This is a genomic window from Streptomyces sp. NPDC025784 (assembly GCF_055558435.1).
This window is the reverse complement of sequence record NZ_JBVHMN010000018.1, coordinates 115,343-170,308: the sequence shown is the minus strand read 5'-3', so window position 1 is coordinate 170,308 and position 54,966 is coordinate 115,343. Positions and strand designations below refer to the sequence as shown.

General features: G+C 69.3%; 62 protein-coding genes (1 of these 62 running past the window's edge). 49 read left to right on the top strand and 13 right to left on the bottom strand.

Annotated features, from left to right (window positions below; all coding sequences use genetic code 11):
* On the top strand, nucleotides 1-1,190 hold the 3' end of the coding sequence (locus ACZ4IF_RS33455; RefSeq protein ID WP_345656191.1) for a DNA-directed RNA polymerase subunit beta'. It extends 2,710 nt beyond the left edge of the window; 1,190 of the gene's 3,900 nt are visible here — the last part of the coding sequence; its start codon lies beyond the left edge, outside the window; it ends in the stop codon at nucleotides 1,188-1,190.
* An 81-nt stretch (nucleotides 1,191-1,271) separates the two neighbouring features.
* Here the strand turns inward: ACZ4IF_RS33455 and ACZ4IF_RS33450 are convergent, their stop codons facing one another.
* The 6 genes from ACZ4IF_RS33450 to ACZ4IF_RS33425 form a co-directional block, all read right to left on the bottom strand.
* Complete coding sequence (locus tag ACZ4IF_RS33450; RefSeq protein WP_467569671.1) at nucleotides 1,272-2,249, bottom strand: M48 family metalloprotease; 978 nt, start codon at nucleotides 2,247-2,249, stop codon at nucleotides 1,272-1,274.
* Nucleotides 2,250-2,602: 353 nt separating this feature from the next.
* The gene (locus ACZ4IF_RS33445; protein WP_467569669.1) at nucleotides 2,603-3,130 is read right to left on the bottom strand and encodes a Pycsar system effector family protein; all 528 of its coding nucleotides are present in this window, start codon (nucleotides 3,128-3,130) and stop codon (nucleotides 2,603-2,605) included.
* Nucleotides 3,127-4,512, bottom strand: coding sequence for a PE-PGRS family protein (locus ACZ4IF_RS33440; protein ID WP_467569666.1), 1,386 nt, complete (start codon nucleotides 4,510-4,512; stop codon nucleotides 3,127-3,129). The genes ACZ4IF_RS33445 and ACZ4IF_RS33440 overlap by 4 nt, the downstream gene beginning before the upstream one ends.
* A 3-nt stretch (nucleotides 4,513-4,515) precedes the next feature.
* Nucleotides 4,516-6,615, bottom strand: a complete 2,100-nt coding sequence (locus tag ACZ4IF_RS33435; protein WP_467569663.1) for a hypothetical protein — start codon at nucleotides 6,613-6,615, stop codon at nucleotides 4,516-4,518.
* Nucleotides 6,616-6,764: 149 nt separating this feature from the next.
* Nucleotides 6,765-7,628, bottom strand: a complete 864-nt coding sequence (locus ACZ4IF_RS33430; protein ID WP_467569661.1) for a hypothetical protein — start codon at nucleotides 7,626-7,628, stop codon at nucleotides 6,765-6,767.
* Between the two features lie 444 nt (nucleotides 7,629-8,072).
* Nucleotides 8,073-8,774 carry a Crp/Fnr family transcriptional regulator gene (locus ACZ4IF_RS33425; protein ID WP_467569659.1) on the bottom strand — a complete coding sequence of 234 codons (702 nt, stop codon included), beginning with the start codon at nucleotides 8,772-8,774 and terminating at the stop codon, nucleotides 8,073-8,075.
* Between the two features lie 401 nt (nucleotides 8,775-9,175).
* Here ACZ4IF_RS33425 and rpsL point away from each other — a divergent pair, with 401 nt between their 5' ends.
* From rpsL to tuf, 4 genes are all read left to right on the top strand, one after another.
* Nucleotides 9,176-9,547 (top strand): 30S ribosomal protein S12, encoded by a 372-nt coding sequence (gene rpsL, locus ACZ4IF_RS33420; protein WP_003948652.1) that lies wholly within the window; start codon nucleotides 9,176-9,178, stop codon nucleotides 9,545-9,547.
* 2 nt (nucleotides 9,548-9,549) lie between these two features.
* On the top strand, nucleotides 9,550-10,020 hold the full coding sequence (gene rpsG, locus ACZ4IF_RS33415) for a 30S ribosomal protein S7 (RefSeq protein WP_003998848.1): 471 nt from the start codon (nucleotides 9,550-9,552) through the stop codon (nucleotides 10,018-10,020).
* A 39-nt stretch (nucleotides 10,021-10,059) separates the two neighbouring features.
* Nucleotides 10,060-12,186: an elongation factor G gene (fusA, locus tag ACZ4IF_RS33410; protein WP_467569656.1), complete on the top strand. Its 2,127-nt coding sequence runs from the start codon at nucleotides 10,060-10,062 to the stop codon at nucleotides 12,184-12,186.
* Between the two features lie 144 nt (nucleotides 12,187-12,330).
* The gene (gene tuf, locus ACZ4IF_RS33405) at nucleotides 12,331-13,524 is read left to right on the top strand and encodes an elongation factor Tu (protein ID WP_028805102.1); all 1,194 of its coding nucleotides are present in this window, start codon (nucleotides 12,331-12,333) and stop codon (nucleotides 13,522-13,524) included.
* A gap of 92 nt (nucleotides 13,525-13,616) precedes the next feature.
* Here tuf and ACZ4IF_RS33400 read toward each other — a convergent pair whose 3' ends face one another.
* From ACZ4IF_RS33400 to ACZ4IF_RS33385, 4 genes are all read right to left on the bottom strand, one after another.
* Entirely contained in the window at nucleotides 13,617-14,867 is a 1,251-nt protein-coding gene (locus ACZ4IF_RS33400; protein ID WP_467569652.1) for a cytochrome P450, read from the bottom strand.
* A gap of 72 nt (nucleotides 14,868-14,939) precedes the next feature.
* A complete protein-coding gene (locus tag ACZ4IF_RS33395; RefSeq protein ID WP_467569650.1) occupies nucleotides 14,940-15,536 on the bottom strand; it encodes a Uma2 family endonuclease in 597 nt (198 codons plus the stop codon).
* Nucleotides 15,537-15,596: 60 nt separating this feature from the next.
* Nucleotides 15,597-16,547, bottom strand: a complete 951-nt coding sequence (locus tag ACZ4IF_RS33390; protein WP_467569647.1) for a helix-turn-helix domain-containing protein — start codon at nucleotides 16,545-16,547, stop codon at nucleotides 15,597-15,599.
* A 264-nt stretch (nucleotides 16,548-16,811) separates the two neighbouring features.
* Entirely contained in the window at nucleotides 16,812-17,267 is a 456-nt protein-coding gene (locus tag ACZ4IF_RS33385) for an ATP-binding protein (RefSeq protein ID WP_467569644.1), read from the bottom strand.
* 134 nt (nucleotides 17,268-17,401) lie between these two features.
* Between ACZ4IF_RS33385 and ACZ4IF_RS33380 the strand changes: the two genes are divergently transcribed.
* The 37 genes from ACZ4IF_RS33380 to ACZ4IF_RS33200 all read left to right on the top strand — a co-directional run bounded on the left by ACZ4IF_RS33380 (nucleotide 17,402) and on the right by ACZ4IF_RS33200 (nucleotide 43,877).
* Nucleotides 17,402-18,256, top strand: a complete 855-nt coding sequence (locus tag ACZ4IF_RS33380; protein WP_467569641.1) for a helix-turn-helix domain-containing protein — start codon at nucleotides 17,402-17,404, stop codon at nucleotides 18,254-18,256.
* Nucleotides 18,253-18,462, top strand: coding sequence for a DUF397 domain-containing protein (locus ACZ4IF_RS33375; protein ID WP_467569638.1), 210 nt, complete (start codon nucleotides 18,253-18,255; stop codon nucleotides 18,460-18,462). Before ACZ4IF_RS33380 ends, ACZ4IF_RS33375 begins: the two co-directional genes overlap by 4 nt.
* 84 nt (nucleotides 18,463-18,546) lie before the next feature.
* The gene (locus ACZ4IF_RS33370) at nucleotides 18,547-23,088 is read left to right on the top strand and encodes an RHS repeat-associated core domain-containing protein (RefSeq protein ID WP_467569635.1); all 4,542 of its coding nucleotides are present in this window, start codon (nucleotides 18,547-18,549) and stop codon (nucleotides 23,086-23,088) included.
* Between the two features lie 19 nt (nucleotides 23,089-23,107).
* A complete protein-coding gene (locus ACZ4IF_RS33365; protein ID WP_467569632.1) occupies nucleotides 23,108-23,749 on the top strand; it encodes a hypothetical protein in 642 nt (213 codons plus the stop codon).
* A gap of 518 nt (nucleotides 23,750-24,267) precedes the next feature.
* The gene (locus ACZ4IF_RS33360) at nucleotides 24,268-24,738 is read left to right on the top strand and encodes a hypothetical protein (RefSeq protein WP_467569630.1); all 471 of its coding nucleotides are present in this window, start codon (nucleotides 24,268-24,270) and stop codon (nucleotides 24,736-24,738) included.
* Nucleotides 24,739-25,682: 944 nt separating this feature from the next.
* Nucleotides 25,683-25,991 carry a 30S ribosomal protein S10 gene (gene rpsJ / locus ACZ4IF_RS33355; RefSeq protein ID WP_003948644.1) on the top strand — a complete coding sequence of 103 codons (309 nt, stop codon included), beginning with the start codon at nucleotides 25,683-25,685 and terminating at the stop codon, nucleotides 25,989-25,991.
* A gap of 17 nt (nucleotides 25,992-26,008) precedes the next feature.
* Nucleotides 26,009-26,653, top strand: a complete 645-nt coding sequence (gene rplC / locus ACZ4IF_RS33350) for a 50S ribosomal protein L3 (protein ID WP_095936043.1) — start codon at nucleotides 26,009-26,011, stop codon at nucleotides 26,651-26,653.
* An 8-nt stretch (nucleotides 26,654-26,661) separates the two neighbouring features.
* Entirely contained in the window at nucleotides 26,662-27,315 is a 654-nt protein-coding gene (rplD, locus tag ACZ4IF_RS33345) for a 50S ribosomal protein L4 (RefSeq protein WP_359494329.1), read from the top strand.
* On the top strand, nucleotides 27,315-27,731 hold the full coding sequence (gene rplW, locus ACZ4IF_RS33340) for a 50S ribosomal protein L23 (protein WP_095936045.1): 417 nt from the start codon (nucleotides 27,315-27,317) through the stop codon (nucleotides 27,729-27,731). The genes rplD and rplW overlap by 1 nt, the downstream gene beginning before the upstream one ends.
* Before the next feature lie 39 nt (nucleotides 27,732-27,770).
* Nucleotides 27,771-28,607, top strand: a complete 837-nt coding sequence (rplB, locus tag ACZ4IF_RS33335; protein ID WP_020132633.1) for a 50S ribosomal protein L2 — start codon at nucleotides 27,771-27,773, stop codon at nucleotides 28,605-28,607.
* Nucleotides 28,608-28,619: 12 nt separating this feature from the next.
* A complete protein-coding gene (gene rpsS / locus ACZ4IF_RS33330; protein ID WP_005481224.1) occupies nucleotides 28,620-28,901 on the top strand; it encodes a 30S ribosomal protein S19 in 282 nt (93 codons plus the stop codon).
* Nucleotides 28,902-28,943: 42 nt separating this feature from the next.
* On the top strand, nucleotides 28,944-29,291 hold the full coding sequence (gene rplV, locus ACZ4IF_RS33325) for a 50S ribosomal protein L22 (protein WP_003974262.1): 348 nt from the start codon (nucleotides 28,944-28,946) through the stop codon (nucleotides 29,289-29,291).
* A complete protein-coding gene (gene rpsC / locus ACZ4IF_RS33320; protein ID WP_028805742.1) occupies nucleotides 29,291-30,124 on the top strand; it encodes a 30S ribosomal protein S3 in 834 nt (277 codons plus the stop codon). The genes rplV and rpsC overlap by 1 nt, the downstream gene beginning before the upstream one ends.
* Before the next feature lie 5 nt (nucleotides 30,125-30,129).
* Nucleotides 30,130-30,549, top strand: coding sequence for a 50S ribosomal protein L16 (gene rplP, locus ACZ4IF_RS33315; protein ID WP_028805743.1), 420 nt, complete (start codon nucleotides 30,130-30,132; stop codon nucleotides 30,547-30,549).
* Nucleotides 30,549-30,773 (top strand): 50S ribosomal protein L29, encoded by a 225-nt coding sequence (rpmC, locus tag ACZ4IF_RS33310; protein ID WP_003998824.1) that lies wholly within the window; start codon nucleotides 30,549-30,551, stop codon nucleotides 30,771-30,773. Before rplP ends, rpmC begins: the two co-directional genes overlap by 1 nt.
* A complete protein-coding gene (gene rpsQ, locus ACZ4IF_RS33305) occupies nucleotides 30,773-31,057 on the top strand; it encodes a 30S ribosomal protein S17 (protein WP_095936046.1) in 285 nt (94 codons plus the stop codon). Before rpmC ends, rpsQ begins: the two co-directional genes overlap by 1 nt.
* Before the next feature lie 103 nt (nucleotides 31,058-31,160).
* Entirely contained in the window at nucleotides 31,161-31,529 is a 369-nt protein-coding gene (gene rplN / locus ACZ4IF_RS33300) for a 50S ribosomal protein L14 (RefSeq protein ID WP_003998823.1), read from the top strand.
* Between the two features lie 2 nt (nucleotides 31,530-31,531).
* On the top strand, nucleotides 31,532-31,855 hold the full coding sequence (gene rplX / locus ACZ4IF_RS33295) for a 50S ribosomal protein L24 (RefSeq protein WP_053674523.1): 324 nt from the start codon (nucleotides 31,532-31,534) through the stop codon (nucleotides 31,853-31,855).
* Entirely contained in the window at nucleotides 31,855-32,412 is a 558-nt protein-coding gene (gene rplE / locus ACZ4IF_RS33290; protein ID WP_095936047.1) for a 50S ribosomal protein L5, read from the top strand. The genes rplX and rplE overlap by 1 nt, the downstream gene beginning before the upstream one ends.
* A 5-nt stretch (nucleotides 32,413-32,417) precedes the next feature.
* Nucleotides 32,418-32,603: a type Z 30S ribosomal protein S14 gene (locus tag ACZ4IF_RS33285; RefSeq protein WP_003948630.1), complete on the top strand. Its 186-nt coding sequence runs from the start codon at nucleotides 32,418-32,420 to the stop codon at nucleotides 32,601-32,603.
* A 210-nt stretch (nucleotides 32,604-32,813) separates the two neighbouring features.
* A complete protein-coding gene (rpsH, locus tag ACZ4IF_RS33280; protein WP_014674378.1) occupies nucleotides 32,814-33,212 on the top strand; it encodes a 30S ribosomal protein S8 in 399 nt (132 codons plus the stop codon).
* A gap of 24 nt (nucleotides 33,213-33,236) precedes the next feature.
* The gene (gene rplF, locus ACZ4IF_RS33275) at nucleotides 33,237-33,776 is read left to right on the top strand and encodes a 50S ribosomal protein L6 (protein ID WP_095936048.1); all 540 of its coding nucleotides are present in this window, start codon (nucleotides 33,237-33,239) and stop codon (nucleotides 33,774-33,776) included.
* Nucleotides 33,777-33,779: 3 nt separating this feature from the next.
* The gene (gene rplR / locus ACZ4IF_RS33270) at nucleotides 33,780-34,163 is read left to right on the top strand and encodes a 50S ribosomal protein L18 (protein ID WP_095936049.1); all 384 of its coding nucleotides are present in this window, start codon (nucleotides 33,780-33,782) and stop codon (nucleotides 34,161-34,163) included.
* Between the two features lie 41 nt (nucleotides 34,164-34,204).
* The gene (gene rpsE, locus ACZ4IF_RS33265) at nucleotides 34,205-34,810 is read left to right on the top strand and encodes a 30S ribosomal protein S5 (RefSeq protein ID WP_046704422.1); all 606 of its coding nucleotides are present in this window, start codon (nucleotides 34,205-34,207) and stop codon (nucleotides 34,808-34,810) included.
* A complete protein-coding gene (gene rpmD / locus ACZ4IF_RS33260) occupies nucleotides 34,810-34,992 on the top strand; it encodes a 50S ribosomal protein L30 (RefSeq protein ID WP_003974250.1) in 183 nt (60 codons plus the stop codon). The genes rpsE and rpmD overlap by 1 nt, the downstream gene beginning before the upstream one ends.
* 2 nt (nucleotides 34,993-34,994) lie before the next feature.
* Nucleotides 34,995-35,450 (top strand): 50S ribosomal protein L15, encoded by a 456-nt coding sequence (gene rplO, locus ACZ4IF_RS33255; protein WP_003974249.1) that lies wholly within the window; start codon nucleotides 34,995-34,997, stop codon nucleotides 35,448-35,450.
* Nucleotides 35,451-35,695: 245 nt separating this feature from the next.
* Nucleotides 35,696-37,012, top strand: a complete 1,317-nt coding sequence (gene secY / locus ACZ4IF_RS33250; RefSeq protein ID WP_467569619.1) for a preprotein translocase subunit SecY — start codon at nucleotides 35,696-35,698, stop codon at nucleotides 37,010-37,012.
* Entirely contained in the window at nucleotides 37,012-37,668 is a 657-nt protein-coding gene (locus ACZ4IF_RS33245; protein ID WP_028805753.1) for an adenylate kinase, read from the top strand. The genes secY and ACZ4IF_RS33245 overlap by 1 nt, the downstream gene beginning before the upstream one ends.
* Nucleotides 37,669-37,944: 276 nt before the next feature.
* The gene (map, locus tag ACZ4IF_RS33240; RefSeq protein WP_467569617.1) at nucleotides 37,945-38,781 is read left to right on the top strand and encodes a type I methionyl aminopeptidase; all 837 of its coding nucleotides are present in this window, start codon (nucleotides 37,945-37,947) and stop codon (nucleotides 38,779-38,781) included.
* A 211-nt stretch (nucleotides 38,782-38,992) separates the two neighbouring features.
* Complete coding sequence (gene infA, locus ACZ4IF_RS33235) at nucleotides 38,993-39,214, top strand: translation initiation factor IF-1 (RefSeq protein ID WP_003948620.1); 222 nt, start codon at nucleotides 38,993-38,995, stop codon at nucleotides 39,212-39,214.
* A 69-nt stretch (nucleotides 39,215-39,283) separates the two neighbouring features.
* Nucleotides 39,284-39,397 carry a 50S ribosomal protein L36 gene (gene rpmJ / locus ACZ4IF_RS33230; protein ID WP_003974245.1) on the top strand — a complete coding sequence of 38 codons (114 nt, stop codon included), beginning with the start codon at nucleotides 39,284-39,286 and terminating at the stop codon, nucleotides 39,395-39,397.
* 212 nt (nucleotides 39,398-39,609) lie between these two features.
* Nucleotides 39,610-39,990: a 30S ribosomal protein S13 gene (rpsM, locus tag ACZ4IF_RS33225; protein ID WP_028805755.1), complete on the top strand. Its 381-nt coding sequence runs from the start codon at nucleotides 39,610-39,612 to the stop codon at nucleotides 39,988-39,990.
* Between the two features lie 64 nt (nucleotides 39,991-40,054).
* On the top strand, nucleotides 40,055-40,459 hold the full coding sequence (gene rpsK, locus ACZ4IF_RS33220) for a 30S ribosomal protein S11 (protein ID WP_003956432.1): 405 nt from the start codon (nucleotides 40,055-40,057) through the stop codon (nucleotides 40,457-40,459).
* Between the two features lie 142 nt (nucleotides 40,460-40,601).
* Entirely contained in the window at nucleotides 40,602-41,624 is a 1,023-nt protein-coding gene (locus tag ACZ4IF_RS33215) for a DNA-directed RNA polymerase subunit alpha (protein ID WP_003966937.1), read from the top strand.
* 171 nt (nucleotides 41,625-41,795) lie between these two features.
* Nucleotides 41,796-42,299 (top strand): 50S ribosomal protein L17, encoded by a 504-nt coding sequence (gene rplQ / locus ACZ4IF_RS33210; protein WP_028805609.1) that lies wholly within the window; start codon nucleotides 41,796-41,798, stop codon nucleotides 42,297-42,299.
* A gap of 92 nt (nucleotides 42,300-42,391) precedes the next feature.
* Entirely contained in the window at nucleotides 42,392-43,258 is an 867-nt protein-coding gene (gene truA / locus ACZ4IF_RS33205; RefSeq protein WP_467569613.1) for a tRNA pseudouridine(38-40) synthase TruA, read from the top strand.
* Between the two features lie 277 nt (nucleotides 43,259-43,535).
* Nucleotides 43,536-43,877, top strand: a complete 342-nt coding sequence (locus ACZ4IF_RS33200) for a hypothetical protein (RefSeq protein WP_467569611.1) — start codon at nucleotides 43,536-43,538, stop codon at nucleotides 43,875-43,877.
* Between the two features lie 200 nt (nucleotides 43,878-44,077).
* Here ACZ4IF_RS33200 and ACZ4IF_RS33195 read toward each other — a convergent pair whose 3' ends face one another.
* Entirely contained in the window at nucleotides 44,078-44,965 is an 888-nt protein-coding gene (locus ACZ4IF_RS33195) for a hypothetical protein (RefSeq protein WP_467569609.1), read from the bottom strand.
* Nucleotides 44,966-45,039: 74 nt separating this feature from the next.
* Between ACZ4IF_RS33195 and ACZ4IF_RS33190 the strand changes: the two genes are divergently transcribed.
* The 4 genes from ACZ4IF_RS33190 (at nucleotide 45,040) to glmM (ending at nucleotide 48,982) form a co-directional block, all read left to right on the top strand.
* Nucleotides 45,040-46,251: a glycosyltransferase family 87 protein gene (locus ACZ4IF_RS33190; protein WP_467569606.1), complete on the top strand. Its 1,212-nt coding sequence runs from the start codon at nucleotides 45,040-45,042 to the stop codon at nucleotides 46,249-46,251.
* A gap of 186 nt (nucleotides 46,252-46,437) precedes the next feature.
* A complete protein-coding gene (rplM, locus tag ACZ4IF_RS33185) occupies nucleotides 46,438-46,881 on the top strand; it encodes a 50S ribosomal protein L13 (RefSeq protein WP_359494287.1) in 444 nt (147 codons plus the stop codon).
* Nucleotides 46,882-46,923: 42 nt separating this feature from the next.
* Nucleotides 46,924-47,445 (top strand): 30S ribosomal protein S9, encoded by a 522-nt coding sequence (rpsI, locus tag ACZ4IF_RS33180; protein ID WP_028805612.1) that lies wholly within the window; start codon nucleotides 46,924-46,926, stop codon nucleotides 47,443-47,445.
* A gap of 178 nt (nucleotides 47,446-47,623) precedes the next feature.
* Nucleotides 47,624-48,982 (top strand): phosphoglucosamine mutase, encoded by a 1,359-nt coding sequence (glmM, locus tag ACZ4IF_RS33175; RefSeq protein WP_467569603.1) that lies wholly within the window; start codon nucleotides 47,624-47,626, stop codon nucleotides 48,980-48,982.
* Here the strand turns inward: glmM and ACZ4IF_RS33170 are convergent.
* On the bottom strand, nucleotides 48,979-49,929 hold the full coding sequence (locus ACZ4IF_RS33170; protein WP_467569600.1) for a DUF389 domain-containing protein: 951 nt from the start codon (nucleotides 49,927-49,929) through the stop codon (nucleotides 48,979-48,981). The genes glmM and ACZ4IF_RS33170 overlap by 4 nt on opposite strands.
* 16 nt (nucleotides 49,930-49,945) lie before the next feature.
* On the bottom strand, nucleotides 49,946-50,935 hold the full coding sequence (gene coaA / locus ACZ4IF_RS33165) for a type I pantothenate kinase (protein WP_467569598.1): 990 nt from the start codon (nucleotides 50,933-50,935) through the stop codon (nucleotides 49,946-49,948).
* A 167-nt stretch (nucleotides 50,936-51,102) separates the two neighbouring features.
* Here coaA and glmS point away from each other — a divergent pair, with 167 nt between their 5' ends.
* The 3 genes from glmS to ACZ4IF_RS33150 all read left to right on the top strand — a co-directional run bounded on the left by glmS (nucleotide 51,103) and on the right by ACZ4IF_RS33150 (nucleotide 54,897).
* Nucleotides 51,103-52,950, top strand: a complete 1,848-nt coding sequence (gene glmS / locus ACZ4IF_RS33160) for a glutamine--fructose-6-phosphate transaminase (isomerizing) (protein WP_359494278.1) — start codon at nucleotides 51,103-51,105, stop codon at nucleotides 52,948-52,950.
* A 40-nt stretch (nucleotides 52,951-52,990) separates the two neighbouring features.
* Nucleotides 52,991-53,362 (top strand): holo-ACP synthase, encoded by a 372-nt coding sequence (locus ACZ4IF_RS33155; RefSeq protein WP_359494276.1) that lies wholly within the window; start codon nucleotides 52,991-52,993, stop codon nucleotides 53,360-53,362.
* Between the two features lie 74 nt (nucleotides 53,363-53,436).
* On the top strand, nucleotides 53,437-54,897 hold the full coding sequence (locus ACZ4IF_RS33150; protein ID WP_467569594.1) for an NAD(P)H-hydrate dehydratase: 1,461 nt from the start codon (nucleotides 53,437-53,439) through the stop codon (nucleotides 54,895-54,897).
* Nucleotides 54,898-54,966 lie beyond the last annotated feature (69 nt).

Genomic DNA, 54,966 nt, shown 5'->3' with positions numbered 1-54,966 from the left:
TCCTGCGCAAGGCGGACAACGTCGAGACCAGCGTGTACGCACGTGCGCTGGCCGAGGACATCGTCGTCGACGGCGTGGTGCTGGCCCCGGCCAACACCGACCTGGGCGACGTCCTCATCGACGAGCTGGTCAAGCACGGCATCGAGGAGGTCAAGACCCGCTCGGTCCTGACCTGCGAGTCCGCCGTCGGCACCTGCGCCATGTGCTACGGCCGTTCGCTGGCCACCGGCAAGCTGGTCGACATCGGTGAGGCGGTCGGCATCATCGCCGCCCAGTCCATCGGTGAGCCCGGTACCCAGCTGACGATGCGTACCTTCCACACCGGTGGTGTGGCCGGTGACGACATCACCCAGGGTCTGCCCCGTGTCGTCGAGCTCTTCGAGGCCCGTACCCCGAAGGGTGTCGCCCCGATCTCCGAGGCCTCCGGCCGCGTGCGGATCGAGGAGACCGAGAAGACCAAGAAGATCGTCGTCACCCCGGACGACGGCAGCGACGAGACGGCGTTCCCGATCTCGAAGCGTGCCCGACTCCTGGTCAGCGAGGGCGAGCACGTCGAGGTGGGCCAGAAGCTCACCGTGGGTGCCACCAACCCGCACGACGTGCTGCGCATCCTGGGTCAGCGTGCCGTCCAGGTCCACCTGGTCGGCGAGGTCCAGAAGGTCTACAACTCGCAGGGTGTGTCGATCCACGACAAGCACATCGAGATCATCATCCGGCAGATGCTGCGCCGTGTGACGATCATCGAGTCGGGCGACGCGGAGCTGCTGCCCGGCGAGCTGGTCGAGCGCTCGAAGTTCGAGACCGAGAACCGTCGTGTGGTCCAGGAGGGTGGTCACCCGGCTTCGGGTCGTCCGCAGCTCATGGGTATCACCAAGGCCTCGCTGGCGACGGAGTCCTGGCTGTCGGCCGCCTCCTTCCAGGAGACGACCCGAGTTCTGACGGACGCGGCGATCAACGCCAAGTCCGACAGCCTCATCGGCCTCAAGGAGAACGTCATCATCGGTAAGCTCATCCCGGCCGGTACGGGTCTGTCCCGCTACCGCAACATCCGGGTCGAGCCGACCGAGGAGGCCAAGGCCGCGATGTACTCGGCCGTCGGCTACGACGACATCGACTACTCGCCGTTCGGCACGGGCTCCGGCCAGGCCGTTCCGCTGGAGGACTACGACTACGGTCCGTACAACCAGTAAGCGGGCAGTCCGAAGGGCGGCCACTCCCTCGCGGGGGTGGCCGCCCTTCGGCGTGTCCGGGTCCGGTCCCGTCGGTCCGCGCTAGTGCGACGGATACAGGTACGGCTCCAGGGCCCGCAGACGTGTGGGGCTGTCGGGGTGGGTGGACAGCAGTCTCGCCAGTCCGCCGGGCTCCTTGAGCTTGCGGCCCTGCGCCGCGGCGTGCGCCTTCGCCGCGTCCTCCTCGGCCTGGAAGTGGTACAGGACCTCCGCCATTTCGCGGGCGAAGCCCAGGGCGGCGGCCTGCTGGTCCGCGCGGAGCTCGCCCAGCCGTCCCGCGTAGGCGAGGAGGTAGGGCGCGATGACGAGGGGGATCGTGATGTACCAGGCGACGACGAACCCGGCGACCACGAACATCCCCATGAACAGGACCAGGAGGCCCGTCGCGGCGAGCGAGAACACACCGGCGACGGCGAGCGCGATCCTGGCGATCCCCCGGGTCAGCGCCCAGGCGATCCGGCCGGGCAGCGAGTACCAGTAGCCGAGGAGTCCGGCCCAGGCGTGACCGCCGGTGTGATGGCCGAGCTCGTGGGCGAGGACCGCGGCGAGGTTGCTGCTCGGGATCCGGTTCAGCGCGTAGGTGGTGACGCCGACGACATGGCCGGCGGCCGCGACGGCGTTGAGGTCGTCGCTGTTCTCCACCATCAGCTCGTAGGTGTGCGCCTCGATGCCCGCGCGGGCGGTGACCTCGCGCCAGACGGGTTCCAGGCGGGCCCGCTCCTCGGCCAGCGGCGCCCGCAGCTTGAGCACGCGCCGGGCGAACAGCAGCTCGGTGGGCCGGTGGAACACGAGGGCTCCCGAGGCCAGCCAGGCCAGTACGACCAGCCAGCCCAGCGCCGTGCCGAACAGCGGTACGGCGATCGCGGTGACCACGGCGAGGCTCACCAGGAAACCCGGGATCTGGGTCGCCAGCTGTCCTATCGCGGTGGCGTCGGCGCCCCGCTGATGGGCCGCGACATGGACACGGGAACCCTGGTGGCGGTAGTCGAGATCGTCGGGCCCGGTGGCGGGCCGTGGCACGAAGGGGGCGGGCCCCGGGACGTGACCGGGATACCCGGGGGCCGGGGACGGTGTCCCCTGTTGGTGCGGCGCGGGGGTTGCCGGCGGGTACGCCCACTGCGGCGGCGCGGCCTGGGGGTGAGGGGCTTGCGGATACGCGGCCTGGGGGTGAGGGGCCTGGGGATACGCGGGCGGGGGCACGGCGGCTCCCGGGTACTGCGGTGGGGCAGCGGCCGTTCCGGGGTACTGCGGTGCGGGCGCGGCGGCTCCCGGGTACTGGGGTGGCGGAGTGGCCGCGCCGGGATACCGGGGCTCCGGCGGCGTCGGGCCCGGGGGTGGCTGGGTCATTAGGTGCTCCTTCGAGTGCGGGGACGTCAGCCGACGAGCAGCGCGGTGGGCAGCAGTGCCGTACCGGCGCAGAAGGCGATCAGGCCCGTGCGGATCCACTGGTGCTTGCGGGCGGCGATACGGCTGGTCTCGACGAGGGCCGCCGAGAGTCCGGCGGCGGGGTCACGGTCGGTGTCGGCCAAGGCGGTGGCCAACTGGCTCTCGCGTGCGGCCTGTTGGATGTCGCCGAAGTAGCACAGCGGCCGGCCGGGGGCCCAGGTGCCACTGCGGTAACGGGGCAGGACGGCGAGCAGCAGTGCGAACAGGGAGAGCGCCAGAGCCGCGGCCCCGGCCCACCACAGGGCGGTGCCTGCGCCGGACAGGGCCCTCGGTGTCCAGTCGCGCCCGGCCAGCAGGGCGCTGAACACCCCGGCCGTCGTGCCGAGGGCCGCGACCAGCACGGACGCCTTGCTGTCGGCGCGGGCGATCTCGCCGCGCAGCTCGGTGAGCAGCCGTTCGGCGGTACGGGCGCCGAGTGCGGGCGTGGTGCCCGGAAGGGTGCCGGGACCGGTCACGCGGGCCCACCCTCCGGCGCGTCGTTCGGCGGAGCGACGGGAGCGGGCCCGCCCGACGCGCCGGGCGGCGGCGGGACCGCGGGGGCCGGTCCGGCCGCGGCATGGGGCGAGGCGCCGTACGGGGCGGCCGCGGGGGCCGGGGCACCGAACGGCGGCTCGGTCGCGTACCGCGGCACAGGAGGCGGGCCCTGCGGCGCGGCACCGTACGGTTGTACGGGAGGCGGCGGCGTCTGACCGGCGCTCACGTGACCGCCGGCGTAAGGAGGCTGACCCGTGTACGGAGACTGACCGGCGTACGGAGGCTGGTCCGCGTACGGCTGCTGGGGTACCTGCTGCGGCGCCGCTCCCGGGTACGGCGGCTGCGGAGGGACGTAGGGCTGCCCGGGAGACGCGCCCGGGGGCAGCGCCCCTTGTCCGTCCCGCGGCTCCGGCGGCGCCTGCTGCTGCTCGATCAGGTCGTCGACGGCCCGCAGGGTCGAACGCGCCGACTCCGCCTTCTGGTAGTCCTCCAGGCTGTCCCCGGCGATGAGTTCCAGCTGCGCCCTGATGATGGACAGCTGGTCCTTCTGGATGGAGCCGACGACCAGCTGGGTGTCCTCGGGATGCTGGGCGAGGTGCAGCGCCCAGGCGCCGACGCCGCCGTGCTGGAGGTGGTACTGGTAGAAGTTGATCTTCTCGGCCACAAGCTGGTGGTTCTGCTGCTGGCGCAGCACGTCCCACTCGTGCTGGAGCCGGGCCTGACGGAGCCGGAACTCGTGCTCGGGGTCCAGCATCTCCGACTCGTAGCGCAGGCTGCGCTGCCGTTGCCGGTGCGCGATCGCCTCGTCGTCCAGCCGCAGTCGTACGACACACGTCACCGCGAGACCGGTGCCCGCCGCGAAGCCGCCTGCCGCGACCGCCTGTTGGACGGCCCGCTCGGCGGACGGACTGTCCTCGACGGCGAAGCCGCGGCTGACCGGCCGGGCGAGCCGGTGCAGCTCACGCGTCAGCCGTGTGGGCACGTCACGCTCACCGCTCGCCACATACGCGACCGGGTCCGAGACCCGCCAGGTCAGATCGGCCGTGGCGCCGAAGGAGAACGCGTCGTCGTCGCTGGGCAGTTCCAGCTCCAGCTGCACGGGATGGCTGCCCATGTCCACCTCGTACACCGAGGTGTAGCGGCGGGCCGCCGCGTCCGAACGACTCGGCCGGTGCGGCGGGACGAACACGTCGTAGGCGCCCTTGGCGGTCACGAAGACCAGGGCGTGGTCGATCGCGGTGACCGGCCTGCGGGCTGTGTAGTCGAAACGCGCGATCGGACGGACGGTGAGCACCGGGTCGATCAGCGTCGTGTGCCGGTCGGCGTCCTGCTGCCACTCCGGCTGACGGCGGAACTCCGCCATGGTTCAGCTCCTCGATGGATCCGTAGGGGAGGGGACGAGTACGCCGAGCAGCCGGTCGGCGATCGGTGGGCGCGGGCCGCCGTCGGGGGCACGCAGCGCGAGCAGCTCGTGGGCAAGGCGCCGGTGGTCGTCGGCGGTCACCACCAGCGCGGGCAGCAGGAACTCCAGCGCCTGGGCCGCGTCGGTCCGCCGCTCGGCGACGTGCACCCAGGTGTGCAGGGCGTTCAGGGTGGCCCGGGTGTGGGCGCGGTCGCCGAGTGCGGTGCGCCAGAGGGTGGCCAGGTCGCGGGCCGAGTCGGCCTCGTACATGCCGGTGTCGGCGTACCACTCGACGAGTGCGCCCTCCTCGCCGTTGTCGCAGGCGCGGACGAAGGCGCCCAGCGCGAGCGCGCGGACCGACGCCGTGTCGTGGTGCAGCAGCCGCACCAGCTCGGAGAGCATCTCTCCGCGCCGCGCGCCCACCGAGAGCAGCAGGGCGGTGGACTCGACGAGGTTGTTCTCCTCCGCACGACTGCTGTCCCCGGCACGGGCGCGGGTGGCGAGCGCGCTGAGCGCGGGCCCCGCGAGGTCCGGACGCAACGGGGTGAGCAGGCCGAAGGCGCGGATCGCGGTCCAGCGGCGGGCCCAGTGGGAATCCGTGCACCACCGGGTGAGCAGGCGGAGGACGACGGGCGCGTCGAGGAGCTGCGCGAGCGTGAGCGCATTCGCGGCGGTGACCCGGGGGCCGAAGGACTTCGAGACGGCCCAGCCGTCGATCAGCAGTGCCACCGCCGACGGCAGGTCCGCGTGCGCGAGCAGCGCGGTGGCCGCCGCGGCCCTCGTCCGCACGACCGGACGGGCGTCGCGGGCCAGCTCCTTCAGCCAGGCCACCAGTGCGGGCCGGGCCGAGGGGTGGCCCGTCCACACCTCGGTGAGCAGCACGCGCGGTGTGTCCTCCTTGCGGAAGTACGCCGTGTACTGGGGTACGGACCCCCATTCGGTCGCCTCGGCGCGCAGCTCGCCCGTGGCTCGGGCCCGCTCCAGGCGGGTCTCGGCGGAGAGCCCGAACAGCGGGATCTCCGGCGGCTGTTCGGGATGCTGCAAGCGCTGGAAGTGGACGTACAGCCGGTCCGCGAGTTCCGCCGCCAGGACGTACGGCGCCTGGTCGAAGACGGCCAGCGAGATCAGGAATGCCTTGTCCCGCAGAGTGGTCTCCGGGTCGCTCAGCCATTCCCGGCACTGCTGCTCCACCGCGGCCTGACCGAAGTCCGCGAGCCGCGCCTCGGCCTCCTCGCTGCCGTCGTAGCCGGCCACTTCCACGGCGAACCGGGCGGCTTCCGCGGGACGGTGGGCGTCCCGGGACAGGAAGTCCCGTACGGGGCCCAGGTCCAGGAGTGCCTCCACCTCGGTGACGGACCGGCCGGTGCCTCCGGCGCGCGGGCCGGACAGATGGGCGCGCAGTACGGCGGCCGGCTCGGGCGGCTCCCAGAGCACGGGCGTGGTCCCGAGCAGGAACGGGGAGTTCTCGACGGTCACCACCAGGTACCCGTCGACCTTCCTGAGCTGGTCGCGGGCCGCGTACAACTGGGCCTCCCGCAGCGGCCGGTTACGGCTGAGCGGCAGGTCGCGCAGGACGTGGCCGCCGGGGGAGAAGGGCCACGCGCCCAGCGCCGCCGGGCTCGTCTCGGAGGACAGCGCGTGCACGGCGGGGACACCGATGCGGTGCAGAAGCATGAGCGCCGCGGCGTTGCGCCCGGTCGAGTGGGCGCCCGACAGCACGAGGACGCGTTCCTCACGCAGGCGTGCCAGGGCGGGGGCGAAGGCGGGGCCCTCGGCGAAGACGTCGGCGAGCGTGTCGAGCCGCTGCCGGGGGATCTCGCCCGAGGCGTGCGCCGCCGGGGCGGCCGGGCCGTGGTGATGGATCTCCGTCTTGCCGCCCATGAACACGTCGCGGGCGGACCCGCCGGCGGACACCCCGTGCTGCGCACCGCCGACCAGGCTGCCGCCGAAGGAGGCGGCCTCGCCGAAGATGAAGCCCGGGGTGTGCGCGACGAGTTCGCGCTGGGCGGCCCGCGCTTCCTGGGTACGTTCCTCGGGCTCGCCGACGTCGTGGCGGTCGTGCACCGGGTCCGGCTCCGCGGGTCCCTCCGGGGCCGGCGCTCCGTCGGGTCCCTCCCGCCCGGTCGGACCGCTCGGCACGGTCCGTGCTCCCGGCTGGCGCGCGTCCGCCGGTGGTACGCCGTCGGGGGCCGGTGCCGGGGGTGGGGGCACCGTCACGCGGACTCACCCCCGGACCCGCCCTGGTGCACGTCTCCGGTGACCTGGCCGCCGGAGACGCCGTGCTGGTCCCCGGTGACGAGGCTGCCGCCGAAGCGGGGGGCGCCGCCGTTGAAGTTGAAGACCACGCCTCCGGGGGCCGGAGCCGCGGGGGCTGCCTGCGGTGCGGGGATCCCGGTTGCGGGGGTTCCGGTCTCGGGCGCGGCCGCGCCCGGCGCCGGGCTCTCCCCCGAGCCGCCCGGCGCCGGGACTCCCCCCTTCTCACTGTGGTCGTGGTCGCCGTCCGCGTGCGGTACCGGCCCGTGCAGCCAGGCCCGCAGCGGGCCGTTCTTGCTGTCCACCGTCACCGGGTGGAAGTCCTGCGCCGGGATGCCGTGATGGCCGTGGCGCACGATCCCCTGGTGCACGCCCTCCGACACGCACAGCGCGAAGTCGTCCGGCCGTTCCCGCAGGGCGGCGCGCAGCAGGCGGGCGTCGAGGAGACGGCAGGCGTGGTTCAGGTCGGAGCCGACCCAGCCGTCGTGGTCGTCGACGGCGACGTACCCGGTGGCGACGACACCGCGCAGACGGATCTGCGCGGAGCTCGACGCCATGCGGTTGACCGAGCGGAGCTGGGCGGGGACCTCGGTGAGCAGGGCGCGCAGCAGCGCCGTGACCGAGGCGTTGGCGTCGATCAGCTCCATCACGGAGTCGCCGCGGTCCGCGCGGAGGCGGAGCCGTTCGTCGATGCCCGCGCTCTCCAGGACACGGTCGGTGATGTCGTAGAGCATGCGCCGCAGGTAGGCCTGCTCGACGTCGTCCCGGTCGCTGTACTTCTCGATGTCGAGCAGGAGGATCGTCCGGCTCACGGGGTCGGTCATGGTCGCCTTCCGGTGGGTGGCATCGCCAGTCATGCAGCGTGGCGGTGCGCCCGGGGCGGGTGTGAGGACGGATTGCCCAGTCGAACTGTGACCGTGTGCACAGAAGGGGGCTGGGGGCGAGCCACCGGACCCAGTTCCGGCCCGTCCGGTCCGGCCCGTCCGGCGTTCGAGGACGAGGCCGTCCAGGCCGCTGCGGGGGCCTGGGGGCGGCAGCCCCAGGACGACGGGACGGGTAGGGGCGGAGGTGGTGAATCACCGCACCGCCACGTACGCCGGGTGCCCTGGACCCGACCGAAGCCGCACGTACCGGGGCCCAGGCCCCCGGACGAGCTGCCACGCACCGGGTGGTAGCCGGCCCCCTCCGCAACAGCCGCACGAGCCGGGGGAGCGCCCGCGGCCCCGCCCGCATGCGCCGGACGGCCCGGAGGCCGAGGCAGCCCCTGGTCAGCGGCCGGCGATGCGGCGGAGTACGTCCATGCGGACGATGACCATGGCGCGGCGGCCGGTCACCACCGCTCCGCGCTCGCGGAGTTCCTTGAGCAGGCGCTGCACCATCTCGCGGGACGCCCCCACGGAGCCGGCGAGCTCCTGCTTGCTGAGGGGGACCGAGAGTTCGATGCCCTCCTCGGTGCGGTGGCCGTTGGTGCGGGCCAGGTCGAGGAGAAGGGCCGCGAAGCGTTCGCGGACGCTCATGGAGGCGAACTCCAGGCGGCGGCGGTCGGCAGCGCGGGTGCGGTCGGAGGTGAGACCCAGGAGCGCGAAGGAGACGGCGGGCGAGCGGGCGAGGAACTCCGTGAAGTGCTCACGGACGACGGCGACGGTGCGGACCGGCTCCAGCGCGGTGACCGTGGCCGACCGGGGACGCCCGGTCAGCGCGGCGGACTCGCCGATGATGTCGCCGGGCCCGCGCAGCGCGAGCAGCGCCTCGTATCCGTTGGCGGCGGCAGCGGTGACCTTCGTCCAGCCGTGCGTCACGATCAGCACGTGCGAGGACGGCTCGCTCTGGTGCAGCAGAACCGTCCGGGGCACGAAGGAGAGCTCGTGGCCGAGGGCCAGCAGGGCCGAGCGGTCCTCGCCCTCCAGCCGCGCCAGGAACGGCACCCGGTCGTCCAGGCCCTCGTCGCCGGGTAAGTGCGCAGTCGTCATGAATCCCCCGTCCCCCGATCGGCTCTGCGGCCGATGCACAGCAACCGATCAACGTACTCATCCGCTGCATGCCGGGTGCGGCGAATCGGGGACATTCACCGGTGGGCGACGCCATACGTCAGGAAGAAGCCCGAGCACAAGCGGGAGAAGTCCGGCGTGTCGGGCCCCACGGCATTTGTTTTGACCGAAGTCCGTGAGGTAGGTACGCTCAGACCTTGTGCCTGGGGTGTGCCCTGGCCCCCGTGCGTGCCTTCAACCGCAAGGGGTGCCGTGCGCGGCCACCGTAATCTGCGCCGTTTTCGCCTCGCGGCGGAAGTCAGCAGTTTCGACACACCCGACCGCGTGGGTCGGTGACGTTCCAGGTTAGCTTCACCATTCGGCACACAGAAACCGGAGAAGTAGTGCCTACGATCCAGCAGCTGGTCCGTAAGGGCCGGCAGGACAAGGTCGAGAAGAACAAGACGCCCGCACTCGAGGGTTCCCCTCAGCGTCGTGGCGTCTGCACGCGTGTGTTCACGACCACCCCGAAGAAGCCGAACTCGGCCCTGCGTAAGGTCGCGCGTGTGCGTCTGACCAGCGGGATCGAGGTCACCGCTTACATTCCGGGTGAGGGACACAACCTGCAGGAGCACTCCATCGTGCTCGTGCGCGGCGGCCGTGTGAAGGACCTGCCGGGTGTTCGCTACAAGATCATCCGTGGTTCGCTTGACACCCAGGGTGTCAAGAACCGCAAGCAGGCCCGCAGCCGCTACGGCGCCAAGAAGGAGAAGTAAGAATGCCTCGTAAGGGCCCCGCCCCGAAGCGCCCGGTCATCATCGACCCGGTCTACGGTTCTCCTCTTGTCACCTCCCTGATCAACAAGGTGCTGCTGAACGGCAAGCGCTCCACCGCCGAGCGCATCGTCTACGGCGCCATGGAGGGCCTGCGCGAGAAGACCGGCAACGACCCGGTCATCACGCTGAAGCGCGCTCTTGAGAACATCAAGCCGACCCTCGAGGTCAAGTCCCGCCGTGTCGGTGGCGCCACCTACCAGGTGCCGGTCGAGGTCAAGCCCGGCCGCGCCAACACCCTGGCGCTGCGCTGGCTGGTCGGCTACTCCCGCGCCCGTCGCGAGAAGACCATGACCGAGCGTCTGCTCAACGAGCTTCTCGACGCCTCGAACGGCCTCGGTGCGGCCGTGAAGAAGCGCGAGGACACCCACAAGATGGCCGAGTCCAACAAGGCCTTCGCGCACTACCGCTGGTAGTCGCTACCCACATCGAGACCGAGAGAAGACTGAAGCCTTATGGCTACCACTTCACTTGACCTGGCCAGGGTCCGAAACATCGGGATCATGGCCCACATCGACGCGGGCAAGACGACCACCACCGAGCGGATCCTCTTCTACACCGGCGTCAGCTACAAGATCGGTGAGGTCCACGACGGCGCTGCCACCATGGACTGGATGGAGCAGGAGCAGGAGCGTGGCATCACGATCACCTCTGCTGCCACCACCTGTCACTGGCCGCTTGAGGACAACGACTACACGATCAACATCATCGACACCCCGGGCCACGTCGACTTCACGGTCGAGGTGGAGCGCTCGCTGCGCGTCCTCGACGGTGCCGTCACGGTGTTCGACGGTGTCGCCGGTGTCGAGCCGCAGTCCGAGACGGTGTGGCGTCAGGCCGACCGTTACGGCGTGCCGCGCATCTGCTTCGTGAACAAGCTGGACCGTACCGGCGCCGAGTTCCACCGCTGCGTGGACATGATCTCGGACCGCCTGGGCGCCCAGCCGCTCGTCATGCAGCTTCCGATCGGCGCCGAGGCCGACTTCAAGGGCGTCGTGGACCTGGTCCGCATGAAGGCGTTCGTGTGGTCCGCCGAGGCGGCGAAGGGCGAGATGTACGACGTCGTCGACATCCCGGCCACGCACACCGAGGCCGCCGAGGAGTGGCGCGGCAAGCTGGTCGAGGCCGTCGCGGAGAACGACGAAGAGATCATGGAGCTCTTCCTCGAGGGCCAGGAGCCCACCGAGGAGCAGCTGTACGCCGCGATCCGTCGCATCACCATCGCGTCCGGCAAGTCCAACGACACCACGGTCACCCCGGTGTTCTGTGGCACCGCGTTCAAGAACAAGGGCGTTCAGCCCCTGCTCGACGCGGTCGTGCGCTACCTGCCGACTCCGCTTGACGTCGAGGCCATCGAGGGCCACGACGTGAAGGACCCGGAGCTGGTCGTCAAGCGCAAGCCGTCCGACGACGAGCCGCTCTCCGCCCTCGCGTTCAAGATCATGAGCGACCCGCACCTGGGCAAGCTCACCTTCGTCCGGGTCTACTCGGGCCGCCTGGAGTCCGGCACCGCCGTGCTGAACTCCGTCAAGGGCAAGAAGGAGCGCATCGGCAAGATCTACCGCATGCACGCGAACAAGCGTGAGGAGATCGAGTCGGTGGGCGCCGGCGACATCGTCGCCGTCATGGGCCTGAAGCAGACCACCACCGGTGAGACGCTGTCCGACGACAAGAGCCCGGTGATCCTGGAGTCCATGGACTTCCCGGCGCCGGTCATCCAGGTCGCCATCGAGCCCAAGTCCAAGGGTGACCAGGAGAAGCTGGGTGTCGCCATCCAGCGTCTCGCGGAGGAGGACCCCTCCTTCCAGGTTCACTCGGACGAGGAGACCGGCCAGACCATCATCGGCGGTATGGGCGAGCTGCACCTCGAGGTGCTGGTCGACCGCATGCGCCGTGAGTTCAAGGTCGAGGCCAACGTCGGCAAGCCGCAGGTCGCGTACCGCGAGACGATCCGCAAGGCCGTCGAGCGCGTGGACTACACCCACAAGAAGCAGACCGGTGGTACCGGTCAGTTCGCCAAGGTGCAGATCGCGATCGAGCCCATCGAGGGCGGCGACGCCTCGTACGAGTTCGTGAACAAGGTGACCGGTGGTCGCATCCCGAAGGAGTACATCCCTTCGGTCGACGCCGGTGCGCAGGAGGCCATGCAGTTCGGCATCCTCGCCGGCTACGAGATGACGGGCGTCCGCGTCACGCTTCTCGACGGTGCCTACCACGAGGTCGACTCCTCCGAGCTCGCGTTCAAGATCGCCGGTTCGCAGGCCTTCAAGGAGGCCGCGCGCAAGGCGTCCCCCGTGCTCCTTGAGCCGATGATGGCCGTCGAGGTCACCACGCCCGAGGACTACATGGGTGAGGTCATCGGCGACATCAACTCCCGCCGTGGCCAGATCCAGGCCATGGAGGAGCGGGCCGGTGCCCGCGTCGTGAAGGGCCTCGTGCCCCTCTCGGAGATGTTCGGCTACGTCGGAGACCTCCGCAGCAAGACGTCGGGTCGCGCAAGCTACTCGATGCAGTTCGACTCCTACGCCGAGGTTCCGCGGAACGTCGCCGAGGAGATCATCGCGAAGGCCAAGGGCGAGTAACGCACCCCGTTTACACGCTTTAGGCTTGACACCGAACGCCGGGGTTCCGACCCCAGGGAAGAACCCCGGCGGGCGGCACCCCAGCAAAGATCACCCTGGCGCCGATGAGTAAGGCGTACAGAACCACTCCACAGGAGGACCCCAGTGGCGAAGGCGAAGTTCGAGCGGACTAAGCCGCACGTCAACATCGGCACCATCGGTCACATTGACCACGGTAAGACGACCCTCACGGCCGCCATTACCAAGGTGCTGCACGACGCGTACCCGGACCTGAACGAGGCCTCGGCCTTCGACCAGATCGACAAGGCTCCTGAGGAGCGCCAGCGCGGTATCACCATCTCCATCGCGCACGTCGAGTACCAGACCGAGACGCGTCACTACGCCCACGTCGACTGCCCCGGTCACGCGGACTACATCAAGAACATGATCACGGGTGCGGCGCAGATGGACGGCGCCATCCTCGTGGTTGCCGCCACCGACGGCCCGATGCCGCAGACCAAGGAGCACGTGCTCCTGGCCCGCCAGGTCGGCGTTCCGTACATCGTCGTCGCCCTGAACAAGGCCGACATGGTGGACGACGAGGAGATCCTGGAGCTCGTCGAGCTCGAGGTTCGTGAGCTTCTCTCCGAGTACGAGTTCCCGGGCGACGACCTGCCGGTCGTCAAGGTCTCGGCGCTCAAGGCCCTTGAGGGCGACAAGGAGTGGGGCCAGTCCGTCCTCGACCTGATGAAGGCCGTCGACGAGAACATCCCGCAGCCCGAGCGTGACGTCGACAAGCCGTTCCTGATGCCGATCGAGGACGTCTTCACGATCACCGGTCGCGGTACGGTCGTCACCGGCCGTATCGAGCGTGGTGTCCTCAAGGTCAACGAGACCGTCGACATCGTGGGCATCAAGCCGGAGAAGACCACCACCACGGTCACCGGCATCGAGATGTTCCGCAAGCTGCTCGACGAGGGCCAGGCCGGTGAGAACGTCGGTCTGCTGCTCCGCGGCATCAAGCGCGAGGACGTCGAGCGCGGCCAGGTCATCATCAAGCCGGGCTCGGTCACCCCGCACACCGAGTTCGAGGCCCAGGCCTACATCCTGTCCAAGGACGAGGGTGGCCGCCACACGCCGTTCTTCAACAACTACCGTCCGCAGTTCTACTTCCGTACGACTGACGTGACCGGTGTTGTGACCCTCCCCGAGGGCACGGAGATGGTCATGCCGGGCGACAACACTGAGATGAAGGTCGAGCTCATCCAGCCCGTCGCCATGGAGGAGGGCCTCAAGTTCGCCATCCGTGAGGGTGGCCGGACCGTCGGCGCCGGCCAGGTCACCAAGATCAACAAGTAAGTTGATCCGACCTGGTAGCTCCTGACAGAGCTCCTGGAAGGGCCCGTACGACTTCGGTCGTACGGGCCCTTCCGCTGTTCTCTCCGTCCCGTCTACCAGGCGATCGGCAGGGCTTTTGGACCGCGGATCATCGTGCGCCGCCGGAACGGGACCTCGTCCGGGGGTACGGCCAGCCGCAGTCCGGGCAGGCGCTCCAGCAGGGTGTCGAGCAGCAGCTCGATCTGCATGCGGGAGAAGACGGCACCCGTGCAGTAGTGCGGGCCGTTGCCGAACGCCATGTGCGCGCCGGCGTCCCGGTCGACGTCGATGAGGTCCGGATCCGGGAAGACCGACGGATCGCGGTTGGCGGCCAGGTAGGACACGTAGACCGGGTCGCCCTTGCGGACGCGGACGCCCCCGATCTCGACGTCCTCCAGGGCGATGCGGGGGAGGCCCACCGCGGTGCGGTGCGGGATGTAGCGCAGCAGTTCCTCGACGACGGCCGGGCGCGACGCGGGGTCCTCGCGCACCCGCTCCAGCAGTTCGGGCCGGGTCAGCAGCAGGAAGAACATCTGGCCGCTGTTGTGGGTGAGCGCCTCACCGCCGATCTGCAGCGGGCCGGCGACGCTGACAGCCTCCTCGTGCCGCAGCTCACCGCTCTTCACCGCCGCGCCGAGCAGCGACAGCACGTCCTGGCCGCCACTGTCGGCGCGGTCGCGGACGGCCTGCGCGATCCAGCCGAACAGGCCCTTCTTGGCGCGCTCGGAGGCATCGGCGCCGCCCGCGGTGGAGATGATCTCCTGCGTCCAGTCGTGCACCTTGCGGCGCTCGTCGGCGGGGACGCCCATGACCTCGCACACCACGGAGATCGGGAAGGGTTCGAGCACCCGCTCGACCAGGTCGGCGGGCGGCCCGTCCTGGACCATCGCGTCGACCAGCTCGTCGAGCATCTCCTGGGCACGGGGGCGCAGCCGCCGTACCGCGCTCACCGTGTAGGCGGTCGAGGCGGCGCGACGGAGCCGGTTGTGGTCCGGCTGGTCCGCCCAGGCCAGCGCGCCGGGCCGGGGCGCGAAGTGCGGCGCCAGCCGGGTGAACTGCCGTACGGACGCCTCGGCGCGGCTGAACCGCGCGTCGTTCGTGATCATCTTGACGTCGTCGTAGCGCGTCGCCAGCCACGCCCAGTCCTCCTCCCCGTTCGGCAGCCGGATCCGGGTCAGCGGTCCCTCCCGCATCAGCTCCGCGAGCACCGGGTCGAAGTCGGTCGCGTTCGTCCCGACGTCCGGCCAGTCCCGCACGGGAGGAAGCGACCCCTCGTCGGGCTGTCCGTCGGGCGGTCCGGCCAGGGTGGTGGTGTCTTCTGCCATGGGTCCACGATCGAGTGCCCTGCGGCGCGCTGTCGCGGGGGAGTGCTCCAGACGGATTTCCTACTCCGGGCGTCAGCCCTCCGGGTAGCGCGGCAGGTCCTCGGTCGAGATCGTCCAGTCGGCGATGGTGACGTCCTCGCCGTACACGAAGTCCTTGCGGGTGGCGTAGCGCGGGCCGATCGGTGTCTCGTGGATGTCGGAGAGCACCGCGCCCGAGCCCGTGCGTGGATCGAAGATCACGTACAGCGGAATACCCAGCAGGGGGTAGTCCCGTACTTTGCCCACCCAGTCGTTGTCCGGACTGGAGCAGGAGACGACTTCGACGGCGGCGATGAGCGTGCGGGGGTCGAAGGAGCCGTTCCCCTCCATGTCGGCCTCGGCGATCAGCATCACGTCGGGGTGACGCATGATGCCCTCGGGTACGTCCTCCACGTCCGGTGTGCCCGTGTGAGCCACGAGGTCCTCCGGCATGACCTTCTCGAGGCGTTTCCGGAGGCGCAGCGCGGTGAGTTCGTGCTGCTTCACGGGCGACGCCATGTCGTGGACGATCCCTTCCTTGGTGATCTCGAACTTGCCGGGAAGGGTGTCGTCCATCGACTGAACGAACTCCCGCATCGTCCGGTACAGGTGGTGGGTGTCCCGCCGCGCGTCGTCCGGGGCGATGCTCATGGCGTGCGCTCCAGCGCTCCTCGTCGTCTCTGCCCAGGGGCAAGGGTCGTCACGTTCATGCTAGGCGGCCTCCATGACGTCGGGGTCGGTGCGGCAGTCGCGGCAGTGGCCCGGTTCGGGGGATCTGAAAGCGCGGTCGCAGGTGTCGCAGGTCTGGAAGGGGTGCGGGCGGGCCGGGGCTGGACGGCAGGGGGGCGGGAGCAGCCCTGTCAGGCGGTGGGCCAGGAGCGCGGCCGGGTGGCGGAGCGGTTCATGGGGGAGACCCGCGGTCAGCGTGCGCTGCACGGCTTCCGGGGCGACGCCGCGTTCCAGCCAGGCGGCGACGGCCGGGGCAAGGCGGCGCACGTCGCGCTCGGCGAGCAGCAGGCGGGAGTCGTGGCGGTGCAGGTCGCCCAGAAGGGCGGTGGCGGTGCGGTGGCGGGGAAGGTCTTGGCTGCGGGGTTCGGGGAGTGGGGGCTTGGGACGGCGGGGCTCGGGAGGTGTGGGAGCGGGCGGGGGCGGCGCTTCCGGTGGGGCTTTGGGAGCCGGGAGTACAGGGGCGGGCCCCGCTGGGGGAGCCGGCGCGGGTGTGGGTGCGGGCTCTGGGACCTCTGGGACGGGTAAGCCCTTCGGCTGGTTGTACGACACCGTGTGCGTCACGATCCGGCCGCTGGGCAGACGCTCGCGGCTCCTGGCCAGGTAGCCGTACGCCTCCAGCTCCCGCAGGGCCGCCGCGATCCGGGTCTCGCCCTCGGGAAAACGGTCGGCGAGCGCCTTGATGCCGACGCGGGCACCGGCGGGCAGTGACTGGATGTGGGTGGCGAGGCCGATCGCCGTGAGGGACAGCTCACGGTGCTGAGCGAGGTGGTTGCCGATGACCGTGTAGCGGGTGGTGTGGCGGACGTTGACGTGGGCCACGCCAGAGCTGGGGCCGGTGCTGGCGGCCGCCGGGCGGCCGGTCACAGTCGGGTCAATCGCCCCGGGAACGGGGGACTGGGCGCGCGAGGGCGCGCTAGGGTTTTGCCTGTCCACCGGGAAGGGGTGCTTTCTTCCTCGGTGGTCAGGCCCTCGATCGGGATGCCAGTCCCGGCCGGGGGCCGTCGCATGTCTGCGGTGCGCAGAGCGGTGTGCGGTTGTCGCGGCGAGCATATGCCCGACAACCGGCGATGAATCCGGGCGAGTTGGTGATCGCCACTCGTACGGGTGACGGGCGGCGACGGGGAGGTTGGTGGGGTTGGGCGGGGGATTTCCCTCGGGGATTTGAAGACGTGATGTCGCGTGCCGCCGCGTCCCCGTTCACCGTGACGCGATGGACCGCGACCCGGCCGGTACGAGGGTCAGCTCGGCCCAGACGGTCTTGCGCGGGGCGGGCCCGGGCGTCGTGCCCCAACGGTCGGCGAGCGCGTCCACGAGGAGCAGACCTCGGCCGGACTCGGCGTCGGGCGCTGCCGTGCCGACCCGGGGGAGTCGGTCGCCCCGGGTGTCGGTCACCTCGATGCGGAGGGTGTCGCCGACGACGTACAGCGAGAGCCGGAAGTTCCGGCCGGGCACGCGGCCATGGGCCGCCGCGTTGGCCGCCAGCTCGGCCACGATGTGCTCCGCCGGGTGCAACGGGAGCTCCCAGGAACGGAGTTGCTCGGTGGCGAGCAGCCGGGCCAGGCGGGCGCCGCGTGGCGTGGGGGACAGCAGCAGGCTGAAGTTGCGGACGGGTTCGACGAGTTGGGCGGCAGGCCCGGCGGTTTCCTGATTCACGTCACTCAGCGTGGCGGAGCGTGCCTAGTCTGAGCTGCGGTGACGCCTGTGCGTACAGGGATTGTCCGGTCGTTGTCCTGGTCTGTCCTGGCTGTCCTGAGTGCCGTACGGGTACGCGTGGGCGTTGGAGGTGGGTGGGTGTGAGCAGCGAGGGTGTGGACGAGCCCGGGTGGGATGTCAGCCCGGAGGACGAGATCGCTCCGGTGGTGGAGGCGACGGGGCGGCAGATCAGGCTCCGGCGAGAGGCCGCGGGGATGCGCGTCATCGACTTCGGGCAGGCCATCGGGTACGGCGAGGACCTGGTCCGGAAGGTGGAGCGTGGGGCGCGGATTCCGCGGGCGGAGTTCCTGGACAGGGCGGACGAGGTCCTGAACGCGGGCGGGCTCATCAGGGCGTTCAAGGAGGACATGGAGAAGGCTCGGTATCCGCAGAAGGTGCGCGAGCTGAAGATGCTGGAGGAGCGGGCGGTCGAGCTTCAGCTGTACAGCAACCACAACATCCATGGGTTGTTGCAGACGGAGGAGTATGCGCGGGCACTGTTCGGAACATGGCGGCCCACGCTGTCCCCGGACGAGTTGGAGCGGGCGGTTGCCGCCCGCCTGGCCAGGGGCTCCATTTTCGACCGGTCACCCGCGCCTGAACTCAGCTTTGTCCAGGAGGAGGTGACCCTGCGCCGCCCTGTCGGAGGCACAATGGTGTTGCGCCGACAGCTCGAACACGTGCTGGAGGTCGCGCAGTTGCCACACGTCGAACTCCAGGTAATGCCCACGGTCCGTGCGAATCATCCCGGAGCCGCTGGGCGGATCCAGGTGCTGAAGTTCGGAGATGGCACTGCCGTGGGACGTACTGACGACGAGTTCGGCGGGCGTCCGGTCTCCGACCCGAAGCAGCTCCGGATCCTCGAACTGCGGTATGGCATCATCCGGGCCCAAGCTCTCTCGCCAGGGGAGTCTCTGGCCTTCATCGAGCAGGCACTGGGAGAAACATGATCAGGGAGACCTCGTCGGGGGATGCTTCCGACCTGGAGTGGTTCAAGAGCAGCTACAGCGACAGCAGCAACCCCAGCGACTGCGTCGAGATAGCCCCCACCCCCACCACCATCCACGTCCGCGACTCCAAGGACCCCCAGGGCCCCCGCCTGGCCCTCGCCCCCACCGCGTGGGCGGACTTCGTGACCTTCGCCTCGGGGAACTGATCACTTGCCCCCCGGCGTCCTCAGCCCTGTAAATTCGCTGATGCGTACGAGTGTTGGTGATGCGGGCGTGACGGGGGTTGCGGCATGGCGGGGAACCGGCCAGGAGATTGGCATGTCCTGGACCTGGACAAGGACCCGACGCCGGGCGACCCGGACCGGGTCCGTCATCTGTCCAAGAACCTGCACGACTTCGCCGACGACGTCGGGGACGCGCTCCGCCTGATCAAGGGCATGGCGGACGAGGATGCGGTCCTGAAGTGGGCGGGCAAGTCCGCGAAGGCGTTCCAGGACGAGTTCTCGGGTGTGCCGAAGCAGCTGAAGAAGCTGAAGAAGTCCTACGAGATGGCCGGCGACGCGCTGGCCGACTACTGGCCCAAGCTGGAACGGGCCCAGGCCCTCGCCGACAAGGCGCTCGCGAAGGGCCGAGAGGCGCAGTCCGACCTCTCCTCGGCCAAGTCCCGTCTCTCCTCAGCCGATTCCTGGGTGACGAAGGCGAACAAGGAAGCCGACAAGTACAAGGACGACCCGACCGGCAGCAAGGACAAGGAGAAGCCGGACGAGGCGAAGGTCCGGGCCGCCACGCGGGACGCGCAGCACGCCAAGTCGGCCCAGACGAGCGCCCAGTCGGACGTCACCTCGGCCGGCAGCGCCCTGGACGCGGCGAAGAAGATGGCCGAGGACGCGCGCAAGATGCGCGAGGAGGCCGCCCGTACGGCGAAGACGAAGATCGACGAGGCGTCGGACGCGGGGATCCACAACCGCAAGTGGTGGGAGGAGGTCGGCGACTGGTTCTCCGACAACTGGGACACCATCGTCGCGGTCTGCAAGGTCGTCGTTGCCGTTGTCGGCATCATCGCGATGATCATCGGTGGGCCGATCCTCGGCGCCATCGTGCTCGTCGCAGCCCTCGTCGTCCTCGCCGACACGCTCAACAAATATGCGAAGGGCCAGGCCTCCCTATGGGATGTCGGCTTCGCTGCGCTGGACTGCATACCGGGTATGAAGGGCCTCACCACCCTCGGCGGCCTCGCGAAGGGCCTCAAGGGCGGTCTGGCGGCGATGAAGGGCCTCAAGGTCGGGCTCAAGGGGATGGCCCTGGCGGCCCGAGGTCTGGGCAAGACCGCTCGCGGCATGCTCGCCGCGGGTGGCAAGGGGGCCTTCAACCGGCTGAAGAACGTGATCAAGTTCAAGGGCAGCGACCCCGTGGACATGGCCACCGGCGCGATGTTCCTGCCGCAGACCGACATCGTCCTGCCGGGCATCCTCCCTCTCGCCTTCAGCCGCCGGGTGGCCTCCGACTACCGCTGCGGCTGGTGGTTCGGCCCCACCTGGTCCTCCACAGTGGACCAGCGGCTCGAGATCGACACCGAGGGAGTCGTGTTCGTCACCGAGGACGGACTGCTCCTCGCCTATCCGCACCCGGACGACCCCGGCTCACCGGTGCTGCCTCAGGCCGGCCCGCGGTGGCCGCTCTCCCGCCTGGAGGACGGCGGTTACACGGTGACCGACCCGGTCGCCGGCCACACGCGTCATTTCACGGCGGTCTCCGGCAAAACCGCGGGACCGGCCCTGCTGGAGCGGATATCCGACCGCAACGGCCACACGATCGACTTCGACTACGACGAGACCGGCGCCCCGACCGGCATCCGCCACTCCGGCGGTTACCACCTCAAGCTCACCACCGAGGACGGCCGCGTCACCGGGCTGGCCCTGGCCGACGCGTCCGAGGACGGCTCGGACGTCGTCGTCAGGCGGTTCGAGTACACCGACGGCAGTCTCACCGCCGCGGTCAACTCCTCGGGCCTCCCGCTGCTCCTCACGTACGACGAGCGGTTGCGTGTCACCTCGTGGACCGACACGAACTGCAGCAGATACGCCTATGCCTACGACGACCGTGACCGCTGTGTCGCCGAGGGCGGCGAGGGCGGCCACATCACCATCACCCTCGACTACGACGGCACGGATCCGCGCTGGCCCGACCTGCGGATCACCACCCTCACGACGGCGGAGGGCGCGACCAGCCGCTTCGTGATCAACGATCTGAGCCAGGTCGTCGCCGAGATCGACGCCAACGGCTCGGTCACCCGAACCGAGTACGACCAGGACCACCACGTCAGGTCCCGGACCGACGCCCTCGGCCGCATCACCCGGTTCGACGTCGACGCGGCGGGACGGACCCTCGCCGTCATCGCCCCGGACGGCGGAGTGACCCGCTGCACGTACAACAGCCTCGGCCGCCCGACGGCCGTTCTCCTGCCCGACGGATCCAGCCTGCTGCGCAAGTACGACGAGCACGGCAACTGCACCGCCGCCACCGATGAGACGGGCGCCACGACGCGCTACGCGTACGACGGATCCGGCAGACTGACGGCCGTCACCGACCCGCTGGGAGCGACGACGCGGGTGCGTTGCACCGGCGCGGGTCTGGTCGCCGAGCTGACCGACCCCCTGGGCGGACGCCGCGTCGCACAGCACGACGCCTTCGGGCGGATCGTTCTCGTCACCGACCCCCTGGGCGCGAGTACCCGGCGCTGGTGGACCGTCGAGGGCCTGCTCGCCCGGGAGGTCGGGCCGGACGGGGCGGAACAGTCGTGGGTGTACGACGGAGAGGGCAACTGCATCCGCCACACGGATGCCGAAGGCGGCGTTTCCACCTACGAGTACAGCCACTTCGACCTGCTGACCGCACGTACCGGGGCCGACGGGGTCCGCTACGCGTTCGAGCACGACTCCTCGTTGCGCCTGACGAAGGTCATCGACCCCCACGGCCTGACATGGGAGTACGCATACGATCCGGCCGGTCGGCTGGTCGCGGAAACCGACTTCGACGACCGCCGTGTCGTGTACCGGCGTGACGCGACGGGCCGCGTGCTGGCACGCACGAATCCGCTGGGACAGTCCGTCGCCTACGAGTACGACACCTTGGGCCGCCTCGCCTCCAAGAAAGTGGAGGGCGCGGTCACCACGTACGCATACGACGGCATGGGCAGGGGACTGCGTGCCACGAACCCGGACGGCGAGGTCGTCTGGGAACGGGACGCCGCGGGGAGGATCACCGCCGAAACGGTGAACGGGCGCACTCTGTCGATCGGTTACGACGCGGCGGGCCGGCGCACCGAGCGCAGGACACCCACCGGTGCCCTCGCCGTCCACGGTTACGACGCGGCGGGCCGCGTGACCTTGCTGAACACCTCCGGGCACACCCTGGCCTTCACACACGACGCGGCGGGCCGGGAGACCTCCCGCCTTGTGGACGGCTCGCTCACCGTCGCCCAGGGCTGGGACACGGCCGGCCGGCCTACGGACAGGACCGTGACGGGGCCCCACGGCACCGTCCAGCAGCGCTCGTACGCCTTCCGCCCGGACGACTCGCTCATCGGCATCGCCGACTCCTGGTACGGCGAGATCGGTGTGGATCTGGACGGCGCGGGCCGCGTGACGCGGGTCCGGTCCCGTGACTGGGCGGAGGACTACGCCTACGACCAGCGAGGGAACCAGAGCCGGGCCTCCTGGCCCGGGCGGGATACGGGTGAGGATGTACGGGGGGAGCGGGCGTACGAGGGCAACCGCCTCACCCACGCCGGCTCCGTGCGGTACGAGTACGACAGGGCCGGACGCGTCGTGGTGCGCCGCAGAACCCGTCTCTCGCGCAAGCCGGACGTCTGGCGGTACGCGTGGGACGCCGAAGACCGTCTGACCTCGGTGACCACCCCGGACGGGACGGTGTGGCGCTACCTCTACGACCCGCTCGGCCGCCGCACGGCCAAACGACGCATGGCCGCCGACGGCGTGACGGTCGTGGAGGAAACCCGGTTCACCTGGGACGGCTCCCTCGTCACGGAGCAAACGACCACCGGCCTCGACCTGCCGCATCCGGTGACCCTGACCTGGGACCACGACGGTCTGTTCCCCCTGGCTCAGACCGAACGTCTCACCGATCGGGCCACGCAGGAGGAGATCGACTCCCGTTTCTTCGCGATCGTCACCGACCTGGTCGGCTCTCCCACCGAACTCGTCGACGGGACCGGACACGTCGCATGGCGCTCCCGCAGAACGCTCTGGGGCGTCACCCCGTGGAAGGCCGACAGCACCGCCTACACGCCGCTGCGTTTCCCGGGCCAGTACCACGACCCGGAAACCGGTCTCCACTACAACTACCACCGCTACTACGACCCGGAGACCGCGAGGTACTTCTCCGCCGATCCGCTCGGCCTGGAACCGGCGCCGAATCCCTATGGGTATGTGACAAACCCATCGGGGATGATCGACCCCTTCGGACTCTCGCCCTACAAGATCCTGTACCACGGATCGATGGACTGGCAGGGTTCCAAGTTCGCCCTGAACATCTCCGAGGACGCCAAGCGGGCGGGCACGCCGAATGCCGGGGTGTATCTGTCGGACGACTTCAACAGGGTGGCGACGTCGTACGGCCGGGGCGGACACGTGGTGCGGGTCAAGGTGCCGAAGGAGTTCGCGGAATCCGTCTTCCAACTGGGCGGACCGCGGCACAATCAGCCGGAGTTCTTCGTCAATACCCCCGAAGGGGTACAGATACTGAACGACGGGATCACGGAGATCCTGCCCACCGCAGAAGCGACGATGAAGCATTTCGCGGGCTTGTTCTGAGGTATTCGAGGCTATTGCTATGACGGAAAATCACGCGCCGATCTCGGAGACGGGACTCGGCTACGACGTGTTCGCGCCGCTGTGGGGGATCCTGGAACTGGGTGTGGTGGCGGAGTCGGGGGCACAGGCCCTGCGGGGCCCCGCGCTCGCCGGCTTCGTGGCGGCTCACCGGAAGGACATCGACCGGCTCCTGGCGATGATCCGGGATCTCGGTGACTTCTCTTCCGAGACGATGGCCATCTTCGAGGAGCAGGGCGGATGGAACGACGGCCGTCAGGTGACGCCCGAATACTTGACGATGTACTCGGGCTGCATCGAGGGATACCCGCCGGAGACCGGCGACCCCGTCGTGCTGCGGCGCATCGTCCGCATGGGGAGCGACCTCCAGCTGGCCACCTTCATGGACGCCCTCGTGGGAACGGCCACGGCGCGAGGTCCGGGCCTCGGCGTCTCGGTGCCGCTCGTCGCCGACGCCGTGCGCATGGCGGGGGCCCTGCTGGGTCTCCACGACGAGCGAGTGGTGCCGGACACCTTCCGGATGTGGCGCGTCAAGTTCTTGCCGGACGTCCTGCGGCCCGACTCCCCCTCGGGGGAGTCGGTCAAGGCCGATCTGCGGCTGTACGCCCGTGCACTGGAAGAACTGGTCGATGAACGGAGCTGATCGCGCAGACGGTGAATCGAGGCTCCGGTGGTCCGCCTGAACGGATTGCGTCTTCAGGGAGGCCGGTCGGTGACCGTGGCCGCGAGGGAGAGCATCCTCCGCGAGCTGTGAGACGCGCGAGGGCGCCCGGAGTTCTCTCGCCGAGTTCGGCGGGCTGAAGGGTGTCGGCAGGGACGACGTCACGCTGCCGGCGGAAAGCGCGGACCGGGTGCTGGAAGCTGGTCGAGGGCATCGGCACGCCGAGCGAGCTCGTCGGGCAGGACAGCGCGAACGCCTGGCGGTCCGCCACCAGCCTGTGGGGAAGGCCTCTGGCCGGCGACGACGGCGGGCTGTGCCCGCTGGCCTTCCCGGGCCCGTACCGCGACCCGGAAACCGGCCTGCACTGCAACCTGTCCCGCCACTGCGGACACCGCGAGCGATCTGAACAAGTTGAGAAAGAAGGAATGATCAACAACCTCCAGAAGCAGGAGGTTCTCCCGCCACCGTGCGACTGATTAGGGATAGAAGGAAAGTCGGTCATGGCATCCGAGTGGGACTGGGAAAGCGGCGAGGGTCTGCTGGGTATTGACGACCCCACCGAGGTGGACGTGGCGTTCGAGCGTGGCGAGCGGCATCTCGGGACGGCGGTGATCGGGTTGGCCTTCAATTGTTCGCTGGAGGAGGCCTCGCCGCGGATTGTCAGGGCGATGCAGTTGCCGGATCGCGATCAGCGGGGGTTCGCGTTCACCGCGGCTGGTGTTGCGGCCCGACTCAACGGCGCGTTGACACCTGAGCTGTACGCCGCGTTGCGGGCGGAAGGCCCCGGTCGCAAGAGCATCGCCGGGAACGCCATCGACGACACCCTCGACTACGTGCCCTTCTGGCAGCTGCCACTGTGGCTCAAGTGCTGGAAGGCCGTGTCAAAGGTGCAGGACAAGCTGGAGACCTGGCGGCTGACCGCCACGTACGCGGCCGAGGACGCCTGGAAGGCCCTGCGGCGACGTCCATGACACGGGAAGAGTCGACCACGGGGTCCGTAGTGGGACTGGAAAACCGGTGAGGGGCTGACGGCGTCCAACAAGGCGTCCAGCCGTCCCGGCTCGTCGAAGCCGTCGTGGGGAGAGGGCAGCTCGTACTGGTCGTGGACGTCCGTCGCCTGCTCCAGCTCCCGCACCACCCGGAGCTCCTCGTCCCGGCCGTCGCTCTCCAGCGAGGACAGCATGATCAGGTGGCTGGTGGCGGCCTCCGCGGCGCGTGCCGGGGTCATCGCTGGCGGCTGTCGAACGGAGGACGTCGGTGACCCCCCAGGGGCGATTGCGTGCGGTGACGCGCCGGCCAGGGGCTGGTACCCCGATGTCCTGTGCCTCGGCGTTGCCCGGATTCTCCAGCCGCACGGTCATCTCGCTCGTCCCCCGCTCTCGGGGCATCCGATCTCGCCGGCGCTTGTGAAGGCTTGGGTGCGGAATGAGAGGTGAGAGCCGGGTCGGACATATGTGCCCCGAGCCGATGGAAGTGCCGGCCTCGCCGAGCACCCCCGGGTTTGACCTACGTCACGCTCGGGGTATTGTCTCCGGCTCGATTGGCCAGCCCGCTGTCGTGTATGGCAGACTAGCGGGGTTGCTCGGTCGAGTGCCGATGCTGCGCGCCTCCCGCCGGGAGGACTGGAAGCGAGTCCCACAGTACTCGTCGCTCCAACTGTCGGAAGGCAGCGCTGGGGCGGACGTACGGGAATCTTCCGGGAAGTGTCAGCGGGGTGCCGACCAGGCGCCCGGTGGGTGTTCAGCCCCCGGTCCAGCGGTTGCCTTCAGGGCTGAGCCGCGTCCCGAGCAGGGAAATCCCTTGTGGATATCTCTGTCAGTGGGAGCGCGACACGCCCGACCGCGTGGGTCGGAGGTCAGGACGCGGACCCCCGGGTTCCAGAGCGTTTTACGAGACAAAGGACTACTGAGTAGCCATGGCGGGACAGAAGATCCGCATCCGGCTCAAGGCCTACGACCACGAGGTCATCGACTCCTCGGCGAAGAAGATCGTCGAGACGGTGACCCGCACTGGTGCGTCGGTCGCGGGCCCGGTGCCGCTGCCCACTGAGAAGAACGTGTACTGCGTCATCAAGTCGCCGCACAAGTACAAGGACTCGCGCGAGCACTTCGAGATGCGCACGCACAAGCGCCTGATCGACATCCTCGACCCGACGCCCAAGACCGTTGACTCTCTGATGCGACTCGACCTTCCGGCCGGTGTCGACATCGAGATCAAGCTCTAAGGGTCGGTGATCTGAGAATGGCTAAGCAGATCAAGGGCATCCTGGGCGAGAAGCTCGGCATGACGCAGGTGTGGGACGAGAACAACCGTGTTGTTCCGGTCACCGTCGTCAAGGCCGGCCCCAACGTCGTCACCCAGGTCCGTACGAACGACACCGACGGCTACGAGTCGGTCCAGATCGCCTTCGGCGAGATCGACCCGCGCAAGGTGAACAAGCCCCTCAAGGGTCACTTCGCCAAGGCCGACGTCACCCCCCGTCGTCACCTCGTCGAGATCCGCACCGCGGACGCCTCCGAGTACACGCTGGGTCAGGAGATCTCCGCTGAGGTCTTCGAGGCCGGCGTCAAGGTGGACGTGACCGGCAAGAGCAAGGGCAAGGGCTTCGCCGGTGTCATGAAGCGTCACAACTTCAAGGGCCTCGGCGCCGGACACGGCACCCAGCGCAAGCACCGCTCTCCCGGTTCCATCGGTGGCTGTGCCACCCCGGGCCGTGTGTTCAAGGGCCTCCGCATGGCGGGTCGCATGGGCAACGAGCGGGTCACCACCCAGAACCTGACCGTCCACGCCGTTGACGCGGAGAAGGGTCTGCTGCTCATCAAGGGCGCGGTTCCCGGTCCGAACGGCGGCCTCGTCCTGGTCCGCACCGCGGCCAAGGGGGCCTGAGGTAACCGATGAGCACTGTTGACATCCTTTCGCCGGCAGGCGACAAGACCGGGACGGTCGAGCTCCCCGCGGAGATCTTCGACGTCGAGAAGGTCAGCATTCCGCTGATCCACCAGGTCGTCGTCGCGCAGCTGGCCGCTGCCCGCCAGGGCACGCACAAGACCAAGACCCGTGGCGAGGTCCGTGGTGGCGGCAAGAAGCCGTACCGCCAGAAGGGCACCGGTCGCGCCCGTCAGGGTTCGACCCGCGCGCCGCAGTTCGCCGGTGGTGGCGTCGTGCACGGTCCCGTGCCGCGTGACTACTCGCAGCGGACCCCGAAGAAGATGAAGGCCGCGGCCCTGCGCCACGCCCTCACCGACCGGGCCCGCAACAACCGCATCCACGTCGTCACCGGCGTGGTCGACGGCGAGATCTCCACCAAGGCCGCGAAGAACCTGCTCGGCAAGATCTCGGAGCGCAAGAACGTGCTCCTGGTGATCGACCGCGCGGACGAGGCCGGACTGCTCTCCGCCCGCAACCTGCCCCAGGTCCACATCCTGGAGCCGGGCCAGCTGAACACGTACGACGTTCTCGTCTCGGACGACGTGGTCTTCACCCAGGCCGCTTTCGAGTCCTTCGTGTCTGGCCCCAAGGCCGCTGACACCGAAGGGAGCGAGGCCTGATGGCTACGCGTCACCCGAGCATCGCCTCGAAGGCCGCCAAGGCCGCGAAGGCCGCGCGCGTCGCCAAGGCGAAGCGCCACGCCACCGAGGGCAAGAACACCGTCGAGACCCCGCTGAGCAAGTCCTTCACGGACCCCCGTGACGTGCTCCTCAAGCCGGTCGTCTCGGAGAAGAGCTACGCGCTGCTCGACGAGGGCAAGTACACCTTCATCGTCGACCCGCGGGCCAACAAGACCCAGATCAAGGAGGCCGTCCAGGCGGTCTTCTCGGTCAAGGTCACCGGGGTCAACACGATCAACCGTCAGGGCAAGCGCAAGCGCACCCGCACCGGCTTCGGCAAGCGTGCGGACAGCAAGCGCGCGATCGTGACCCTCGCTGAGGGCGACCGTATCGACATCTTCGGCCAGGCCTCCTAACGGAGCGCCCTGGTCCGAATATCGGACGAGGACTGAGAAATGGGAATCCGCAAGTACAAGCCGACTACGCCGGGCCGTCGTGGCTCCAGCGTCGCCGACTTCGTCGAGGTCACGCGGTCCACGCCGGAGAAGTCGCTGGTCCGCCCGCTGCACAGCAAGGGCGGCCGTAACAACGCCGGTCGTGTGACCGTTCGCCACCAGGGTGGCGGACACAAGCGCGCCTACCGTGTGATCGACTTCCGTCGTCACGACAAGGACGGCGTGCCGGCGAAGGTCGCGCACATCGAGTACGACCCCAACCGCACCGCGCGCATCGCGCTGCTGCACTACGCGGACGGCGAGAAGCGCTACATCCTCGCCCCCCGCAACCTGTCGCAGGGCGACCGCGTCGAGAACGGTCCCGGGGCCGACATCAAGCCGGGCAACAACCTGGCCCTCCGCAACATCCCGGTCGGTACCACGATCCACGCGATCGAGATCCGTCCCGGTGGCGGTGCCAAGTTCGCCCGCTCCGCCGGTGCCTCGGTGCAGCTGCTCGCGAAGGAGGGCACCATGGCCCACCTCCGCATGCCCTCCGGTGAGATCCGCCTGGTCGACCAGCGCTGCCGCGCGACGGTCGGCGAGGTCGGCAACGCCGAGCAGAGCAACATCAACTGGGGTAAGGCCGGCCGCAAGCGCTGGCTGGGCGTTCGCCCGACCGTTCGCGGTGTGGCGATGAACCCGGTTGACCACCCGCACGGTGGTGGTGAGGGCAAGACCTCCGGTGGTCGCCACCCGGTCTCCCCGTGGGGTCAGAAGGAGGGTCGTACTCGTTCGCCGAAGAAGGCTTCGAACAAGTACATCGTCCGCCGCCGCAAGACGAACAAGAAGCGCTAGGAGCGGGTTTAGATGCCGCGCAGTCTCAAGAAGGGGCCCTTCGTCGACGACCACCTGATCAAGAAGGTGGACGTACAGAACGAAGCCGGCACCAAGAACGTCATCAAGACCTGGTCCCGTCGCTCGATGATCATCCCGGCCATGCTCGGCCACACGATCGCGGTGCACAACGGCAAGACCCACATTCCGGTGTTTGTCACCGAGTCGATGGTCGGCCACAAGCTCGGCGAGTTCTCGCCGACGCGCACCTTCCGGGGTCACGTGAAGGACGACCGGAAGTCGAAGCGCCGCTAACAGCGGGGTGGAATGACCATGACAGACACTGGAAGGACAACCATGGAAGCCAGGGCCCAGGCGCGGTACATCCGCGTCACGCCCATGAAGGCCCGCCGCGTGGTGGACCTTATCCGTGGCATGGATGCCACGGAGGCTCAGGCGGTCCTGCGTTTCGCCCCGCAGGCCGCGAGCGTGCCGGTCGGCAAGGTGCTTGACAGCGCCATCGCCAACGCCGCGCACAACTACGACCACACCGACGCCGACAGCCTCTTCATCTCCGAGGCGTACGTCGACGAGGGCCCGACCCTGAAGCGGTTCCGTCCGCGCGCCCAGGGCCGCGCCTACCGGATCCGCAAGCGGACCAGCCACATCACCGTGGTCGTCAGCAGCAAGGAAGGAACCCGGTAATGGGCCAGAAGGTTAACCCGCATGGGTTCCGGCTCGGTGTCACGACCGACTTCAAGTCGCGTTGGTACGCCGACAAGCTGTACAAGGACTACGTCAAGGAAGACGTCGCCATCCGTCGGATGATGACGTCCGGCATGGAGCGCGCCGGCATCTCGAAGGTTGAGATCGAGCGCACCCGTGACCGCGTGCGTGTGGACATCCACACCGCTCGTCCGGGCATCGTCATCGGCCGCCGTGGCGCCGAGGCCGACCGCATCCGCGGCGACCTCGAGAAGCTCACGGGCAAGCAGGTCCAGCTGAACATCCTCGAGGTCAAGAACCCCGAGACCGACGCTCAGCTGGTTGCCCAGGCCGTTGCCGAGCAGCTCTCCTCCCGCGTCTCCTTCCGCCGCGCCATGCGTAAGAGCATGCAGTCGGCGATGAAGGCGGGCGCCAAGGGCATCAAGATCCAGTGCGGTGGCCGCCTCGGCGGCGCCGAGATGTCCCGCTCGGAGTTCTACCGCGAGGGCCGCGTGCCCCTGCACACGCTCCGCGCGAACGTCGACTACGGCTTCTTCGAGGCCAAGACGACCTTCGGCCGCATCGGCGTGAAGGTCTGGATCTACAAGGGCGACGTCAAGAACATCGCCGAGGTCCGCGCCGAGAACGCCGCTGCCCGCGCCGGCAACCGCCCGGCCCGTGGTGGCAACGACCGCCCGGCCGGCCGTGGTGGCCGTGGTGGCGAGCGTGGCGGTCGCGGCCGCAAGCCGCAGCAGCAGGCTCCCGCCGCCGAGGCCCCCAAGGCCGAGGCGACCGCCGCTGCTCCGGCTGAGAGCACCGGAACGGAGGCCTGACCGACATGCTGATCCCCCGTAGGGTCAAGCACCGCAAGCAGCACCACCCGAAGCGCCGTGGTCAGGCCAAGGGCGGTACGCAGGTCGCGTTCGGCGAGTACGGCATCCAGGCCCTCACGCCGGCGTACGTGACGAACCGCCAGATCGAGGCGGCTCGTATCGCGATGACCCGCCACATCAAGCGTGGCGGCAAGGTCTGGATCAACATCTACCCGGACCGCCCGCTGACGAAGAAGCCCGCCGAGACCCGCATGGGTTCCGGTAAGGGTTCCCCCGAGTGGTGGGTCGCGAACGTGCACCCGGGCCGGGTCATGTTCGAGCTGTCCTACCCCAACGAGAAGATCGCCCGTGAGGCCCTGACTCGTGCGGCTCACAAGCTGCCGATGAAGTGCCGGATCGTCAAGCGCGAGGCAGGTGAAGCGTGATGTCGGCCGGTACCAAGGCGTCCGAGCTGCGCGAACTGGGTGACGAGGAGCTTCTTGCGAAGCTTCGCGAAGCCAAGGAAGAGCTGTTCAACCTCCGCTTCCAGGCGGCGACCGGTCAGCTCGAGAACCACGGTCGGCTGAAGGCCGTCCGTAAGGACATCGCGCGGATCTACACCCTGATGCGTGAGCGCGAGCTGGGCATCGAGACGGTGGAGAGCGCCTGATGAGCGAGAGCAACGTGACTGAGCAGAAGACCGAGCGCGGTTTCCGCAAGACCCGTGAGGGTCTGGTCGTCAGCGACAAGATGGACAAGACCGTCGTCGTCGCCGTCGAGGACCGCGTCAAGCACGCGCTGTACGGCAAGGTCATCCGCCGTACGAACAAGCTCAAGGCCCACGACGAGCAGAACGCTGCGGGCGTCGGCGACCGTGTCCTCCTCATGGAGACCCGGCCGCTGTCCGCGACGAAGCGCTGGCGCGTCGTCGAGATTCTCGAGAAGGCCAAGTAATCCCTCCTAGGGGGACCCCCTAGGAACAGTTCCGCCAGGCTCGGCAGGGGCCCGTCCATGCGGCGGCCCCTGCCGGGAACCGGCAGACAATCAGGAGATAGACGTGATCCAGCAGGAGTCGCGACTGCGTGTCGCCGACAACACTGGTGCGAAGGAGATCCTTTGCATCCGTGTGCTCGGTGGCTCCGGTCGCCGCTACGCGGGCATCGGTGACGTCATCGTCGCCACCGTCAAGGACGCGATCCCCGGTGGCAACGTGAAGAAGGGTGACGTCGTCAAGGCGGTCATCGTTCGCACCGTCAAGGAGCGCCGCCGTCCGGACGGCTCGTACATCCGCTTCGACGAGAACGCCGCTGTCATTCTGAAGAACGACGGCGACCCTCGCGGCACCCGTATCTTCGGCCCCGTCGGCCGTGAGCTGCGCGAGAAGAAGTTCATGAAGATCATCTCGCTCGCGCCGGAGGTGCTGTAAGCATGAAGATCAAGAAGGGCGACCTGGTCCAGGTCATCACCGGCAAGGACAAGGGCAAGCAGGGCAAGGTCATTGCCGCTTACCCGCGCGACGAGCGCGTCCTGGTCGAGGGTGTCAACCGGGTCAAGAAGCACACCAAGGCCGGCCCCACCGCTCGCGGTTCGCAGGCCGGCGGCATCGTGACCACCGAGGCCCCGATTCACGTGAGCAACGTTCAGCTCGTCGTGGAGAAGGACGGCAACAAGGTCGTCACGCGCGTCGGTTACCGCTTCGACGACGAGGGCAACAAGATCCGCGTTGCCAAGCGGACGGGTGAGGACATCTGATGGCTACCACCACCACTCCGCGTCTCAAGACGAAGTACCGCGAGGAGATCGCGGGCAAGCTGCGTGAGGAGTTCTCGTACGAGAACGTCATGCAGGTTCCCGGCCTCGTCAAGATCGTGGTCAACATGGGTGTGGGCGACGCCGCCCGCGACTCCAAGCTGATCGAGGGCGCCATCCGCGACCTCACCACGATCACCGGTCAGAAGCCGGCCGTCACCAAGGCCCGCAAGTCCATCGCGCAGTTCAAGCTGCGTGAGGGTCAGCCGATCGGTGCCCACGTCACGCTCCGTGGCGACCGCATGTGGGAGTTCCTGGACCGTACCCTGTCGCTCGCGCTGCCGCGCATCCGCGACTTCCGCGGTCTGTCCCCCAAGCAGTTCGACGGCCGTGGCAACTACACCTTCGGTCTCACGGAGCAGGTCATGTTCCACGAGATCGACCAGGACAAGATCGACCGTACCCGGGGCATGGACATCACCGTGGTGACCACGGCGGCCAACGACGCTGAGGGCCGTGCCCTTCTCCGTCACCTCGGCTTCCCCTTCAAGGAGGCGTAAGCGAGATGGCGAAGAAGGCTCTGATTGCCAAGGCTGCTCGTAAGCCCAAGTTCGGTGTGCGTGGCTACACCCGCTGCCAGCGCTGCGGCCGCCCGCACTCCGTGTACCGCAAGTTCGGCCTGTGCCGCGTGTGCCTTCGTGAGATGGCTCACCGTGGCGAGCTGCCGGGCGTGACCAAGAGCTCCTGGTAATCCCGTAATTCGGGATTCCAGAGGCTCTCGGTAAGCAAAGGGCACTGTCGGGGGCCCACCCCTCCATGGCTTAGGCTAGGAGGGTTGGGCGCCCGACGCCCGTACGACTTACTACGCCGTAGGTCCCCGCGCCGCACCCGTCCCGCCCATGAGCGGGGAGAGGGATGGCGCATACAGGAAACCCCGGCGAGAGAGGCCGAAGGCCAATTCATGACCATGACTGATCCGATCGCAGACATGCTTACGCGTCTGCGTAACGCGAACTCGGCATACCACGACTCCGTGTCGATGCCGCACAGCAAGATCAAGTCGCACATCGCGGAGATCCTCCAGCAGGAGGGCTTCATCACGGGCTGGAAGGTCGAGGACGCCGAGGTCGGCAAGAACCTCGTCCTCGAGCTGAAGTTCGGCCCGAACCGTGAGCGCTCCATCGCGGGCATCAAGCGGATCTCCAAGCCCGGTCTCCGGGTTTACGCGAAGTCCACCAACCTGCCGAAGGTGCTCGGCGGCCTCGGCGTGGCGATCATCTCCACGTCGCACGGGCTCCTCACCGACAAGCAGGCCGGCAAGAAGGGCGTAGGCGGAGAAGTTCTCGCCTACGTCTGGTAGCGGAAGGGAACGGAGGAAACAGCTATGTCGCGTATTGGCAAGCTCCCCATCACGGTTCCCGCCGGCGTGGACGTCACCATCGACGGCCGTACGGTCCAGGTGAAGGGCCCCAAGGGCAACCTCACCCACACCGTCGCGTCGCCGATCGAGATCGCTAAGGGTGAGGACGGCGTTCTGAACGTCACCCGCCCGAACGACGAGCGTCAGAACAAGGCCCTCCACGGCCTGTCCCGCACGCTGGTGGCGAACATGATCACCGGCGTGACCCAGGGTTACGTGAAGAAGCTCGAGATCAGCGGTGTCGGTTACCGCGTTGTCGCCAAGGGCTCCAACCTGGAGTTCTCGCTCGGCTACAGCCACCCGATCACCGTCGAGGCCCCCGAGGGCATCACCTTCAAGGTGGAGGCCCCCACCCGTTTCTCGGTCGAGGGCATCGACAAGCAGAAGGTCGGCGAGGTTGCGGCCAACATCCGCAAGCTGCGCAAGCCCGACCCGTACAAGGCCAAGGGCGTCAAGTACGAAGGCGAAGTCATCCGCCGCAAGGTCGGAAAGGCGGGTAAGTAAGCCATGGCATACGGTGTCAAGATTGCTAAGGGCGACGCTTACAAGCGTGCTGCCATCAAGCGTCGTCACATCCGGATCCGTAAGCACATCTCGGGTACGGCCGAGCGTCCGCGCCTGGTCGTGACGCGCTCCAACCGCCACATCGTGGCCCAGGTCATCGACGACGTGCAGGGTCACACCCTCGCGTCGGCGTCGACCCTGGACACCACGATCCGCGGTGGCGAGGGCGACAAGTCCGCGCAGGCCAAGTCGGTCGGCGCCCTGGTCGCCGAGCGCGCCAAGGCCGCCGGTGTCGAGACTGTCGTATTCGACCGTGGTGGAAACCAGTACGCCGGGCGCATCGCCGCCCTGGCGGACGCCGCCCGCGAAGCCGGACTCAAGTTCTGAGTCGGTTCCGTAGCTAGCGGAAACAGAGAGAGGTAATTCCAATGGCTGGACCCCAGCGCCGCGGTGGCGGTGCCGGTGGCGGCGAGCGGCGGGACCGGAAGGGCCGTGACGGCGGCGCAGCTGCTGCCGAGAAGACCGCGTACGTTGAGCGCGTTGTCGCGATCAACCGCGTCGCCAAGGTTGTGAAGGGTGGTCGTCGCTTCAGCTTCACCGCGCTGGTCGTGGTGGGCGACGGTGACGGCACCGTGGGTGTCGGTTACGGCAAGGCCAAGGAGGTGCCGGCCGCCATCGCCAAGGGTGTGGAGGAGGCCAAGAAGCACTTCTTCAAGGTCCCCCGTATCCAGGGCACCATCCCGCACCCGATCACGGGTGAGAAGGCGGCGGGCGTCGTCCTGCTCAAGCCTGCTTCTCCCGGTACCGGCGTTATCGCCGGTGGCCCGGTGCGTGCAGTGCTCGAGTGCGCCGGCGTTCACGACATCCTGTCGAAGTCGCTCGGTTCTTCCAACGCGATCAACATCGTGCACGCGACCGTGGAGGCCCTCAAGGGCCTGCAGCGTCCCGAGGAGATCGCGGCTCGCCGTGGTCTGCCCCTCGAGGACGTCGCCCCCGCGGCTCTTCTCCGTGCGCGTGCCGGGGCTGGTGCGTAATGGCGCAGCTCAAGATCACGCAGGTGAAGTCGTACATCGGCAGCAAGCAGAACCACCGTGACACCCTGCGCTCCCTTGGTCTCAAGGGCATCAACACGCAGGTCGTCAAGGAGGACCGCCCCGAGTTCCGCGGCATGGTGCACACCGTCCGCCACCTCGTGACGGTCGAGGAGGTCGACTGATCATGGCGGAGAACAACCCGCTCAAGATCCACAACCTCCGTCCCGCCCCCGGCGCCAAGACCGCCAAGACCCGTGTCGGTCGTGGTGAGGCGTCGAAGGGTAAGACGGCCGGTCGTGGTACCAAGGGCACGAAGGCCCGCTACCAGGTTCCGGAGCGCTTCGAGGGTGGGCAGATGCCCCTCCACATGCGCCTCCCGAAGCTGAAGGGCTTCAAGAACCCGTTCAAGACCGAGTTCCAGGTCGTGAACCTCGACAAGCTGGCCGCGCTGTACCCGGAGGGTGGCGAGGTCACCGTCGAGGGTCTCGTCGCCAAGGGTGCCGTTCGCAAGAACAGCCTCGTCAAGGTCCTCGGCCAGGGCGAGATCTCCGTGGCGCTGCAGGTGACGGTCGACGCCGTCTCCGGCTCCGCCAAGGAGAAGATCACCGCCGCCGGCGGTACCGTCACCGAGCTCGTCTGAATTCATCAGGCGTCTCGATGACTTGAGCGATCCCGACCGGGGATGCCCCACAAATGGGGCATCCCCGGTTGGTCGTTCCAAGGGGGGCAGTGTCGCCGGTAAGGTGGCCTGCACTGTTGATTTTCGTCCGGCGTGGCCCTTGGGGAACTCCGGACGGCCTTTGACTGTTGGTTAGCTGTCAGTAATCCGTCGAACCTCAAGACCGTCACCTCTGACGCAGTAGCGCGGGGGTCGCAGGAGGCACCGTGCTCACCGCGTTCGCCCGGGCGTTCAGGACACCCGACCTGCGCAAGAAGCTGCTCTTCACGCTCGGCATCATCGTGGTCTACCGGGTCGGTACGCACATTCCGATCCCCGGCGTCGACTACAAGAACGTCCAGACCTGCATCGACGTGGCCTCGAAAGGCAACCAGGGTCTGTTCGGCCTGGTCAACATGTTCAGTGGTGGCGCGCTGCTGCAGATCACGATCTTCGCGCTGGGCATCATGCCGTACATCACGGCGAGCATCATTCTGCAGCTGCTGACGGTGGTGATCCCGCGCCTCGAAGCCCTCAAGAAGGAGGGTCAGGCCGGCACCGCGAAGATCACGCAGTACACCCGTTACCTGACGGTGGCCCTCGCCATCCTCCAGGGCACCGGCCTGGTCGCGACCGCGCGCAGCGGCGCCCTGTTCAGCAGCTGCCCGGTCGCCGGTCAGATCGTGCCGGATCAGTCGATCTTCGTCACCATCACCATGGTCGTCACGATGACCGCCGGTACGGCCGTCGTCATGTGGCTCGGTGAGCTCATCACCGACCGCGGCATCGGCAACGGCATGTCGATCCTGATGTTCATCTCGATCGCCGCGACGTTCCCGTCCGCGCTGTGGGCCATCAAGGAGCAGGGCTCGCTGGCCGGCGGCTGGATCGAGTTCAGCACCGTGATCCTGGTCGGTCTCGTCATGGTCGGCCTGGTCGTCTTCGTCGAGCAGGCTCAGCGCCGCATTCCGGTCCAGTACGCGAAGCGCATGATCGGACGCCGTTCCTACGGTGGTACGTCCACGTACATCCCGTTGAAGGTGAATCAGGCCGGTGTGATTCCTGTCATCTTCGCCTCGTCGCTGCTCTACATTCCGGCACTGGTCGCCCAGTTCTCGAAGGGCAATTCCGGCTGGAAGACCTGGGTGACCCAGAATCTGACCAAGGGTGACCACCCGATTTACATCAGTTTGTACTTCCTTCTGATCGTTTTCTTCGCGTTCTTCTACGTGGCGATCTCGTTCAACCCCGAGGAAGTCGCGGACAACATGAAGAAGTATGGTGGCTTCATCCCGGGCATCCGGGCTGGCCGACCGACCGCTGAGTACCTCAGCTACGTGCTCAACCGGATCACCTGGCCGGGTTCGCTGTATCTGGGTCTGATCGCTCTCGTACCGACGATGGCGTTGGTTGGCTTCGGGGCAAGCCAGAACTTCCCGTTCGGTGGTACCAGCATCCTGATCATCGTGGGTGTCGGCCTCGAGACGGTGAAGCAGATCGAGAGCCAGCTTCAGCAGCGCAATTACGAAGGGTTCCTCCGCTGATGCGAATCGTCCTCGTCGGGCCGCCCGGTGCCGGCAAGGGAACGCAGGCCGCGTTCCTCGCCAAGAACCTGTCGATCCCGCACATCTCCACGGGCGACCTGTTCCGCGCCAACATCAGCAGGCAGACGGAACTGGGCAAACTGGCGAAGTCCTACATGGACAAGGGCGAGCTGGTACCCGACGAGGTCACCATCGCGATGGCCAAGGACCGCATGGAGCAGCCCGACGCGGAGAACGGCTTCCTCCTGGACGGTTTCCCGCGCAACGTCTCGCAGGCCGAGGCGCTGGACGAGATGCTGCAGTCCGAGGGCATGAAGCTGGACGCGGTTCTGGACCTGGAGGTCCCCGAGGACGAGGTGGTCAAGCGCATCGCCGGCCGCCGCATCTGCCGCAACGACTCGGCGCACGTCTTCCACGTCACGTACAAGCAGCCGAAGAAGGAAGGCGTCTGCGACGTCTGCGGCGGCGAGCTGTACCAGCGGGACGACGACTCCGAGGAGACCGTCCGCAAGCGCCTCGAGGTCTACCACACGCAGACCGAGCCGATCATCGACTACTACAAGGCCCAGGGCCTGGTCGTCACGATCTCCGCGCTCGGCAAGGTGGAAGAGGTCACGGGGCGCGCGATGGAGGCCCTGGCCCGCGAGGCCGCGTAGTACCGCGGGACGCGGGAACGCACAGCCGGCACGTCACTTCGGCCGCGGCATCCTGAGAGGGTGTCGCGGCCGAGGCGTGGGAGCAGCCCACGCGTCGACGGGAGCGCCGCGCCGGCCGAGCGCCCCTCGGCCCGGCGGGAGCCCGAGTCCCGGGTCGGTGCGGACACTCCCGCGTCGGCGGACGGCCCCGGCCCTCCGGCGCCGGCCGCGCCGCAACCCCCCGTATCGTTGAAGCTGAAGCGTCCGTACTCTCCGGTCAGAAAGGCCGCAGCCGCCATGGTGCAGATCAAGACCCCCGAGCAGATCGCCAAGATGCGCGAGGCGGGGCTGGTCGTCGCCGCCATTCATGCGGCCACCCGTGAGGCGGCCGTGCCCGGCGCCACCACCAAGGACCTCGACGAGGTGGCCCGCAAGGTGCTCGCCGAGCACGGGGCGAAGTCGAACTTCCTCGGGTACGGCGGCTTCCCGGCGACGATCTGCACCTCGGCCAACGAGGTCGTCGTCCACGGCATCCCGGACGAGAAGACCGTCCTGAAGGACGGCGACATCATCTCCATCGACGCCGGCGCGATCGTGGACGGCTGGCACGGCGACGCCGCGTTCACGGCGTTCGTCGGCGGTGGTCACGCTCCGGAGCTGGTCGAGCTCTCCCGGGTGACCGAGGAGTCGATGTGGGCGGGCATCGCGGCGATGAAGCAGGGCAACCGCCTCGTGGACGTCTCCCGCGCCATCGAGACGTATATCCGCCGTCAGCCCAAGCCCGGCGGCGGCCGCTACGGGATCATCGAGGACTACGGCGGCCACGGCATCGGCACCGAGATGCACATGGACCCGCACCTGTTGAACTACGTCGAGCGCAGGCGAGGCAAGGGTCCCAAGCTGATCCCCGGTCTCTGCCTCGCCATCGAGCCGATGGTGTCGCTCGGCACGCCGAAGACGGAGGTCCTCGAGGACGAATGGACCGTCATCACGACGGACGGCACCTGGTCCTCGCACTGGGAGCACTCCGTCGCGCTGACGGAGCAGGGTCCGCTGGTCCTCACCGCCCTGGACGGCGGCAAGGCCAAGCTGGCCGAGTACGGCGTCACCGCCGCCCCGGACCCGCTCGCCTGATCGGCGCGGGACCCGTTCCGACGGCGCGCGGCCCTGCCGGTCGCGCCGTCGCTTTCACCCGCTGGCTTAAAGATCTCCCCAGCTGGGCATTCTTTCTCGATTCGTCTTTCCGAGACCACTGACGTAGACTGACTCGTCGGCTCCCGTGCACCCGCATGCCTGCATGCACTCGTGGGGAGCCGATCAAGGTAGTCGATTCGAAGGGCGAAGCGTGGCCAAGAAGCAAGGTGCCATCGAGATCGAGGGCACTGTCGTCGAGTCTCTTCCGAACGCCATGTTCAAGGTCGAGCTCCAGAACGGCCACCAGGTCCTGGCACACATCAGCGGCAAGATGCGTATGCACTACATCCGCATCCTCCCTGACGACCGGGTCGTGGTGGAGCTGTCTCCGTACGACCTGACGCGTGGCCGGATCGTCTACCGGTACAAGTAGATCTTGCCTTTACTCCGTGTTCCCGTTCCGGGGCGCGGGGGGTGGCACTGACCCGGAGAACCTCACCCAATGAAGGTCAAGCCGAGCGTCAAGAAGATCTGCGACAAGTGCAGGGTGATCCGCCGTCACGGCCGGGTCATGGTCATCTGCGACAACCCGCGCCACAAGCAGCGCCAGGGCTGACGCACGACCGCACCTTCTGCACCCGCAGATCTCGCGCGACGCATAGCAGTACATGTTCATACGCAGAACCCGGACCCGGACGTTCAGATCGCAGATCAGTCCACTTCGGTTCCGACACCCCCGGGCGGAGGCCGGGGACCCAGTTCGTACCTGGTACGGCGGCTGGGAGCCGGTTCTGCGGAAGACCTCCGAACGACAACTGGAGCCATTGAATGGCACGCGTTTCCGGTGTTGACATCCCGCGCGACAAGCGTGTGGAGGTCGCCCTCACCTACGTGTTCGGCATCGGCCGGACCCTTTCCCAGCAGACGCTGGCCGAGACCGGCGTGAACCCGAACACCCGCGTTCGTGACCTCTCCGAGGAGGAGCTGGTCAAGATCCGCGAGTACGTGGACGCCAATCTGAAGACCGAGGGTGACCTCCGTCGTGAGATTCAGGCCGACATCCGCCGCAAGGTCGAGATCGGCTGCTACCAGGGTCTGCGCCACCGCCGTGGCCTGCCCGTCCACGGTCAGCGCACCAGCACGAACGCTCGTACCCGCAAGGGCCCGCGTCGCGCCATCGCCGGTAAGAAGAAGCCGGGCAAGAAGTAGTCCTCAGCGGACGCTCATCAGCGGTCTTCGCTGTAGGACCGACCACCTCCCGTAGGAGTAATAGATGCCCCCCAAGGGTCGTCAGGGCGCTGCCAAGAAGGTGCGCCGCAAGGAAAAGAAGAACGTCGCTCACGGCCACGCGCACATCAAGAGCACGTTCAACAACACGATCGTCTCGATCACGGACCCCTCGGGCAACGTGATCTCCTGGGCCTCCGCCGGCCACGTCGGCTTCAAGGGCTCGCGCAAGTCCACCCCCTTCGCCGCGCAGATGGCCGCCGAGTCGGCCGCCCGCCGCGCGCAGGAGCACGGCATGCGCAAGGTCGACGTCTTCGTGAAGGGCCCGGGCTCCGGTCGCGAGACCGCGATCCGCTCCCTCCAGGCCACGGGCCTCGAGGTCGGCTCCATCCAGGACGTCACCCCCACCCCGCACAACGGCTGCCGTCCGCCCAAGCGCCGCCGCGTCTGAGGCTCGGTTGTCTTGAGGTTTCGGGCGGTACGGCTCTTCGGAGCGGTGCCGCCCGTACCCTTGCAATACCCGCACTGTGAAACGTGCGGTTCCGTCGGGCGTCAAATAGCGGGCGTCCACGAAAGAAGGATCTGATCCACACATGCTGATCGCTCAGCGTCCCTCGTTGACCGAAGAGGTCGTCGACGAGTTCCGCTCCCGGTTCGTGATCGAGCCGCTGGAGCCGGGCTTCGGTTACACCCTCGGCAACTCCCTGCGTCGTACGCTCCTCTCCTCGATCCCGGGTGCGGCGGTCACGTCCATCCGCATCGACGGCGTTCTGCACGAGTTCACCACCGTGCCGGGCGTCAAGGAGGATGTCACCGACCTGATCCTCAACATCAAGCAGCTGGTCGTCTCCTCGGAGCACGACGAGCCCGTCGTGATGTACCTGCGCAAGCAGGGCCCGGGTCTCGTCACCGCCGCCGACATCGCGCCCCCGGCCGGTGTCGAGGTGCACAACCCCGACCTGGTCCTCGCCACGCTCAACGGCAAGGGCAAGCTGGAGATGGAGCTGACCGTCGAGCGCGGTCGCGGCTACGTCTCCGCCGTGCAGAACAAGCAGGTGGGCCAGGAGATCGGCCGCATCCCGGTCGACTCCATCTACAGCCCCGTGCTGAAGGTCACCTACAAGGTCGAGGCGACCCGTGTCGAGCAGCGCACCGACTTCGACAAGCTGATCGTCGACGTCGAGACCAAGCAGGCCATGCGTCCCCGTGACGCCATGGCGTCGGCCGGTAAGACCCTGGTCGAGCTGTTCGGTCTGGCCCGCGAGCTCAACATCGACGCCGAGGGCATCGACATGGGCCCGTCCCCCACGGACGCCGCCCTTGCCGCCGACCTCGCGCTGCCGATCGAGGAGCTGGAGCTCACGGTCCGCTCGTACAACTGCCTCAAGCGTGAGGGCATCCACTCCGTGGGTGAGCTCGTCGCCCGCTCCGAGGCCGACCTCCTGGACATCCGCAACTTCGGTGCGAAGTCCATCGACGAGGTCAAGGCGAAGCTGGCCGGCATGGGCCTGGCCCTGAAGGACAGCCCGCCCGGATTCGACCCGACCGCCGCCGCCGACGCCTTCGGCGCCGACGACGACGCGGACGCGGGCTTCGTGGAGACCGAGCAGTACTGAGCTCGGGACCACCGGTCCGTACCCGGGCGCGGGAGCGCTGTGGCTGAACGCGCAGTTCCCCGCGCCCCTTCCAGGCCCCTTCGGGGGCCTGGATCTCCGACAGGCGACCGCCTGCTCGGATACTGACCTCGGTACCTGATACGGCCGGGGCAGACACACAGGAGAAGAACAATGCCGAAGCCCACCAAGGGTGCCCGTCTGGGCGGCAGCGCCGCGCACGAGAAGCTGCTCCTCGCGAACCTCGCGAAGTCGCTCTTCGAGCACGGCCGCATCACCACCACCGAGGCGAAGGCCCGTCGCCTGCGCCCGTACGCCGAGCGTCTGGTCACCAAGGCGAAGAAGGGTGACCTTCACAACCGCCGCCAGGTGCTCTCGGTGATCACGGACAAGAGCGTCGTGCACACGCTCTTCACCGAGATCGGCCCGCGCTACGAGAACCGCCCGGGTGGTTACACCCGTATCACCAAGATCGGTAACCGCCGTGGCGACAACGCGCCCATGGCTGTCATCGAGCTGGTGGAGGCCCTGACCGTGGCCCAGCAGGCCACCGGTGAGGCCGAGGCGGCCACCAAGCGTGCCGCCAAGGACGCCGAGGTCAAGGCCGAGGCTCCGGCCGAGGTCGTCGAGGACGCCAAGCCGGCCGAGGAGGCCGCCGAGGAGTCCAAGGACGCCTGAGGCATCGCCTTGCGTTGAGCGGGTCCGCCCCTGCGGGGCGGGCCCGCTTTCGCGTTCCCTGCCAGGGGAACGAGCCTTGAGAGGATCTGTTTGTGAGTGATGAGGCGGCGCCCGGGTTCGTGCGGGTGCGGATGGATCTGTCGTACGACGGCACCGAGTTCTCCGGCTGGGCCAAGCAGGCCGGGGGCCGCAGGACCGTGCAGGCGGAGATCGAGGACGCCCTGCGGACGGTGACCCGGTCGAAGGACACCACGTACGAGCTGACCGTGGCCGGGCGCACGGACGCGGGGGTGCACGCCCGCGGCCAGGTGGCCCACGTCGATCTGCCCGAGGCGCTGTGGGCCGAGCACCAGGAGAAGCTGCTGAAGCGGCTGGCCGGACGGCTGCCCAAGGACGTGCGCATCTGGCGGCTGGCCGAGGCTCCCGCCGGGTTCAACGCCCGCTTCTCCGCGATCTGGCGGCGCTACGCCTACCGGGTCACCGACAACCCCGGCGGTGTGGACCCGCTGCTGCGCAACCATGTCCTGTGGCACGACTGGCCGTTGGACGTCGACGCCATGAACGAGGCGGCCGGGCGGCTCCTCGGCGAGCACGACTTCGCCGCCTACTGCAAGAAGCGCGAGGGCGCGACGACGATCCGCACGCTCCAGGAACTGAGCCTGGTCCGCGGTCACGACGGGATCATCACGGCCACCGTCCGCGCCGATGCCTTCTGCCACAACATGGTGCGGTCACTGATCGGGGCGCTGCTGTTCGTGGGCGACGGGCACCGCGGTGCCGACTGGCCCGGCAAGGTGCTCGCCGCGGGCGTACGGGACTCGGCCGTGCATGTCGTACGGCCGCACGGGCTGACGCTCGAAGAAGTGGGCTACCCCGCCGACGCGTTGCTGGCCGCGCGGAACAAGGAGGCCCGGAACAAGCGCACGCTGCCCGGGGCCCCGGAGTGCGAAGCCTGCTGACCGCCTGAGCCGTCACGCGGAGTGCTCCCCGCGGGTGACGGTCCTGCGGCAGCGGCGGGACGGGGCAACCTGCACTTCGGCTTCGAACGCACCGACGGCACGTACATCCTCGTTCTCGACGCCGACTTCGCCCTCGCGCGGGCCTGCTCGACGAGGGTGGCGGGCGCGCTGCTGCCGGCCGGGGCCGTCGCCGGGTTCGCCGTCCAGGTGTGGCCCGCGGTGCCGGCGGCACGTCAGGACCTCCCGGGCGAGCCGGACTTCGCGGGTCGTCGGGCGCGTGGTGCGGGCCGCCCGGCGCCCGGGCGACGGCATCCTGGACAGCGGGGTGTTCGGGGAGCGCAAGGCCATGGCGTACGAGCTGCGCGGGGGGACCCGGCCCGACGACGTCCTGGCGCGCCGTACGGCCCGGCAGACCGGCTCGTACGCGGCCGTCGAGTGCGACGTGCCCGCCGACTGCCTGTCGGGCCGCCGACGGCTGTGGCTGGTGTCGACGGGGCTGGGCGTCACCCGCACCCCCTTGCGGGCGAGCACGGCCGCGGTGCTGGACGAGCGGTACAGGGTGGTGCGCACCGAGCGGCCGCGCCCTGTCACGGTGCGGCTGCCGGAGCGCCGTCGCTGACGCGGCAAAGGCCCGGTACACCGCTCACCGTGCCGCCTCCGGGCCGGCCGCCGGACCGGGCGTCGGACCGGGCGTCGGCGTGCCGGGGCGCCGGGCGGACGCCGGGCGGACTCTGGGCCGCCGACCGGGGTACCGCGCCGACGCGGCGCGGGCTCTCGGTCAGCGCCCGGTGTGCCGCTCGCGCGGCGGGCCGGTGTGCGTCACTCGTTGGCCGCGGCGGAGGCCTGGGCCTCGCCGCGACGGCGGATCTGCCGGAAGGCGAACTCGCCGAGGTCGTCGCCGGTCGTGAAGACCTTGGTGTCCTTGGCCGTCACGTTCTTGCCGTCGGTGAACCCGGCGAGCGTGAAGTAGACGTAGCGGCCGTAGACGTTGGTGGTCGAGCGGCAGACGGCGGAGTCGCAGAAGGACTTGACGCCGTTTCCGGACAGCGAGGCGACGATGCTCTTCTTGTCCGCCTCGTGCCGGGCCTTGGTCGCCTCCGCCTCGGTGTCGAACACGGCCACGCCGACCGTCACCGCGACGCCGTCCTTGACGTAGGTGACGCGCAGCATGCGGGTGCAGTCGTTCTTGGTGAGGACCGCCGGGAGGGTGGCCTTCGCGGCCGAGGCGCACTTCTTGGTGTCGGCCGTCGGGCCCTTGCGGTAGACGCGGTCGCCCATCGTGAGCTGCGTACCCGGGAAGAGGATGTCCGGGCTGAGCGGGGCCGTGTCCTTCTTCGCGCTGGATATGAAGTCCTTCGGGTCCAGCGGCGGCGGGGCCGAGGTCGGCGCGAAGGACGGGACGGGCGCGGTACTGGAGTTGGGGATGTCCGCGGTGGCCGGCAGGTTGGAAGGCTGGTTGGAGGCCTGGTTGTTGCCGTTCGCGGAGACGACGGCCACGGCGACGGCCGCGCCGACCGCGACGGTCGCGAGCGCTCCACCGGCGATGAACAGCAGCCTGCGGCGCCTGTTCCGCGTCTCCGACGCCTCGGCGAGTGCCGCCCAGTCAGGAGTCCCGCCCGCGTTCTGACCGCTCCACTGAGGCTGCTGAGAACCCGGCTTCCAGGGATCCCAAGGGGCCTGTCCCTGCCCACCCTGCCCATAACTCATGCGCCGCATCTTAGACGTGCGCCGGGGGGTGCCGTTCCGCGTCACGGCGCACTCGAGCCCCTAGCGTGACCTGCATGAATATGGGCAAAAGTGACATCTGCGGGTGGTTGGTGCGGCCCGCGACCTGGCATATGTGGACAGTGCTGGCGTTCGCGCTGTGCGTCCCCGTCGTAAATGTCGCGCGGGCGAGCTCGGACGGCGGGATGGACAACGCGATCGTCGTTCGGGCGGCCCGGAGTTGGCTGCACGGCGGCTCGCCCTACGCCGACCCGCACTTCCTCTATCTGCCCGGCGCTGTCGTCGCCGCGGCGCCGCAGGCGCTCCTGCCGCAGGCCGCGCTGCGTGTGCTGGTTCCGCTGGCGGTGACCTCCCTGCTGGTGGCGGGCTGGGTCTGCGCGCTGCGCATCCACGGGACGTCGCCGCGCAGCCGCTTCGCCGCGCTCGGCCTCACCGCGCTCGCGCTGGGCTTCGCACCCTTCGGTCACCTGGTGGCGCTCGGCAACTGGACCGTGACGGCGGCGGCCGCCCTACCGCTGGGGCTGCTGTGCGCGGTGCGGGGGCGCTGGGTGGCGGCCGGGGTGGTGATCGGGACCGCGATCGCCCTGAAGCCGCTCCTCGCGCCGGTCGCGCTCCTCTTCCTCTTCGCCCGGCAGTGGCGGGGGCTGGCCGCCCTCGTGGCGCTGCCGGGCGCGGTCTCCGGCGCGGCGGCCCTGCTGATGCCCGACCCCGCGGGTTTCGTCACGCGGACGCTGCCCTTCCTGCTGCGGGGGCACGACGCGTTCGTACGCCTGTACGAGGCGTCGCCGGCGGCGGTGCTGCCGCGGGCCGGGGTGCCCCGGCCGGTGGCCGTCGCGCTGGCGGCGGTGGCGGCGCTCGTGGGGTGCTGGTGCGCCCACCGGCGCTGGCGGCGCGACGACCCAGGGCCGCTGCGGCTCGTCGAGACCGCGGCCCTGCTGATGCTCTCCGCGTTCCTGGTGTCCCGCCCGTCGTACGACCACTACCTGCTGGTCGTGCTGCCGCTGCTGCTCGCGGGGCTGCCGCTGCCCGGCTCGGCGGCCCGCGCACCCTGGTTCTGGCTGGCCCTGGTACCGCAGGTGCCCGGTCTTGCCTGGCCCTGGCTGGAGCCGGTGACGCGGCGGGCCTTCCGGGACTGCCTTACTCTTTGTGTACTGGCTGCCGCCGTGGCGACGGCCCGGCGTCCCGCGCCGGGTGGATCTCCGACGGTGCCGCGGCCGGTGACGAACCTGCCCACGCGCGTTTTGACCCGTCCGGGCCGTCGCGGGTAGGCTTGCGGTTCGTTATGTGTATTGGCTTTCTCATTCTCACGTGAGGGGCCCTTACACCGGTCCACCGGGGCCGATGACCAGCGACCAGCACGCGGTATGCGTCACCGCAGTGCGGTCAGGGCTGTCGTGATCGTCCGTGGTGGCCTTGTCAGGACCCACTCACTGAAGAAGCGAAGGCTACGAACCGTGCGTACGTACAGCCCCAAGCCCGGCGACATCACTCGCCAGTGGCACGTCATCGACGCCCAGGACGTCGTCCTCGGCCGTCTGGCGACCACTGCCGCCAACCTCCTGCGGGGCAAGCACAAGCCGATCTTTGCCCCGCACGTCGACGCCGGTGACTTCGTCGTCATCATCAACGCCGACAAGGTGCACCTGTCCGGCAACAAGCGGACCCAGAAGATGGCGTACCGCCACTCCGGCTACCCGGGTGGTCTGCGCTCCGTCCGCTACGACGAGCTGCTGGACAAGAACCCCGAGAAGGCCATCGAGAAGGCCGTCAAGGGCATGCTCCCCAAGAACTCCCTGGGCCGTCAGATGCTCTCGAAGCTGAAGGTCTACTCGGGCGACCAGCACCCGCACGCTGCCCAGCAGCCGGTGCCGTTCGAGATCACCCAGGTCGCGCAGTAGTTCCGGCCACCCCCTAAGACGAAAAGAAATCTGAGGAGAATCGTGGCCGAGACCACCGTTGAGCAGCCGGTCGAAGAGACTGAGCTCGTCGACATCGACCAGTACACCACCGAGTCCGAGGTTCCCGTCGAGGGCGAGTACACCTCGGAGTCCCTGGCATCCCGCTTCGGCGACCCGCAGCCGGCCGCCGGCCTGGGCCGTCGCAAGAACGCCATCGCCCGCGTCCGGATCGTCCCGGGCACCGGCAAGTGGAAGATCAACGGCCGCACCCTTGAGGACTACTTCCCCAACAAGGTGCACCAGCAGGAAGTCAACGAGCCCTTCAAGGTGCTCGAGCTCGAGGGCCGTTACGACGTCATCGCCCGCATCTCCGGCGGCGGCGTCTCCGGCCAGGCCGGCGCCCTGCGCCTCGGTGTCGCCCGTGCGCTGAACGAGGCCGACGTCGACAACAACCGCGGCGCCCTGAAGAAGGCCGGCTTCCTCAAGCGCGACGACCGTGCGGTCGAGCGCAAGAAGGCCGGTCTCAAGAAGGCCCGCAAGGCCCCGCAGTACAGCAAGCGTTAATCTTCGCTGCCTGCTCGTACTCGTAGTACGCGTAGTACGTCCGAACGCCCCGGCGGCACGCCACAGTGCCGCCGGGGCGTTCGTTTATCACTGGCCTTGGGCGTATAACGGCACAAGGCGCTCAAAGGCTCATGTGATCGGATGACTTCCGAATTCTGAAGCTTCCTCAGGAGGACAAGTGGGACGACTCTTCGGCACGGACGGCGTGCGCGGTGTCGCCAACGCGGATCTGACGGCCGAGCTCGCGCTCGGGCTCTCCGTGGCAGCGGCGCACGTACTGGCCGAGGCGGGCACCTTTGAGGGCCATCGGCCGGTGGCGGTGGTCGGGCGGGACCCGCGCGCGTCCGGGGAGTTCCTGGAGGCCGCCGTGGTCGCGGGCCTGGCCAGCGCCGGCGTGGACGTCCTGCGTGTAGGAGTGCTGCCCACCCCCGCGGTGGCGTACCTCACCGGAGTGCTCGGCGCCGACCTCGGCGTCATGCTCTCCGCCAGCCACAACGCCATGCCCGACAACGGGATCAAGTTCTTCGCCCGCGGCGGCCACAAGCTCGCCGACGAGCTGGAGGACAAGATCGAGACCGTCTACGAGGAGCATCGCACCGGCGCCCCCTGGGACCGGCCCACCGGTGCCGGCGTCGGCCGGGTGAACTCCTACGACCAGGGCTTCGACCAGTACGTCGCCCACCTGATCGGCGTCCTCCCGAACCGTCTCGACGGCCTGAAGGTCGTCCTCGACGAGGCCCACGGCGCAGCCGCCCGGGTGTCGCCCGAGGCCTTCGCCCGCGCGGGCGCCGAGATCGTCACCATCGGCGCGGAGCCGGACGGCCTGAACATCAACGACGGCTGCGGCTCCACCCACCTGGGCAAGCTCCAGGCCGCCGTCGTCGAGCACGGCGCCGACCTCGGCATCGCGCACGACGGCGACGCCGACCGCTGCCTCGCCGTGGACCACACCGGCGCCGAGATCGACGGCGACCAGATCCTCGCCGTCCTCGCGCTGGCGATGCGCGAGCGGTCCGCGCTGCGCTCGGACACCGTCGTCGCCACGGTCATGTCCAACCTGGGCTTCAAGCTCGCCATGGAGCGCGAGGGCCTCACCCTCCTGCAGACCGCGGTCGGCGACCGCTACGTCCTGGAGGAGATGAAGCGGCACGGATACGCCCTCGGCGGCGAGCAGTCCGGACACGTCATCATCCTCGACCACGCCACCACCGGCGACGGCACGCTGACCGGCCTGCTCCTCGCGGCCCGGGTCGCCCAGACCGGCCGTACGCTCCAGGACCTCGCCTCCGTCATGGAGCGGCTGCCGCAGGTGCTCATCAACGTGCCCGACGTCGACAAGTCGCGGGTGAGGACGTCGGCCGAGCTGTCCGCCGCGGTCGCCGACGCCGAACGCGAACTCGGCTCCACCGGAAGGGTGCTGCTGCGCCCCTCCGGCACGGAGCCGCTGGTGCGGGTCATGGTCGAGGCCGCCGACATCGACCACGCCCGGTCGGTGGCCGGCCGGCTCGCCGACGCGGTGAAGTCGGCGCTCGGCTAGGAAGCCGCCACCGGGGACTCGCGGCCCTCGCGCTGCCTCGCCCAGAACCACTTCTGGGCGAGCAGGGTGAGGGCACCGGCCAGGACGATGCCCAGCAGGTTCAGCAGGAGCTGCTTGGCCGATCCCCAGGTCTGGCCCATGTCCCCGTAGCTCAGGGCCACGGCGGCGTTCGCGGCGGCCGGCACCGTGGTCACGGAGATCGCGACGCCGACCAGGGCCCCGGACTTCGCGGACGTCAGCGACAGCATGCCGGCGGCGCCCGCGAGCACCGCGACGACGAACGAGAACCAGTCGGGTGCGTAGACGAAGCCCGTGTTGGGCCGGTCCGCCTCCAGCTGGGCCTCGCTGAACAGGCCCACCGCGTCCATGAACAGGCTGAACAGCACCGTCGCCGCCATGGCTATCGCGAAGCCGGCGAGCAGCGCCGTCAGCGACCGCAGGGCGAGCCGCGCGTGCCGCTGCACGAGCGCGGTGCAGAAGCCGGCCAGCGGTCCGAACTCCGGGCCCACCGCCATCGCGCCCACGATCAGGACCGCGTTGTCGAGGACCACACCGCAGGCCGCGATCATCGTGGCGATCGTGATGAAGGCGACGTACGTCACCGACAGCGTCGACTCCTCGTGCGTGGCGTCCTGGAGGTGCTCCCACAGCACCGCGTCGGCGCCCTCGCCGGGGGCCTCCTCCTCCGCCTCGTCGGCGCGCCTCGACAGGGACAGGTCGATGTCCTCCACCGCGATGGAGCCCGTGCTGTCGAGCCCCAGTCCCCGCAGGCCGCCGATGAGCACGTCGCCCGCCTCGCGGGCCACGTCGCACATCACCACGTCGCCCGCCGGGTTGCGGGCGGCGCCCGGCAGCACCACGACATGGGCGGTGCCGACCGTGCCCTCGATCAGGCGCACCACCTCGTCGGTCCGGTCGGCGGGAGTGATCAGACGCAGATGCAGCATGGCCGCAGCGTAGTGGTCACAGCTTGCGCAGGCTGAGCCGCTGCACCTTGTGGTCCGCGCCCTTGCGCACGACGAGGGTCGCCCGGCCGCGGGTGGGGGCCACGTTCTCCACCAGGTTGGGCTTGTTGATGGTCCGCCAGGTCGTCCGGGCGTAGTCCATCGCCTCCTCCTCGGAGACCTGCGTGTACTTGCGGAAGTACGACGACGGGTTCTGGAAGGCGGTGGCGCGCAGCTTCTTGAAGCGGCTGAGGTACCAGTGCTCGATGTCCTCGGTTCGGGCGTCGACGTACACGCTGAAGTCGAAGTAGTCGGCGAGGCCGACGCGGGTGCGGCCGTCCTTGCCGGGCAGTGCGGGCTGGAGCACGTTCAGACCCTCGACGATGAGGATGTCGGGGCGCCGGACCGTGAGCTTTCGGCCGGGCACGATGTCGTAGATCAGGTGCGAGTAGACGGGCGCCGTCACCTCGTCCTTGCCCGCCTTGATGTCCGCGACGAACCGGGTCAGGGCCCGGCGGTCGTAGGACTCGGGGAAACCCTTCCGCGACATCAGCCCGCGGGCCTCCAGCTCCTTGGTGGGGAGCAGGAAGCCGTCCGTGGTGACGAGTTCGACGCGCGGGTGCTCGGGCCAGCGGGAGAGCAGGGCCTGGAGCAGACGGGCGACGGTGGACTTGCCGACGGCGACCGAACCGGCGACGCCTATGACGAACGGGGTGCCCGCCTGGGAGCCCGTCTCGCCGAGGAACGTGTTCAGGGCGCCCCTGAGCCCGTCCGTGGCGCCGACGTACAGATTGAGCAGTCTGGACAGCGGCAGATAGACGTCCCGCACTTCGTCGAGGTCGATGACGTCGCCCAGGCCGCGCAGCTTCTCGACCTCCTCGGCGGTCAGCGGGAGCGGCGTCTTGTCGCGCAGCGCGCTCCACTCGGCACGGGTGAGGTCGACGTAGGGAGTCGCCTCCGGCTTGGACCGGTGGGCGCTCCGCGGCGACGAGGAGACCGGAGAGATCACAGTCCATTGTTACGGGAGTATGGACGCGATGGAGGGTGGGGTCCGTCACGCGGGGTGACCCGGCCGCCCGGAACGGCGCCCGGCGGTCGTGCGAAAGGCGGCCGCAATTTCCGATATCGGGCACGAGATGCCGCGAACGCGCGGGCGTGGGCCCGTACGCTGCCGCCATGTGCGGAATCGTGGGATACGTGGGGTCGCAGTCGGCGCTTGACGTGGTGATGGCCGGACTGAAGCGGCTGGAGTACCGGGGATACGACTCGGCGGGCGTCGCCGTGACATCGGACGGCGGGCTCGCCGCCGCGAAGAAGGCGGGCAAGCTCGTCAATCTGGAGAAGGAGCTGGTCGACCGACCGCTGCCGACCGGCACGACGGGCATCGGGCACACCCGCTGGGCCACGCACGGCGGTCCCACCGACGCCAACGCGCACCCGCACCTCGACAACGCGGGCCGCGTCGCCGTCGTCCACAACGGCATCATCGAGAACTTCGCCGCGCTCCGCGCCGAACTCGCCGAGCGCGGGCACGAACTGGCCTCCGAGACCGACACGGAGGTCGTCGCCCACCTGCTCGCCGAGGAGTTCTCCTCCTGCGCCGACCTCGCGGAGGCCATGCGGCTGGTGTGCCTGCGACTGGAGGGCGCGTTCACCCTCGTCGCGGTGCACGCCGACGAGCCGGACGTGGTCGTCGGGGCACGCCGGAACTCGCCCCTCGTCGTCGGTGTCGGCGAGGGCGAGGCCTTCCTCGCCTCGGACGTCGCCGCGTTCATCGCCCACACCCGCTCCGCCGTCGAACTCGGCCAGGACCAGGTGGTGGAGCTGCGCCGCGACGGTGTCACGGTCACCGGCTTCGACGGCCGGCCCGCCGAAGTGCGCTCGTACCACGTGGACTGGGACGCCTCGGCCGCCGAGAAGGGCGGCTACGACTACTTCATGCTCAAGGAGATCGCCGAACAGCCCAAGGCGGTCGCCGACACCCTGCTCGGGCGCATCGACACGGGCGGTTCGCTGACCCTGGACGAGGTGCGCATTCCCGCGGCGGTGCTGCGCGAGGTCGACAAGGTCGTCATCGTCGCGTGCGGCACCGCCTTCCACGCCGGGATGATCGCGAAGTACGCCATCGAGCACTGGACGCGCATCCCCTGCGAGGTCGAGCTGGCCAGCGAGTTCCGCTACCGCGACCCGATCCTCGCCCCGCGCACCCTCGTCATCGCCATCTCGCAGTCCGGCGAGACCATGGACACCCTGATGGCGCTGCGGCACGCCCGCGAGCAGGGCTCCAAGGTGCTGGCGATCTGCAACACCAACGGCTCGACGATCCCCCGCGAGTCGGACGCCGTGCTGTACACGCACGCCGGCCCCGAGGTCGCCGTCGCGTCCACCAAGGCGTTCCTGACGCAGCTCGTCGCCTGCTACCTGGTGGCGCTCTACCTGGGCCAGGTGCGGGGCACCAAGTGGGGCGACGAGATCCAGGCCGTCATCCGCGAGCTGTCCCGGATCTCCCGCGAGGTCGAGCGGGTCCTGGAGACCATGGAGCCGGTACGGGAACTCGCGCGCACCCTCGCCGACAAGGACACCGTCCTCTTCCTGGGCCGCCACGTGGGCTACCCCGTCGCCCTCGAAGGAGCCCTCAAGCTCAAGGAACTGGCGTACATGCACGCCGAGGGCTTCGCGGCGGGCGAGCTCAAGCACGGGCCGATCGCGCTCATCGAGGAGGACATGCCGGTCGTGGTCGTGGTGCCGTCCCCGCGCGGGCGCTCGGTCCTGCACGACAAGATCGTGTCCAACATCCAGGAGATCCGGGCCCGCGGCGCCCGCACCATCGTCATCGCGGAGGAGGGCGACGAGGCGGTGGTCCCGTACGCGGACCATCTGATCCGCATCCCGGCCACGCCGACCCTGCTCCAGCCGCTGGTGTCCACGGTTCCCCTCCAGGTGTTCGCCTGCGAGCTGGCGACGGCCCGCGGGAACGAGGTGGACCAGCCGCGGAACCTCGCCAAGTCGGTGACGGTGGAGTGAGCGGGCCCGTGGCACGGCCCGCCCCTTTAGGGTGCGGGGCATGAGCATCATCGGGGTCGGTATCGACGTGGCCGAGATCGACCGGTTCCGGGCGGCGCTGGAACGCACGCCCGGACTGGCCGAACGGGTCTTCTTGGAACAGGAGTTGTACCTGTCGAGCGGCGAACGCAGGGGCATCGCCTCGCTGGCCGCCCGCTTCGCCGCCAAGGAGGCGCTCGCCAAGGCGCTGGGCGCCCCGGCCGGACTGCACTGGACCGACGCCGAGGTCTACGTCGAGTCCAGCGGGCGGCCGCGCCTGCGTGTGAAGGGCACGGTGGCGGCCCGGGCGGCCGAACTCGGCGTGAGCTCGTGGCACGTGTCGCTGAGCCACGACGCCGGGGTGGCCTCGGCGGTGGTGGTGGCCGAGGGGTAGCCCGGCCCGGCGCTCGGGGCGGGCGCGGGTGCGCGCGGGCCGCGCGGCGGGCGCCGGTGCGGGAGACTCGGCGTATGCGAACTGCGTACAGCGTGGAGACCGTGAGAACCGCCGAGCGGGAGCTGATGGCACGGCTGCCCGAGGGAGCGTTGATGCAACGCGCCGCCGCCGGACTGGCCGCGACGTGCGCGGAGTTGCTGGGGCGGGTGTACGGCAGCCGGGTGGCGCTGCTGATCGGCAGCGGCGACAACGGCGGCGACGCCCTGTACGCGGGAGCGCGCCTCGCCCGCCGCGGGGCGGGCGTCACGGCGGTGCTGCTCGCCCCCGACCGGACGCACCCCGGGGGACTGGCCGCGCTGCGCCGCGCGGGCGGGGCCGTGACATCGGGCGTCCCGGCCGACGGCGCCGGGGCCGCGCCGCGGGCCGTCGAGGAGCTGATCGGCCGGGCCGACCTCGTCGTCGACGGCATCGTGGGCATCGGCGGCAAGGGCGGACTGCGCCCCGACGCCGCACCGCTGGCCGCACTCCTGCGCGACTCCCGCGCGGTCGTCGTCGCCGTCGACCTGCCCAGCGGCGTCGAGGCGGACACCGGAGAGGTCCACGGCGAGGCCGTCCGCGCCGATCTCACGGTGACCTTCGGGACGCACAAGCCGGGGCTGCTCATCGATCCGGCACGCGAGTACGCCGGTTCCGTACGCCTCGTGGACATCGGGCTCTCGCTGCCCGCCGAGGCCGGACTGGAGGCGCTCCAGCACACCGACGTCGCCGCGCGGCTGCCACTGCCGGGGGCGGCGAGCGACAAGTACCGGCGCGGTGTCGTCGGAATCGCCGCCGGGTCCGCGCGCTACCCCGGAGCGGCCGTCCTCGCCGTCTCCGGCGCGCTGCGCGGAGGGGCGGGCGCCGTGCGGTACGTCGGGCCCGCCGGGGACGCCGTCATCGCCCGCTTCCCCGAGACGCTCGTGTCCGAGGGGGGCCCCGCGCGGGCCGGACGGGTCCAGGCGTGGGTCGTGGGGCCCGGGGCGGGGGACGACGCGTCGGCGGTCGCCGAGGTGCTCGCCGCGGACGTGCCGGTGCTGGTGGACGCGGACGGACTGCGGCTCGCCGACCGGGCCGCCGTCCGCGCCCGCACCGCGCCCACCCTGATGACCCCGCACGCCGGGGAGGCCGCCGCGCTGCTCGGCGTGCCGCGCGAGACGGTCGAGGCCTCCCGGCTGTCCTCCGCGCGGGAGCTCGCCCGGCTGTACGGGGCGACAGTGCTGCTCAAGGGGGCGACTACGCTGGTCGCCGACGCGGACGGCGGGCCGGTACGGGTGAACCCGACCGGGACGGCGTGGCTCGCCACCGCGGGCAGCGGTGACGTGCTGTCGGGCCTGGCCGGGTCGCTGCTCGCGGCGGGGCTGTCCCCGCTGGACGCGGGCAGCGTCGCCGCCTACCTCCACGGGCTCGCGGGACGGTTCGCCGCGGACGGCGCGCCCGCCGGCGCCCACGACGTGGCCGAGGCCCTCCCGGAGGCGTGGCGCGACGTCCGCGCCTGAGCGGGTCGCGGCCGTGAGGCCGGCGCGGGGCCTTCCCGGCCCTCGGCGTCCGCGGCTGAGAGTGCGGCG

Bases quoted from the DNA above. Each gene is read 5' to 3' on its own strand.
- rpmD (WP_003974250.1), top strand. From the start codon at position 34,810: ATGGCGCAGCTCAAGATCACGCAGGTGAAGTCGTACATCGGCAGCAAG.
- rpsK (WP_003956432.1), top strand. From the start codon at position 40,055: ATGCCCCCCAAGGGTCGTCAGGGCGCTGCCAAGAAGGTGCGCCGCAAG.
- ACZ4IF_RS33215 (WP_003966937.1), top strand. From the start codon at position 40,602: ATGCTGATCGCTCAGCGTCCCTCGTTGACCGAAGAGGTCGTCGACGAG.
- rpmC (WP_003998824.1), top strand. From the start codon at position 30,549: ATGTCGGCCGGTACCAAGGCGTCCGAGCTGCGCGAACTGGGTGACGAG.
- rplO (WP_003974249.1), top strand. From the start codon at position 34,995: ATGGCGGAGAACAACCCGCTCAAGATCCACAACCTCCGTCCCGCCCCC.
- rplV (WP_003974262.1), top strand. From the start codon at position 28,944: ATGGAAGCCAGGGCCCAGGCGCGGTACATCCGCGTCACGCCCATGAAG.
- rplE (WP_095936047.1), top strand. From the start codon at position 31,855: ATGGCTACCACCACCACTCCGCGTCTCAAGACGAAGTACCGCGAGGAG.
- rplX (WP_053674523.1), top strand. From the start codon at position 31,532: ATGAAGATCAAGAAGGGCGACCTGGTCCAGGTCATCACCGGCAAGGAC.
- ACZ4IF_RS33155 (WP_359494276.1), top strand. From the start codon at position 52,991: ATGAGCATCATCGGGGTCGGTATCGACGTGGCCGAGATCGACCGGTTC.
- ACZ4IF_RS33190 (WP_467569606.1), top strand. From the start codon at position 45,040: ATGAATATGGGCAAAAGTGACATCTGCGGGTGGTTGGTGCGGCCCGCG.
- rpsS (WP_005481224.1), top strand. From the start codon at position 28,620: ATGCCGCGCAGTCTCAAGAAGGGGCCCTTCGTCGACGACCACCTGATC.
- ACZ4IF_RS33245 (WP_028805753.1), top strand. From the start codon at position 37,012: ATGCGAATCGTCCTCGTCGGGCCGCCCGGTGCCGGCAAGGGAACGCAG.
- rpsE (WP_046704422.1), top strand. From the start codon at position 34,205: ATGGCTGGACCCCAGCGCCGCGGTGGCGGTGCCGGTGGCGGCGAGCGG.
- ACZ4IF_RS33170 (WP_467569600.1), bottom strand. From the start codon at position 49,929: ATGCTGCATCTGCGTCTGATCACTCCCGCCGACCGGACCGACGAGGTG.
- rplF (WP_095936048.1), top strand. From the start codon at position 33,237: ATGTCGCGTATTGGCAAGCTCCCCATCACGGTTCCCGCCGGCGTGGAC.
- ACZ4IF_RS33285 (WP_003948630.1), top strand. From the start codon at position 32,418: ATGGCGAAGAAGGCTCTGATTGCCAAGGCTGCTCGTAAGCCCAAGTTC.
- glmS (WP_359494278.1), top strand. From the start codon at position 51,103: ATGTGCGGAATCGTGGGATACGTGGGGTCGCAGTCGGCGCTTGACGTG.
- rplP (WP_028805743.1), top strand. From the start codon at position 30,130: ATGCTGATCCCCCGTAGGGTCAAGCACCGCAAGCAGCACCACCCGAAG.
- ACZ4IF_RS33195 (WP_467569609.1), bottom strand. From the start codon at position 44,965: ATGAGTTATGGGCAGGGTGGGCAGGGACAGGCCCCTTGGGATCCCTGG.
- ACZ4IF_RS33150 (WP_467569594.1), top strand. From the start codon at position 53,437: ATGCGAACTGCGTACAGCGTGGAGACCGTGAGAACCGCCGAGCGGGAG.
- ACZ4IF_RS33425 (WP_467569659.1), bottom strand. From the start codon at position 8,774: ATGACGACTGCGCACTTACCCGGCGACGAGGGCCTGGACGACCGGGTG.
- fusA (WP_467569656.1), top strand. From the start codon at position 10,060: ATGGCTACCACTTCACTTGACCTGGCCAGGGTCCGAAACATCGGGATC.
- rplD (WP_359494329.1), top strand. From the start codon at position 26,662: ATGAGCACTGTTGACATCCTTTCGCCGGCAGGCGACAAGACCGGGACG.
- rpsM (WP_028805755.1), top strand. From the start codon at position 39,610: ATGGCACGCGTTTCCGGTGTTGACATCCCGCGCGACAAGCGTGTGGAG.
- rpsC (WP_028805742.1), top strand. From the start codon at position 29,291: ATGGGCCAGAAGGTTAACCCGCATGGGTTCCGGCTCGGTGTCACGACC.
- ACZ4IF_RS33365 (WP_467569632.1), top strand. From the start codon at position 23,108: ATGACGGAAAATCACGCGCCGATCTCGGAGACGGGACTCGGCTACGAC.
- ACZ4IF_RS33440 (WP_467569666.1), bottom strand. From the start codon at position 4,512: ATGGCGGAGTTCCGCCGTCAGCCGGAGTGGCAGCAGGACGCCGACCGG.
- ACZ4IF_RS33375 (WP_467569638.1), top strand. From the start codon at position 18,253: ATGATCAGGGAGACCTCGTCGGGGGATGCTTCCGACCTGGAGTGGTTC.
- ACZ4IF_RS33360 (WP_467569630.1), top strand. From the start codon at position 24,268: ATGGCATCCGAGTGGGACTGGGAAAGCGGCGAGGGTCTGCTGGGTATT.
- ACZ4IF_RS33400 (WP_467569652.1), bottom strand. From the start codon at position 14,867: ATGGCAGAAGACACCACCACCCTGGCCGGACCGCCCGACGGACAGCCC.
- rpsG (WP_003998848.1), top strand. From the start codon at position 9,550: ATGCCTCGTAAGGGCCCCGCCCCGAAGCGCCCGGTCATCATCGACCCG.
- rplB (WP_020132633.1), top strand. From the start codon at position 27,771: ATGGGAATCCGCAAGTACAAGCCGACTACGCCGGGCCGTCGTGGCTCC.
- ACZ4IF_RS33430 (WP_467569661.1), bottom strand. From the start codon at position 7,628: ATGACCGACCCCGTGAGCCGGACGATCCTCCTGCTCGACATCGAGAAG.
- ACZ4IF_RS33395 (WP_467569650.1), bottom strand. From the start codon at position 15,536: ATGAGCATCGCCCCGGACGACGCGCGGCGGGACACCCACCACCTGTAC.
- rpmJ (WP_003974245.1), top strand. From the start codon at position 39,284: ATGAAGGTCAAGCCGAGCGTCAAGAAGATCTGCGACAAGTGCAGGGTG.
- rplW (WP_095936045.1), top strand. From the start codon at position 27,315: ATGGCTACGCGTCACCCGAGCATCGCCTCGAAGGCCGCCAAGGCCGCG.
- rpsH (WP_014674378.1), top strand. From the start codon at position 32,814: ATGACCATGACTGATCCGATCGCAGACATGCTTACGCGTCTGCGTAAC.
- rpsQ (WP_095936046.1), top strand. From the start codon at position 30,773: ATGAGCGAGAGCAACGTGACTGAGCAGAAGACCGAGCGCGGTTTCCGC.
- ACZ4IF_RS33370 (WP_467569635.1), top strand. From the start codon at position 18,547: ATGGCGGGGAACCGGCCAGGAGATTGGCATGTCCTGGACCTGGACAAG.
- rplC (WP_095936043.1), top strand. From the start codon at position 26,009: ATGGCTAAGCAGATCAAGGGCATCCTGGGCGAGAAGCTCGGCATGACG.
- rplQ (WP_028805609.1), top strand. From the start codon at position 41,796: ATGCCGAAGCCCACCAAGGGTGCCCGTCTGGGCGGCAGCGCCGCGCAC.
- rpsJ (WP_003948644.1), top strand. From the start codon at position 25,683: ATGGCGGGACAGAAGATCCGCATCCGGCTCAAGGCCTACGACCACGAG.
- rplR (WP_095936049.1), top strand. From the start codon at position 33,780: ATGGCATACGGTGTCAAGATTGCTAAGGGCGACGCTTACAAGCGTGCT.
- map (WP_467569617.1), top strand. From the start codon at position 37,945: ATGGTGCAGATCAAGACCCCCGAGCAGATCGCCAAGATGCGCGAGGCG.